56 protein-coding genes and 1 pseudogene (1 of these 57 running past the window's edge) are annotated in these 54,783 nt (G+C 61.6%); 43 read left to right on the forward strand and 14 right to left on the reverse strand.

The features are described 5' to 3' along the window. From CI807_RS17620 to CI807_RS17630, 3 genes are all read left to right on the forward strand, one after another. Window positions 1–108, forward strand: the end of a protein-coding gene (locus CI807_RS17620) for an APH(3') family aminoglycoside O-phosphotransferase (protein ID WP_095015540.1). Its footprint begins 663 nt before the window's first position; the window shows 108 of its 771 coding nt (coding positions 664–771); its start codon lies beyond the left edge, outside the window; its stop codon occupies window positions 106–108. A gap of 62 nt (window positions 109–170) precedes the next feature. After that, window positions 171–1,238, forward strand: coding sequence for a S9 family peptidase (locus CI807_RS17625; protein ID WP_256578523.1), 1,068 nt, complete (start codon window positions 171–173; stop codon window positions 1,236–1,238). Between the two features lie 86 nt (window positions 1,239–1,324). Further along, a complete protein-coding gene (locus CI807_RS17630; RefSeq protein WP_095015541.1) occupies window positions 1,325–1,996 on the forward strand; it encodes a TetR/AcrR family transcriptional regulator in 672 nt (223 codons plus the stop codon). On the opposite strand, the gene CI807_RS17635 is transcribed toward CI807_RS17630, so the two are convergent. After that, window positions 1,993–4,029 (reverse strand): NADH:flavin oxidoreductase, encoded by a 2,037-nt coding sequence (locus tag CI807_RS17635; RefSeq protein ID WP_095015542.1) that lies wholly within the window; start codon window positions 4,027–4,029, stop codon window positions 1,993–1,995. The two genes, CI807_RS17630 and CI807_RS17635, sit on opposite strands and share 4 nt — an antisense overlap. Before the next feature lie 156 nt (window positions 4,030–4,185). Here CI807_RS17635 and CI807_RS17640 point away from each other — a divergent pair, with 156 nt between their 5' ends. Beyond that, window positions 4,186–5,079, forward strand: a complete 894-nt coding sequence (locus tag CI807_RS17640; RefSeq protein ID WP_095015543.1) for a glycine betaine ABC transporter substrate-binding protein — start codon at window positions 4,186–4,188, stop codon at window positions 5,077–5,079. Between the two features lie 67 nt (window positions 5,080–5,146). Here the strand turns inward: CI807_RS17640 and CI807_RS17645 are convergent, their stop codons facing one another. Continuing rightward, complete coding sequence (locus CI807_RS17645; protein ID WP_095017577.1) at window positions 5,147–7,963, reverse strand: winged helix-turn-helix domain-containing protein; 2,817 nt, start codon at window positions 7,961–7,963, stop codon at window positions 5,147–5,149. Between the two features lie 575 nt (window positions 7,964–8,538). Here CI807_RS17645 and CI807_RS17655 point away from each other — a divergent pair. The 10 genes from CI807_RS17655 (at window position 8,539) to CI807_RS17700 (ending at window position 15,477) form a co-directional block, all read left to right on the forward strand. After that, the gene (locus CI807_RS17655; protein WP_010209548.1) at window positions 8,539–8,811 is read left to right on the forward strand and encodes a DUF2282 domain-containing protein; all 273 of its coding nucleotides are present in this window, start codon (window positions 8,539–8,541) and stop codon (window positions 8,809–8,811) included. Continuing rightward, entirely contained in the window at window positions 8,808–9,215 is a 408-nt protein-coding gene (locus tag CI807_RS17660) for a DoxX family protein (RefSeq protein ID WP_016979677.1), read from the forward strand. Before CI807_RS17655 ends, CI807_RS17660 begins: the two co-directional genes overlap by 4 nt. A gap of 18 nt (window positions 9,216–9,233) precedes the next feature. Continuing rightward, window positions 9,234–9,995 (forward strand): alpha/beta fold hydrolase, encoded by a 762-nt coding sequence (locus CI807_RS17665; protein WP_095015545.1) that lies wholly within the window; start codon window positions 9,234–9,236, stop codon window positions 9,993–9,995. A 26-nt stretch (window positions 9,996–10,021) separates the two neighbouring features. Next, window positions 10,022–10,294: a hypothetical protein gene (locus CI807_RS17670; RefSeq protein ID WP_016979675.1), complete on the forward strand. Its 273-nt coding sequence runs from the start codon at window positions 10,022–10,024 to the stop codon at window positions 10,292–10,294. Between the two features lie 54 nt (window positions 10,295–10,348). Further along, window positions 10,349–11,173, forward strand: a complete 825-nt coding sequence (locus tag CI807_RS17675) for a DUF692 domain-containing protein (RefSeq protein WP_095015546.1) — start codon at window positions 10,349–10,351, stop codon at window positions 11,171–11,173. Continuing rightward, on the forward strand, window positions 11,170–11,919 hold the full coding sequence (locus CI807_RS17680; protein ID WP_095015547.1) for a DNA-binding domain-containing protein: 750 nt from the start codon (window positions 11,170–11,172) through the stop codon (window positions 11,917–11,919). Before CI807_RS17675 ends, CI807_RS17680 begins: the two co-directional genes overlap by 4 nt. Further along, window positions 11,912–12,364 carry an alpha/beta fold hydrolase gene (locus tag CI807_RS17685; RefSeq protein WP_095015548.1) on the forward strand — a complete coding sequence of 151 codons (453 nt, stop codon included), beginning with the start codon at window positions 11,912–11,914 and terminating at the stop codon, window positions 12,362–12,364. Before CI807_RS17680 ends, CI807_RS17685 begins: the two co-directional genes overlap by 8 nt. A gap of 86 nt (window positions 12,365–12,450) precedes the next feature. Next, window positions 12,451–13,815, forward strand: coding sequence for an MFS transporter (locus tag CI807_RS17690; RefSeq protein ID WP_095015549.1), 1,365 nt, complete (start codon window positions 12,451–12,453; stop codon window positions 13,813–13,815). Window positions 13,816–13,862: 47 nt separating this feature from the next. After that, the gene (locus CI807_RS17695) at window positions 13,863–14,993 is read left to right on the forward strand and encodes an MFS transporter (RefSeq protein WP_016979669.1); all 1,131 of its coding nucleotides are present in this window, start codon (window positions 13,863–13,865) and stop codon (window positions 14,991–14,993) included. Between the two features lie 16 nt (window positions 14,994–15,009). Next, a complete protein-coding gene (locus tag CI807_RS17700) occupies window positions 15,010–15,477 on the forward strand; it encodes an MEKHLA domain-containing protein (protein ID WP_256578525.1) in 468 nt (155 codons plus the stop codon). On the opposite strand, the gene CI807_RS17705 is transcribed toward CI807_RS17700, so the two are convergent. Then, window positions 15,474–15,995 (reverse strand): DUF3087 family protein, encoded by a 522-nt coding sequence (locus CI807_RS17705; protein ID WP_095015550.1) that lies wholly within the window; start codon window positions 15,993–15,995, stop codon window positions 15,474–15,476. The genes CI807_RS17700 and CI807_RS17705 overlap by 4 nt on opposite strands. A 113-nt stretch (window positions 15,996–16,108) precedes the next feature. Between CI807_RS17705 and CI807_RS31455 the strand changes: the two genes are divergently transcribed. Further along, on the forward strand, window positions 16,109–16,285 hold the full coding sequence (locus tag CI807_RS31455; protein WP_177003216.1) for a hypothetical protein: 177 nt from the start codon (window positions 16,109–16,111) through the stop codon (window positions 16,283–16,285). Window positions 16,286–16,299: 14 nt separating this feature from the next. Continuing rightward, entirely contained in the window at window positions 16,300–16,500 is a 201-nt protein-coding gene (locus CI807_RS17710; protein ID WP_016979665.1) for a DUF6021 family protein, read from the forward strand. A gap of 111 nt (window positions 16,501–16,611) precedes the next feature. On the opposite strand, the gene CI807_RS17715 is transcribed toward CI807_RS17710, so the two are convergent. Further along, window positions 16,612–17,040 carry a hypothetical protein gene (locus CI807_RS17715; protein ID WP_095015551.1) on the reverse strand — a complete coding sequence of 143 codons (429 nt, stop codon included), beginning with the start codon at window positions 17,038–17,040 and terminating at the stop codon, window positions 16,612–16,614. A 138-nt stretch (window positions 17,041–17,178) separates the two neighbouring features. After that, complete coding sequence (locus CI807_RS17720; RefSeq protein ID WP_157742039.1) at window positions 17,179–18,135, reverse strand: hypothetical protein; 957 nt, start codon at window positions 18,133–18,135, stop codon at window positions 17,179–17,181. Window positions 18,136–18,541: 406 nt separating this feature from the next. On the opposite strand from CI807_RS17720, the gene CI807_RS17725 reads away from it, so the two are divergent. Next, the gene (locus CI807_RS17725; protein ID WP_095015553.1) at window positions 18,542–19,105 is read left to right on the forward strand and encodes a hypothetical protein; all 564 of its coding nucleotides are present in this window, start codon (window positions 18,542–18,544) and stop codon (window positions 19,103–19,105) included. A gap of 527 nt (window positions 19,106–19,632) precedes the next feature. Here CI807_RS17725 and CI807_RS17730 read toward each other — a convergent pair. Next, the gene (locus CI807_RS17730; protein ID WP_095015554.1) at window positions 19,633–20,520 is read right to left on the reverse strand and encodes a LysR substrate-binding domain-containing protein; all 888 of its coding nucleotides are present in this window, start codon (window positions 20,518–20,520) and stop codon (window positions 19,633–19,635) included. A 107-nt stretch (window positions 20,521–20,627) separates the two neighbouring features. Here CI807_RS17730 and CI807_RS17735 point away from each other — a divergent pair, with 107 nt between their 5' ends. Together CI807_RS17735 and CI807_RS17740 are read left to right on the forward strand one after the other, a co-directional pair. Then, complete coding sequence (locus CI807_RS17735) at window positions 20,628–20,951, forward strand: carboxymuconolactone decarboxylase family protein (protein WP_095015555.1); 324 nt, start codon at window positions 20,628–20,630, stop codon at window positions 20,949–20,951. Between the two features lie 6 nt (window positions 20,952–20,957). Beyond that, window positions 20,958–21,332, forward strand: coding sequence for a tautomerase family protein (locus tag CI807_RS17740; protein WP_095015556.1), 375 nt, complete (start codon window positions 20,958–20,960; stop codon window positions 21,330–21,332). Window positions 21,333–21,412: 80 nt separating this feature from the next. Here the strand turns inward: CI807_RS17740 and CI807_RS17745 are convergent, their stop codons facing one another. Continuing rightward, a complete protein-coding gene (locus CI807_RS17745) occupies window positions 21,413–21,649 on the reverse strand; it encodes a DUF6555 family protein (RefSeq protein ID WP_016979650.1) in 237 nt (78 codons plus the stop codon). A gap of 120 nt (window positions 21,650–21,769) precedes the next feature. Here CI807_RS17745 and CI807_RS17750 point away from each other — a divergent pair, with 120 nt between their 5' ends. From CI807_RS17750 to CI807_RS17800, 11 genes are all read left to right on the forward strand, one after another. Then, window positions 21,770–22,594, forward strand: coding sequence for an arylamine N-acetyltransferase (locus CI807_RS17750; RefSeq protein WP_095015557.1), 825 nt, complete (start codon window positions 21,770–21,772; stop codon window positions 22,592–22,594). A gap of 136 nt (window positions 22,595–22,730) precedes the next feature. Then, window positions 22,731–23,483 carry an outer membrane beta-barrel protein gene (locus tag CI807_RS17755; protein ID WP_095015558.1) on the forward strand — a complete coding sequence of 251 codons (753 nt, stop codon included), beginning with the start codon at window positions 22,731–22,733 and terminating at the stop codon, window positions 23,481–23,483. 144 nt (window positions 23,484–23,627) lie between these two features. Further along, window positions 23,628–23,984, forward strand: a complete 357-nt coding sequence (locus CI807_RS17760; protein ID WP_095015559.1) for a cytochrome c5 family protein — start codon at window positions 23,628–23,630, stop codon at window positions 23,982–23,984. Between the two features lie 73 nt (window positions 23,985–24,057). Next, entirely contained in the window at window positions 24,058–25,389 is a 1,332-nt protein-coding gene (locus tag CI807_RS17765; RefSeq protein WP_177409636.1) for a D-arabinono-1,4-lactone oxidase, read from the forward strand. 56 nt (window positions 25,390–25,445) lie between these two features. Continuing rightward, window positions 25,446–26,654: a DSD1 family PLP-dependent enzyme gene (locus CI807_RS17770; RefSeq protein WP_177409637.1), complete on the forward strand. Its 1,209-nt coding sequence runs from the start codon at window positions 25,446–25,448 to the stop codon at window positions 26,652–26,654. Window positions 26,655–27,040: 386 nt separating this feature from the next. Then, on the forward strand, window positions 27,041–29,434 hold the full coding sequence (locus tag CI807_RS17775) for a TonB-dependent siderophore receptor (protein ID WP_095015562.1): 2,394 nt from the start codon (window positions 27,041–27,043) through the stop codon (window positions 29,432–29,434). 16 nt (window positions 29,435–29,450) lie between these two features. Further along, the gene (locus tag CI807_RS17780) at window positions 29,451–30,416 is read left to right on the forward strand and encodes an amino acid ABC transporter permease (protein ID WP_028617063.1); all 966 of its coding nucleotides are present in this window, start codon (window positions 29,451–29,453) and stop codon (window positions 30,414–30,416) included. Beyond that, window positions 30,409–31,182, forward strand: a complete 774-nt coding sequence (locus CI807_RS17785) for an amino acid ABC transporter ATP-binding protein (RefSeq protein WP_016978457.1) — start codon at window positions 30,409–30,411, stop codon at window positions 31,180–31,182. The genes CI807_RS17780 and CI807_RS17785 overlap by 8 nt, the downstream gene beginning before the upstream one ends. A gap of 18 nt (window positions 31,183–31,200) precedes the next feature. Then, window positions 31,201–32,124, forward strand: coding sequence for an ABC transporter substrate-binding protein (locus CI807_RS17790; RefSeq protein WP_095015563.1), 924 nt, complete (start codon window positions 31,201–31,203; stop codon window positions 32,122–32,124). Window positions 32,125–32,136: 12 nt separating this feature from the next. Next, the gene (locus tag CI807_RS17795; RefSeq protein WP_095015564.1) at window positions 32,137–33,720 is read left to right on the forward strand and encodes an FAD-dependent oxidoreductase; all 1,584 of its coding nucleotides are present in this window, start codon (window positions 32,137–32,139) and stop codon (window positions 33,718–33,720) included. Window positions 33,721–33,731: 11 nt separating this feature from the next. Further along, window positions 33,732–34,166 (forward strand): RidA family protein, encoded by a 435-nt coding sequence (locus tag CI807_RS17800; RefSeq protein ID WP_095015565.1) that lies wholly within the window; start codon window positions 33,732–33,734, stop codon window positions 34,164–34,166. Between the two features lie 3 nt (window positions 34,167–34,169). On the opposite strand, the gene CI807_RS17805 is transcribed toward CI807_RS17800, so the two are convergent. The 3 genes from CI807_RS17805 to CI807_RS17815 all read right to left on the reverse strand — a co-directional run bounded on the left by CI807_RS17805 (window position 34,170) and on the right by CI807_RS17815 (window position 36,689). Further along, window positions 34,170–34,547 (reverse strand): c-type cytochrome, encoded by a 378-nt coding sequence (locus CI807_RS17805; RefSeq protein WP_218239523.1) that lies wholly within the window; start codon window positions 34,545–34,547, stop codon window positions 34,170–34,172. A gap of 75 nt (window positions 34,548–34,622) precedes the next feature. Next, window positions 34,623–35,447: a 5'-nucleotidase, lipoprotein e(P4) family gene (locus CI807_RS17810; protein ID WP_095015567.1), complete on the reverse strand. Its 825-nt coding sequence runs from the start codon at window positions 35,445–35,447 to the stop codon at window positions 34,623–34,625. A gap of 45 nt (window positions 35,448–35,492) precedes the next feature. Next, window positions 35,493–36,689: a DUF1835 domain-containing protein gene (locus CI807_RS17815; protein ID WP_095015568.1), complete on the reverse strand. Its 1,197-nt coding sequence runs from the start codon at window positions 36,687–36,689 to the stop codon at window positions 35,493–35,495. 173 nt (window positions 36,690–36,862) lie between these two features. On the opposite strand from CI807_RS17815, the gene CI807_RS17820 reads away from it, so the two are divergent. Together CI807_RS17820 and fetB are read left to right on the forward strand one after the other, a co-directional pair. Further along, the gene (locus CI807_RS17820; RefSeq protein ID WP_095015569.1) at window positions 36,863–37,546 is read left to right on the forward strand and encodes an ATP-binding cassette domain-containing protein; all 684 of its coding nucleotides are present in this window, start codon (window positions 36,863–36,865) and stop codon (window positions 37,544–37,546) included. Then, complete coding sequence (gene fetB / locus CI807_RS17825) at window positions 37,543–38,337, forward strand: iron export ABC transporter permease subunit FetB (RefSeq protein ID WP_016978449.1); 795 nt, start codon at window positions 37,543–37,545, stop codon at window positions 38,335–38,337. The genes CI807_RS17820 and fetB overlap by 4 nt, the downstream gene beginning before the upstream one ends. Before the next feature lies 1 nt (window position 38,338). Here fetB and CI807_RS17830 read toward each other — a convergent pair whose 3' ends face one another. Beyond that, window positions 38,339–39,553: a DUF2599 domain-containing protein gene (locus tag CI807_RS17830; RefSeq protein ID WP_095015570.1), complete on the reverse strand. Its 1,215-nt coding sequence runs from the start codon at window positions 39,551–39,553 to the stop codon at window positions 38,339–38,341. Between the two features lie 256 nt (window positions 39,554–39,809). Between CI807_RS17830 and CI807_RS17835 the strand changes: the two genes are divergently transcribed. From CI807_RS17835 to CI807_RS17850, 4 genes are all read left to right on the forward strand, one after another. After that, a complete protein-coding gene (locus CI807_RS17835) occupies window positions 39,810–40,430 on the forward strand; it encodes a glutathione S-transferase family protein (protein WP_095015571.1) in 621 nt (206 codons plus the stop codon). An 18-nt stretch (window positions 40,431–40,448) separates the two neighbouring features. Further along, the gene (locus CI807_RS17840) at window positions 40,449–41,369 is read left to right on the forward strand and encodes a LysR family transcriptional regulator (protein WP_095015572.1); all 921 of its coding nucleotides are present in this window, start codon (window positions 40,449–40,451) and stop codon (window positions 41,367–41,369) included. Beyond that, entirely contained in the window at window positions 41,369–42,253 is an 885-nt protein-coding gene (locus tag CI807_RS17845) for a LysR family transcriptional regulator (protein WP_095015573.1), read from the forward strand. Before CI807_RS17840 ends, CI807_RS17845 begins: the two co-directional genes overlap by 1 nt. A 79-nt stretch (window positions 42,254–42,332) precedes the next feature. After that, window positions 42,333–43,265: a pyridoxamine 5'-phosphate oxidase family protein gene (locus CI807_RS17850; protein WP_095015574.1), complete on the forward strand. Its 933-nt coding sequence runs from the start codon at window positions 42,333–42,335 to the stop codon at window positions 43,263–43,265. Here the strand turns inward: CI807_RS17850 and CI807_RS17855 are convergent. Next, window positions 43,240–43,716 carry an Sbal_3080 family lipoprotein gene (locus CI807_RS17855; protein ID WP_095015575.1) on the reverse strand — a complete coding sequence of 159 codons (477 nt, stop codon included), beginning with the start codon at window positions 43,714–43,716 and terminating at the stop codon, window positions 43,240–43,242. The genes CI807_RS17850 and CI807_RS17855 overlap by 26 nt on opposite strands. A gap of 518 nt (window positions 43,717–44,234) precedes the next feature. Between CI807_RS17855 and CI807_RS17860 the strand changes: the two genes are divergently transcribed. Next, window positions 44,235–45,575, forward strand: coding sequence for a sorbosone dehydrogenase family protein (locus tag CI807_RS17860; protein ID WP_095015576.1), 1,341 nt, complete (start codon window positions 44,235–44,237; stop codon window positions 45,573–45,575). A gap of 87 nt (window positions 45,576–45,662) precedes the next feature. Next, entirely contained in the window at window positions 45,663–46,067 is a 405-nt protein-coding gene (locus CI807_RS17865; protein WP_095015577.1) for a RidA family protein, read from the forward strand. Window positions 46,068–46,169: 102 nt separating this feature from the next. Here CI807_RS17865 and CI807_RS17870 read toward each other — a convergent pair whose 3' ends face one another. Then, a complete protein-coding gene (locus CI807_RS17870) occupies window positions 46,170–47,657 on the reverse strand; it encodes an aldehyde dehydrogenase family protein (protein WP_095015578.1) in 1,488 nt (495 codons plus the stop codon). A gap of 236 nt (window positions 47,658–47,893) precedes the next feature. On the opposite strand from CI807_RS17870, the gene CI807_RS17875 reads away from it, so the two are divergent. Beyond that, window positions 47,894–49,063: a p-hydroxyphenylacetate 3-hydroxylase oxygenase component gene (locus CI807_RS17875; RefSeq protein WP_028617044.1), complete on the forward strand. Its 1,170-nt coding sequence runs from the start codon at window positions 47,894–47,896 to the stop codon at window positions 49,061–49,063. Between the two features lie 58 nt (window positions 49,064–49,121). Further along, window positions 49,122–49,601: pseudogene (locus tag CI807_RS17880) on the forward strand (flavin reductase family protein); the annotation flags it as partial. 32 nt (window positions 49,602–49,633) lie between these two features. Here the strand turns inward: CI807_RS17880 and CI807_RS17885 are convergent. Then, window positions 49,634–50,956: a hypothetical protein gene (locus tag CI807_RS17885; RefSeq protein ID WP_095015579.1), complete on the reverse strand. Its 1,323-nt coding sequence runs from the start codon at window positions 50,954–50,956 to the stop codon at window positions 49,634–49,636. A 217-nt stretch (window positions 50,957–51,173) separates the two neighbouring features. On the opposite strand from CI807_RS17885, the gene CI807_RS17890 reads away from it, so the two are divergent. The 3 genes from CI807_RS17890 to feaR all read left to right on the forward strand — a co-directional run bounded on the left by CI807_RS17890 (window position 51,174) and on the right by feaR (window position 54,652). Then, window positions 51,174–52,673 carry an APC family permease gene (locus CI807_RS17890; RefSeq protein WP_095015580.1) on the forward strand — a complete coding sequence of 500 codons (1,500 nt, stop codon included), beginning with the start codon at window positions 51,174–51,176 and terminating at the stop codon, window positions 52,671–52,673. Next, the gene (locus CI807_RS17895) at window positions 52,636–53,202 is read left to right on the forward strand and encodes a DUF3156 family protein (protein ID WP_095015581.1); all 567 of its coding nucleotides are present in this window, start codon (window positions 52,636–52,638) and stop codon (window positions 53,200–53,202) included. Before CI807_RS17890 ends, CI807_RS17895 begins: the two co-directional genes overlap by 38 nt. A 508-nt stretch (window positions 53,203–53,710) precedes the next feature. Next, window positions 53,711–54,652, forward strand: a complete 942-nt coding sequence (feaR, locus tag CI807_RS17905) for a transcriptional regulator FeaR (RefSeq protein WP_095015582.1) — start codon at window positions 53,711–53,713, stop codon at window positions 54,650–54,652. The last annotated feature ends 131 nt before the right edge of the window (window positions 54,653–54,783 follow it).

Genomic DNA, 54,783 nt, shown 5'->3' on the forward strand with positions numbered 1-54,783 from the left:
GAGCGTAACTGTGGCGCCGCCTGGGTCGCTCCGTTTTTCAGGGCCTATGGCGTGGAGCCGGATCATCGACGCCTAGCGTTCTACTGTTTGCTGGATGAGTTTTATTGACCGCATGCAGAGCAGGGGCGCATGCCCATGAGGCTCGGCCGATAGACAGGGTAGAGATCAGGATGCATAAAAAGTTTGTGATGTTTGGCGTCGCGGGTATCTGCGCGGTGCTGCTGGGCTTGACTGTTTTCGTGCTGCAGAATCTGTCCGATATGGCGTTCAGCAATGCCCGGGTTTCGACGCTGACGTTTCGCTCAGGAGGGGCGCAGTTGGTTGGGACGCTGGCATTGCCTCCGGATGTGCAAGCGGGGCCCATCGTCCTGATCATTCATGGGGATGGGCCCATGGACCGTTTTGCGTCCGACGGCTATTTCCCGCTCATCAACAGCTTGCTCGACGCCGGAATAGGCGTTTTTACGTGGGACAAACAGGGGGTCGGGCAGAGCACAGGGAATTGGCTCAACCAGTCGATGTCGGACCGAGCCACGGAAGCCCTGGCTGCACTTGCCCGGGTGCGCGAGCAAAAGGGCGTTGTAGCCGATAAGGTCGGGTTTCTGGGGTTTTCCCAAGGCGGCTGGGTGATTCCACGCGCCGCCAGTGAAGGAGACCCCGGCTTTTCGGTGATTGTCGGCGCAGCCGTGAACTGGCGCCGACAAGGCATGTACTACACGCGGGTACGCATGGCAGATGAAGGGCGGACCCAGGATGAAATCGACGCAGCCGTGAAGGCCGAATATGCGAAGAACGACCGGGTTTTCGGCGCGTCGGATCAAACCTACAACCCTGACCTTTTTCCCCGCATGAGCGCGGCCCATTTCAACTTCGTCCAGAAAAACTACAACGAAGATGTGACGGCGGCATTGAAGACCATGAAGGGGCCGGTATTGGCGATCTGGGGTGCCCTGGACTTGAACGTCGATACGTCCACGGATTCGATTGTCTATCGGGATCTGTTTGCAGGCGTCAGGCAACGACAAGCGGTTGTGATCCCCGACGCCACTCACAGCTTGTTAAGGGCAGGCCTGTTCAATTATCAATTGGTAGCGCAGTGGCCCGTATGGAAAGAGTATCTGTTCGCAGGGCTGGGACGTCATGCTTACGCGCCGGGCTCCCTGGCATTGATCACCCGCTGGATCAAGTCTCCATCCGCAGCCGAGTTGAGTGGCGTTGAGCGCGGTGGCCAAGGATAAAATGTACGTCGCTGTACACTCTCTGTGCACGGCGCAGGTGAGGCGTGTAGAGTGGCCTGCAATTCCCCGGCAAAGGTGACCCAAGGATGTCGCAACCCGCAAAACCGCGAGGCAAGAACCAGGACACAGGCTGGCGCGGCTCGGTCGATGTGTGGCTGGACGCCGCCTACGCGGCCCTCAAAGAATCCGGTATCGACGCCGTGCGCGTGATGCCCCTGGCCAAGCAGCTTGGCCTGTCACGCACCAGTTTCTATTGGTTTTTCGAGGATCGTGAGCAACTGCTCGCCGCCTTGCTGACCCGTTGGCGCGACAAAAACACCGGCAACTTGGTGTACCAGTGCGAACGCTATGCCGAGAGTATTTCCGAGGCCATTCTCAACGTCTTCGAGTGCTGGTTGAACCCGGAACTGTTCGACTCGCAGTTCGAGTTTGCCGTACGCAGTTGGGCGATGCAGTCGGTGGAAGTCGCGGCAGAAATCGCGCAGGCCGATGACACCCGCATCAACGCCTTGACCGAGATGTTCCGGCGTTTTGGTTACGACGACGAGGCCGCCGATGTGCGTGCCCGGACCATCTACCTGACGCAGATCGGCTATATCTCGATGAACACCACCGAAGAGGTGGTGGTGCGGTTCCGGCGTATTCCCCAGTATGTCAGCGTGTTCACCGGCAAGGCCCTGAAGCGGCGTGAACTGGACCGTTTCTATGGGGCGTTTGGCTATGCCGAAACCACACCGGGGGTGTTTGAGCGTTTTTAAAGGTCCTTGACCAACCGCAACGCATCGTAGATCGCCGCGTGGGTATTACGTGCGGCCACTGCATCACCGATCCGGAACAGTTGGAAGCGACCTTCAGGGTTCGTCACGATGTTCTGCGCGTTCCCGGCAATCAAGTCCTGCTGCTCGACCGCGCCGCCATTGCTGGAGTGCGCGCGCAACTCAAAGTACAGGTCATCCAGGGGAAGCGTGCCATGGTTGACCACCACCTGGTCGACGATCCGTTGCTTGTGCACCGCGCCGTAGTCACTGCCAAAACGGGCGAGCAGCCGACCGTCGCGTTTCTCCACTGTTTCAACCCGATAGGTCACGGTAAAGGTCACGTCCAGGTCCTGCAGGCTGCGCATGTAGGGCACCAGGTTCATGGCCATGACTTCCGGGGCGAACGCGCGGTCCGGGGTGACGATTTCGACGCTGGCGCCACTCTGTGCAATTACCTCGGCGGCTTGCAGCGCGGCATGGTCGCCGGCGTCGTCGAAGATCAACACATGACGCCCCGGTTTGACGTCGCCGGAAATGATGTCCCAGGTCGACACCACCAGCTCATTGCCCTCGGTCAGCACTTCGGTGTGCGGCATGCCGCCGGTGGCGACGATCACTACGTCCGGCTCATGGGCCAGCACCGTCTCGGTTTCGGCCCAGGTGTTGAAGTGGAATTTCACGCCCAGGCGTTCGCACTGGGCCATGCGCCAGTCGATGATGCCGATCATCTCGCGACGCCGCTCACTCAGGGCGGTCAGGCGGATTTGCCCGCCGGGCCGGTCTGCCGCTTCCAGTACTGTCACATCGTGCCCGCGCTCGCCGGCAACCCTGGCCGCTTCCAGCCCGGCCGGGCCGGTACCGATGATCAGTACTTTGCGCTTCACCGCTGCCTTGGGAATCTCATGGGGCATGCTGGTTTCACGCCCAGTCGCCGCGTTGTGGATACAGTAGGCGGCGCCGCCCTGGTAGATGCGGTCCAGGCAGTAGTTAGCGCCAACGCAGGGGCGGATGTCTTCTTCACGCCGCTCGATGATCTTGCGCACGATATGCGGGTCGGTCATATGAGCGCGGGTCATGCCGACCATGTCCACCTTGCCTGATGCGATGGCGTAGCGCGCGGTGGCCACGTCCGGGATTTTCGCCGCGTGGAAGGTGGGGAAGCCGGTGGACGCACGGATCTCGCCGGCAAAATCCAGGTGCGGCGAGTTGCGCATGCCCTGGATCGGAATCACGTCGGTCAGGCCCGCGTCGGTATCGATATGCCCACGCACCACGTTGAGGAAGTCCACCAGCCCGCTGTCCTTGAGCATATGCGAAACCTGCAGGCCTTCGCTGGCGGTGAACCCGCCCGGCAGTGCTTCGTCGCCGGTGTAGCGCACGCCCAGCAGAAAGTCTTCGCCGACGCGCTGGCGAATGCCGCGCAGGACGTCGAAGGTAAAGCGCATGCGGTTCTCCAGCGAACCACCGTAAGGGCCATCCAGCTCGTTGGTCAGCGGTGACCAGAACTGGTCCATCAAATGGCCGTAGGCTTGCAGTTCCAGGCCATCCAAGCCGGCGGCTTTCATGCGTTCGGCGGCGTCGACGTAGTCCTTGATGATCCGCTCGATGTCCCAGTCTTCCATCTTCTTTGGGAACGAGCGATGTGACGCCTCGCGACGGTGCGACGGCGAGACCACCGGCAGCCAGTCGGCCTTGTCCCAGCGTGTACGACGGCCCAGGTGCGTCAGCTGGATCATCACCGCAGCACCGTGTTCGTGGCACTCATCGGTGAGGTCCTTCAACCAGCCGACCACTTCATCTTTGTAGGCCAGCACATTGTTGAACACCGGCGGGCTGTCCCGTGACACGGCAGCGGAGCCCGCGGTCATGGTCAACGCCACACCGGCCTTGGCGCGTTCGACGTGGTAGGCGCGGTACAACGCCTGCGGCATGCCGTCCACCGGGTAGGCCGGTTCGTGGGCCGTGGTCATGATCCGGTTGCGCAGGGTCAGGTGCTTGATTGTGTAGGGCTGCAGCAGGGGATCGCTGGACATTATTCTGTGCTCCGTAGTGGGCATCATCAGGCTCAACGATCTGAAATTAGGATAAATGTACATAGGTGTCAATAATGATCGACATGCGTGTACATTTTTATTGCGGTGCCCTTAAGTCGCCGCTAAGATCGGCCTCACCCCTTAGGAGGACGTCTGATGAATGCTCATGTGCACTATCGGAAAAAAGCCTGTGCCTACCTGCTCGGCCTTGCGCTGGGCGCCACTGCGGCGGTGACCCATGCAGAAGAAAAACCACCGGTACGCATTGGTTGGGTGAACTGGTCCGACACGGAAATCACCGTCAAGCTCGCCAGTACGGCCTTGCAGGAGCATCTCAAGCAACCGGTCAAGTTGGTGATGGCCGACATCGGCATCCAATTCCAGGCGCTGGCCAACGGCAACATCGACCTGATCCCGATGGTCTGGCTGCCCAGCACCCACAAGGCGTTCTACGACAAGTACAAGGACCGCCTCGAAGACCTTGGCGTGCTGTATGAAGGACGAATCGGCATGGCCGTGCCCACCTCGGTGCCGGTCGCAGAAGTCGCCAGCGTGGAAGACCTGAACAAACCCGGCATCCGCGAGAAGTTCGACGGCAAGATCTTTACCTCCGAAGTCGGCAACGGCCAGTACAAACTCACCGTGAAGGCGATCGAGGACTACAAGCTGGTGGGCTACAAACTGGTGGGTTCATCAGAGAGCGGCATGCTCAACGAGCTGGACCGCAACCTCAAGCGTGACAAGTGGTCATTGGTCAACGCCTGGAGCCCGCACTGGATGTTCTCCAAATGGTCGCTGCGCTACCTGGATGATCCCAAGCAGATTTTCGGCGGCGCCGAACAGATCCACGCCATGGCCCGCAAAGGCTTCAGCCAGGAGCATCCTGAAGTGGCGTACTTCTTTGCGCATTTCTCCATCCCCCAGGCTGACTTGGAAGCGTTGATGATGCAGGCACGGGAAAGCACCGCGGACAAGGCTGTGGCGGCGTATTACGCGGCGAACAAGGCGCGCTTTGAGGGGATGTTCAAACCGGGATTGGTTTCCCGATAGGCAGCCCTCGTCAGATTCACCGCAGCGCGCCGGGTTCACAACAGCAGGTCACTCCAGATCGACGTCGCTATCGGTGCTGGAAACGCGGCAGGGAGGCGATGCGCAATTTGGGTTCCTGCAGTCGCGCCAAATCCGTCGCAATCTGCGCCCGCCAAAAATGTGCGCCGGACAATTGCGCATCTACCCATGCCTGGCGCAGCAGCACTTTGGCCTTGTCGACCGAGCCGTAGTGAGCCTGGCGCAGGGTCAGTTGTGCCTTGATGCGCAGCATCTGCGGCGCGAACCAGCGTTCGTGGCGACCGAGGGCCAATTGCAGGGTGTCTTCCAGCACTTCCAGAGCGAGTTTTTCCAGGCCCAGGCGCGCCAGGCCCAAGGCGTATTCACAACGTAGCAGGCTGTAGAGTTGGCTGTCACCCTGGCCTTGCAGGTGGTGCAAGGCTTCGCCCAATTGCGGCACGCCGGCTTCGGGCGAGCCTTCGCGGATCAGCAGGATACTCTCGAAACACAGGCGAAACTGCCGCCAGATGTGCAGGTCCTGGCCGGTGGTGCTGTCTTGCAGCAGGCCCAGGTAGTAGCGCACTTTCGGCAGGTTGGACGCCAGCAGGGCCAGGGGGATCGCACCCAGGCACAGGGTGTACCAAAGGGTCGCGGGGTGGTCGAGGGAAATGGCTTCGTCGACACAATGTCCCACCAAGCGCAGCGCCGGGTCGACATCGCCTTCGAGCAACTGCACCTTGGCCTTGAGGCAGCGCGCGGCGATGCGTTGGTCGAAGTGCACGTCGATGATGTGCGAGCGCGGCGCCGACGGAGAGCCCAGGGCTTCGTCGATATTCTGCCGAGCGCCCAGCAGGTCACCCATGTGGAACAGCGCCACGGCGCGCATGCGCTTGCCGAGCAGTTGATGGCTGCCACTGCTGTTCAGGGCGATGTAGCGCTCGGCCAGCTCCAGTGCTTCGGTGTACTGGTTGCAGCCGCAGCGGTCGGTCCACAAACCCCACAGGGCGCGCAACTTGTGCTCGGCATCACCGAGGTCGCGGGCGTCTTCGCGCACCTGGCGCCAGGCTTCGCGCATTTCGTTGCCGGTGCCGTACGTAAGCATCAGCACACTGGCCAGGGCGGTCTGCAACAGCATGCGCTGGCGCAACGGCAGTGGGACGAGGCCGTCGCTGGCCAGGCCTTTGTCGACCCAGGTGCGGCACTCGCTGACCAGGGACAAACGCAACCACAGCGGTACGCCACCCAGGGTCAGTTCGATGCCCAATGCCAAATCGCCGCTGGGCGAATAGGCCCAGTCGAGCGCCGCGCGGATGGTGTTGATTTCCGGGCCGTAGAGCGCTAGCCAGGTTTCCGGCGACAGGCCGTCCAGGGTCTGCCCGGCTTCCTGCAACATACCGAGGGCATAGCGTGCATGGCGTTGGCAGGTTGAGCTGGTTTCGCCCTGTTCGCTGAGTTTTTCCAGGGCGTAGGCGCGGGTGGTTTCCAGCAGGCGATAGCGTTTGAGCGCCTTGGATTCACCGGCGATCAGCAGTGACTTGTCCATCAGGCTTTCGAGCAGGGGCAGGGCGTTGCGCGGGTCGAGGCTGCTGCTGGCGGTCATCGCCTTGACCGCTTCCAGGGTGAAGGAACCGGTAAACACCGCAAGCTGGCGCAGCATCGCCTGTTCATCGCCACTGAGCATGGCGTAGGTCCAATCCAGGGTGGCGCTCAGGGAACGGTGGCGGGCGAGGGCGGTGCGTCGACCGGTCATCTGCAGGCGGAAACTGCCGTCGAGCAGGCCCACCAGGTCCTGGATGCCAAAGGTGCGCACCCGGGCGGCGGCGATTTCGATGGCCAGGGCGTTGCTGTCGAGCTTGCGGCAGATTGCACAGGCCGCCGCGACATCGACATCACGGAATACAAAGTCGGGATCGAGGGCGCGCACCCGCTCCACAAACAGCCGCACGCCGGACCAGGTCAGGGCTTCGTGGGCGCTGAGGCTGACGTGCGCGTCGGGCACTTGCAACGGCGCCAGGTCGTGCACCCGCTCACCGTCGGCGCGCAGGGGTTCGCGGCTGGTGGTCAGTACATGGCATTGGGGCGCGCTGCGCAGCAGGGTTTCCACGGCGTCGGCGGTGGCCGGCAGCACGTGCTCGCAGTTGTCCAGCACCAGCAGCAAGCGCCGGTGGGCCAGGCTGGCGGCCACGCCCTGCAGCGGGTTTTCGCTGACCGTCTGGATGCCCAGGGCGCTGGCGAGCATGCCGGCCACCCATTGCCCACTGGTGGCGGGTGCCAGGTCGACAAAGCAACTGCCCAGGTTGAGTTCACCGGCCAGGCGCTGCGCCACGGCCATGGCCACGGTGGTCTTGCCAATGCCGCCGGGGCCGGTGAGGGTGACGAAACGCTGGCTCATGACCTGGTCGGCCAGGTTGGCGATCAAGGCGTCGCGGCCGATCACCTCAGCCGTCGACGTCGGCAGATTGGGCTCATCCACTCGCACATAAGGCACCGGCAGGTGGTCTTCACCGGCAGCCTGCACCGTGACCGGCGCGACAAAGCGATAACCTCGGCCCGGCACGGTGACGATGTAGCTGAAGTTGCCATCGTCGCCCAGGGCCCGGCGCAACGCGACGATCTGCGCGCGCAGGTTGCATTCCTCCACCACCACCTTGGGCCAGGCGAAGGAGATCAGTTCGGACTTCTCCAGCAATTCGCCGGCACGGGTCACCAGGGCAATCAACAGGTAGAGCGCACGGCTGCCGAGGGTCACCGGCTCGCCGTTGCGCAGCAATACGTGCTGTCTTGCCAGGAGTAGAAAGGGACCGAAGCCAATGGTGCTGTCCGGGGTGGCCGGCGCGGGGTGGTCTGCGTCCAGGAAGGACACTGCGTGGTTCTTGCTCGAGCTCATCAAATCGTCCTTTTTATAGTCGGGCTTGTTTTCGGCGATCAGGCCGTTCGCCCTTTTTGGGGTGCAGATGTGCAGCAGCAGTCTTGGAAAGTTGATGTCGATCAAAAGGTCGGAAGGCCGCCCTCCTTTGGGGCGTGGTGGTTTTTATAGGTGGATCGCCGGCCATGCTTCAGGGGATGAGACTGTCTCAGAGCTGAAACATTTTATTACCAGAAACATGGATAAAGCAGAATGTATGCCAGTTGGCATGTAACAAACATGACAACAACCATATGAAATTTATGGTGATTTTTGCGGTCATCGGCGACGCGAAATCGCCTTCGTTCGGAAACACGAATATTTCTAATTGTGTCGTTCGGGATGCCGAATAAACCGCCGGGGTTTTGGCATTGTTTTATTGACTGTGTATCGAACTGTATCCCCGCACCATCCTGATACACCCGCATGACGTTCTATCGCGTTCGCGACACAGACCGGATACACGCCTGGCTTTAACTCTGCACACCAGCTGGCGCAGGCGGTCACCGACCCCAAGGCGCCCTGGCCACACTCAGTCAAGCCAGGAGACTCACCCCATGAAGCGTCCTTACGCAGCCCTCGCGGCAACCCTCGCCCTGTCCCTCAGCGCCTTCGCGGCCGTGGCCCATGCCGATGAACCCAAGCCCCAGGAAAAATGCTTCGGCGTGGCCCTGGCCGGTGCCAACGATTGCGCCGCAGGCGCTGGCACTTCGTGCGCCGCCACCTCCACCACCGACTACCAGGGCAACGCCTGGGTGCTGGTGGACAAAGGCACCTGCACCCAGATCAAGACCCCTAAAGGCTTCGGCAGCCTGACGGAGCAGCCGTGATCCAGCGCCTGCTCCCCGAAGCGCTGCTGTTGCTGGTGGCGCGGGTGGCGATTGCGGCGGTGTTCTTCCTGTCGGGGCGCACCAAGGTCACGGGGTTTCTTGAACTCAAGCCGTCGACCTACACGCTGTTCCGTTCGGAATACGCCTTGCCGCTGATCCCGCCGGACTGGGCCGCGCACCTGGCAACGTACGCCGAGCACCTGTTCCCGCTGTTGCTGGTGCTCGGCCTGCTGACCCGTCCGGCCGCCGCCGCGCTGCTGGGCATGACTTTGGTGATCGAGGTGTTTGTGTACCCCGCCGCCTGGCCGGTGCACCTGACCTGGGCGGGCTTGTTGTTGCCACTGCTGGCGTACGGCGGTGGAGCCTGGTCGCTGGACCGCCTGATCTCAGGCAAACGTTCATAACTTTGATGGAGATTTCCAATGCGTATGCTTTCTTCCCTGGCCATTGCTATGGCCCTGACGGTTCCGATGCTGGCCCAGGCGGCCGATGCCCCGCAACCCGGCACCGGTAAAAGCGTGGTGATCGTGCCCGGTTCGTTTGTCGACGGTTCCGGCTGGCGTGTGGTGCACGACATCCTGATTCACAAGGGCTACAAGGTCACCGTGGTGCATCAGGGCCACGAAAGCCTGGCCGCCGATGTGGCCGAGGCCCGCGAAGTACTGGAGCAGCAAGTCGGCCCGGTGGTGCTGGTGGGTCACAGCTCCGGTGGCGGGGTGATCTCGATTGCCGGCGACCGCGACAAGGTCAAGTCGCTGGTCTACGTCTCGGCGCTGCAGCCGGAAGTGGGCGAGAACATGGCCCAGTTGATCGGCTCGATGCCGTCGCCCAGCGATGACATCAAGGCCAGCCGCGACGGTCATCTGTTCTTCGATCGCGCCAAATTCAACGCCGACTTTGCCGCTGACCTGACCACCAACCGCACTGACTTCATGGCCGCCTCCCAAGTGCCGGCGACCACCGCCTTGTTCGGCGGCACTGTGTGGGCCGCGGCCTGGCACAAGAAACCGACCTACGCGGTGGTGTCCACCGAAGACCGTGCCCTGAGCCCGGACCTGCAACGCTGGATGTACAAGCGCGCCGGTTCCAAGGTCACTGAAATCAAGGCCAGCCACTCGGTGTACATCTCCCAGCCTGAGGCTGTGGCGAAGGTCATCGAAGACGCTGCTTCCGTTATCAAGTAATTCACCCCAACCCCGGAGAAATACCCATGAACACTGCACTCAAATCCCGCCTGAGCCTCGCTGCCGCTGCTGCCCTGATCGCCATGGCCTCCGCTTCGTTCGCCACCGCTGCCAGCGCCGCCGACCAGCAGGAAAAACCCGGCCGTTGCTACGGCGTCAACACCTGCAAAGGCACCAGCCTGTGCGCCACCGCCAAGAACGACTGCAAAGGCCTCAACAGCTGCAAGGGCGAAGGCGTGATCGTCAAGACTCCGTCCGAGTGCCTGAAGGCCGGCGGCACCCTGACTGAACCGAAGTAATCCACCCGGCGGGCCCCTCGTGGGCTCGCCACTTATTCTTTGCGGAGATCCGCCATGTCGACATCCAACCCGCACTTTTCAGGCTACGGCCTGGGCCTGCGCAAGGAGCATTACTGCGACTTCCTGGAGACCTCGGTGCCCGTGGATTTCGTCGAAGTGATCTCCGAAAACTTCATGGTCGCGGGCGGCCAGCCCCGGCATATCCTGCGCCAGGTGCGCGAGCGCTACCCGGTGGCGCTGCACGGCGTGTCCATGTCCATCGGCACCGCCGAAGGGCTGGACGGGGATTACTTGAAGCGCCTGAAGTCGCTGGTAGACGAAGTTGAACCGCTGTTTGTGTCCGACCACTTGAGCTGGTCGCGCAGCGGGGGATTCAATTCCCATGACTTGTTGCCAGTGCCCTACACCGACGAAGCCCTGGACCGAGTCTGCGCCAACATCCAGCAAGCCCAGGACGCATTGGGCCGCACGATGTTGTTCGAGAACCCATCGAGCTACCTGGCGTTTGAAGGCGCCTCCATGGCCGAGTGGGAATTTATCGCGGCCATGGCCCAGCGCACCGGCTGCGAATTGCTGCTGGACGTCAACAACGTGTTCGTCAGTGCCAGCAACCACGGTTTCGACGCCCTGGCGTTTCTCAAGGGTATTCCTGCCGAACGTGTGCGCCAGGTGCACCTGGCCGGCCACAGCCAGGGCCGCGACATTTTGATCGACAGCCATGACAGCCCGGTGTGCACCGGCGTCTGGGAGCTGTACGCCCAGGCCATGACCCGGCTGGGGCCGGTGGCGACCATGATCGAGCGCGACGATGAAATCCCGCCGCTTGCCGAGCTGCTCCAGGAATTGGCCATGGCCCGGACGTTGGGAGCGCAGCGATGAACCTGGCACAGCTACAACAGACCTTTCGCAGCTGGTTGGTGAGTGCGTCGGATGAATCCGCGCAGGCGCTGGGCAATCATCACGCCGGCCTGGCGGTGTACCAGAACAACTACCGTGCGCAGTTGGTGGGTTGCCTGGAACAGGCGTTTCCCAACCTGCGCCGGTGGGTCGGGGAGGAAGCCTTCCTGGCCGCAAGCATCACCCATATCGACCGCCATCCGCCTCACGCCTGGACGCTGGACGCGTATCCGGAGGGCTTCTACGCCACCTTGAAGGAGGTGTTCCCGCGCAACCCGGATGTGCATGAACTGGCCTGGATCGAGTCGGCCCTGAATGAAGCCTTTGTCGCCGCCGATGCACAACCGTTGGCCCTGGAGGCCTTGGCCGAGCTGGATTGGGACACGGCCGTGTTGCAGTTGACGCCGTCGTTGCGCTGCCACGCCCTGACCACCAATGCCGAGGCCATCTGGTCGGCGCTGTGGCAGGAAGCGCCCACGCCGGAAGCAGTGATGCTGGAACAGGCGGGCGGCCTGCTGGTATGGCGGCGGCAGTTCACGTCGCGGCTGCGCCAGGTAGATGCGCTGGAATTACTGGCCGTGCAACAGCTACAGGCCGACGGCAGCTTCGCCGGGCTGTGTGAGTTCCTGGTGCAGCGCCTGGGGGAAGAAGCGGGCGTGATGCAGGCAGGGGAATACCTGGCCGGTTGGCTGGGCAGTGAATTAATAGTGGGAGTCCGTCATGTTTGATCGTCGAGGTTTTTTGTTGTTGGCGGCGGTGGTGATGGCCGCACCGGCATTGGCAGTGCAGCAGGTGAGTACTGATGACGGCGAGATCCGTTATGAAGCCTTCGGGCCGGAGGAGGGCCGGGCGATTATCTTGCTGGCGGCGGATGTGAACGCGTTTGCAGCGGTCAGCGGACCGTTGGCGGCCCAAGGTTTCCGGGTGATCGTCCCCTACCTGCGCGGGCAGGACGAGGCGGCGCAGGGCCAGGATGTGCTGGAACTGATGAACGCGCTGCATATCCCCGAGGCGGTTTTGGCGGGTGTGGAGGCGGGCGGGCGAGTGGCCGTGCGTGCCGCGGCATTGAAACCGAGCCGCTGTGTGGGCCTGGTCACCTTGAACAGCACACCCCAGGCCGGGTTTGCCGAGGCGGTGGAGGTGATGGCCAAGACCGGGCACTGGCGAACATGAAAATGCTGACAGCCAGCCAATCCAGCACTGAAAAAATTCGCCGCAGCCCTTAATCTAAACGCCTTTGTCACCTGCGCGGATTGTCCATGTCTTCTGTTGCCGATGGGTTGCCCCTCAATAAACGCCTGCCGGCCGTGATGGCGATCTCTCTGGGGATCGGCATGGCGACCCTGGACACGGCCATCGTCAACACGGCGTTGCCGACCCTGGCCGAGGGGATTGGCACCGATTCCGCCTCGGTGATCTGGGTGGTGAATGCCTACCAGTTGGCGATCATCGCCACGGTGTTGCCGTTTGCGTCCCTCAGTGATGTGTTGGGGCATCGCCGGGTGTACCTCGGCGGATTGCTGCTGTTCATTGTCTCGTCACTGTTTTGCGGGTTGGCCGGCTCGCTGGTGACCCTGACGGCGGCGCGGGTGGTGCAGGGGCTGGGCGCGGCGGCGATCATGAGCGTGAACACGGCGCTGCTGCGGCATATCTACCCGTCAAAAATGCTGGGTCGGGGGCTGGGTTACAACTCGCTGGTGGTGGGGTTGGCGTTTACCCTGGGGCCGACCGCTGCATCGGCGATTCTGTCGGTGGCGACCTGGCACTGGCTGTACCTGATCAACGTGCCCTTGGGTTTGCTGGCGCTGGCGTTGGGCCTGCGCTCATTGCCGACCCTGCCGATGACCGGGCATGCCTTCGATCGTCTTGCCGCGTTGTTGTGCGCGGGACTGTTTGCCTTGTTGGTGCTGGGCCTGGGCACGGCGGTGCACGGCGCCCAGGGCGCGTTGACCTTGGGCCTGATCGTCGTGGCACTGGTGTGCGGCGCATTGCTGCTGCGGCGCCAGGCCGGGCACCCGGCGCCGATGCTGGCGCTGGACCTGTTCAAGCGCCCGGTGTTTGCCTTGTCTTCCCTCACTGCGATTTGCGCGTTCAGCGCCCAGGGCCTGGCCTTTGTGTCGCTGCCGTTCCTGTTGCAGGCGGTGCTGGGGCATAGTCAGGTGGAAACCGGTTTCCTGATGACACCCTGGCCCGCTGTTGTGGCGGTGATGGCGCTGGTGGCGGGGCGCCTGGCCGACCGGGTGAACCTGGGCGTGCTGTGCGGCATCGGCCTGTTGATGCTCAGTGTGGGCATGGCCGCGCTCGCGACCCTGGGCAGTGGCGCGTCGGCGTTTGATATCGGCTGGCGCATGGCGCTGTGTGGCGCGGGCTTCGGCTTCTTCCAGTCGCCCAACCTCAAGGCCTTGATGACCAGTGCGCCGTTGGCCCGCAGCGGCGGGGCCAGTGGCATCGTGGCGATTTCGCGGTTGTTGGGGCAGACGCTGGGCGCATCGTTGGTTGCCTTGTGTTTCCACCTGTCCCTGGGCAGCGGGCCGCAATATGCGCTTTGGCTGGGCTGCGGATTTGCCTTGGTCGGGGCCATGGCCAGTGGTCTGCGGTTGTTTCCCTATGGGAAAAAGGGCTGATTAACGCTACCGTGGCGACCTAAGTATTTCGGGATGTTTCCAGATTTATGTCCAGCCTGGCCCTCCGCACCGCTGATACCCACTCCCGCCGCGCCGCGCTGACCCTGGCGTTATGCCTGCCCAGCGACGTGTTGCTCTACCTGCTGCTGCCGATGGAATCCCAGGCCTTCGGCATCACCCTGGCCCAAGCCGGTGTGCTGCTGGCGGCCAACCGCCTGGTGCGGATCTTCGGCTACCGCCATGTGCTGAATTTCTACGCGCGTAACGGCGACCGCCTGACCTGCATGATCGCCGCCGGCGCCGCTACCCTGTGCGCCGTGGGCAACTCGCTGCTGTCCGGCTTCGCCGCCTTGCTCTGCCTGCGCCTGGTGTGGGGCCTGTGTTTTGCTGCGTTGAACCTCTCGACCCAAGTGCTGGCCACCTCGGAACCTGCCGGCGCCGCACGCCGGGCCGGGCGCTCCCGAGCGCTGATCGCCCTGGGGCCGATGCTGGCGTTGCCCCTGGGCGGCTGGCTGACATTGATGGCCGGGCCGCGTCCGATCTTTCTGATTCTGGCTGGTTGCTGCCTGGTGGGCTTGTGGATGGCGCGCGGCTTGCCTACGGTCGGGCATGATTTGCACAGCACGCCGGGGCGCCGCTTCAAGTGGCCGGACAGCGTGGCAATGTGGTCGTTTATCGAAGGGGTGGCGCTGGACGGCCTGTTTATCTTCGGGCTGTCGATCCAGGCGCAGAAGCTGCTGGGCGGCGATGCGGTGCTGATCGCCGGTGGCCTGATGGCGCTGCGGTACGTCTCGGAAATGCTCCTGAGCCCCCTGGGCGGTCGCGCGGCCCAGCGGTTTGGCGCGACCTCGATGCTGTTGCTGTTTTCGTTCCTAAGTGCCCTGGCCCTGACCGCATTCGGCAGCTACTGGGTGATTGTCGGCGCGGCGGCGGTGCTGGTGTTGCGTGCGCTGCAACTGCCGCTGGTGACGACATTGGTCGCCGAGCGCAACCCCGGTTCCATGCGCGTGTCGGCGCTGGCCTCGAACGCCGTGTGGCGCGATATCGGCGCTGGCCTCGGGCCCTTGCTCGCCGGCTTGCTGCTGCCGATCGCCTCGGCGCCCTGGGTGTTTGGCCTGGCCGGTGCGGCCATTGCCGTCAGCGCGGTGTTCTGCTGGCGGGCAAAGATTTCCAACTGACGATGTGAGGGTGTGCGTGTCCCATCAAGAAGACTTCGTAGGCGTGCTGGACAAGGCGTATCGACACTGGACCGGCCAGGGACTGCCGGCCCCCGACCACCTCGGCCCGCAACAGCGCCTGGCCTGGCTGCACCGCGACGCGCCCTACAGCCTGCTCGCCCATGACGGCGCCGCAGACCCGCGCTTTACCTACGTGAACGACTGCGCGTTGCAGTGCTTCAAATACCCGCGCGAGCGCTTCATCGGCATGCCCTCACGCTTCAGCGCCTCGGAACTCGACCGCGCCGCGCGCCAGGTACTGCTGGAGCAAGTTACCGCCAATGGTATCGCCGACGGTTACAGCGGCTGGCGCGTAGATGCCTTTGATCAGCCCTTCATGATCCACGCCGGGGTGGTGTGGACCCTGCTCGACGACGCCGGCCAGCCTTGCGGCCAGGCCGCACTGTTCTGGCCCGACGCGCAACGCATCGGCGTGCTGGCCTAAGCGCTTTTAAACGCGTCCAGCCAGGCGGGGTCGAACCGGGTCTGCTCGGGATCGATCCCCAGCGCCTGCATCTTGGCCTTATGCGCCTCGACCTCAGCGACCAGTTGCACCTGGGCGCTGGAGTTGGCGTCCAGCTCATGCATCTGCGTCAGGCCCAAATGATAAAAGCGCAGCACCTTGACCGCCGTCGGGTCATTGGCCTGCACCCGCTCGGTGACCTTGTGCATCACATTGGTCACGCTCATCAGGTTGCGCTTGAGCTGCCAGCCATACACCGCCGCCGCCAGCCACGGCTGGCTCCAGAACGGACCGCGCACCAGCGCCACCGTAATCAGCACCCCGGCGAACACCCCGCCGACATTAAAGCGGAAATTATCCCCGCCAGGCTCGCCAAACAGCATCACCGCCAGGCTCGACAGCAACATCGCCAAGGCCAGGAACAGCACCGCCACCATCAAGGTGCTGCGCCGGGTTTGCTGGCGGAAGGTGACAGGGTCGCAGGGTTTGAGCTCGAACATCCGGTTCATATCTCCAGAAGGGGCGCGCATCATCTCACGCCTGGGCAAACAAGTTGAACGATGGCGCACGGCGGTTTCTCTAAACCTGTGTAGACCCCTTGAGGTGAACCATCATGTCCGACTACAACCAGCCGCCCCCCGGCACCCCAAACCCTGACCGCACACCCGGAGAAGAAGAGCGCGACAACGATGCGTTGCGCCCCAACGACCCAGCGGAGCGTCAGGCCGACGACGTGGAACGCGTCGAGGAAGACCTGGAAAACCTGCATGACAAGGCCCGTCCACTCTGAACGAGGAGAACGCCGTGAGTAACACACCCAAAGGCCCGGCTTCGGGCGAGCATTCCAGTGGCAAGGATGAGTTGGGGTTTGACCCGGATTCGCCGGATGTGGCGGATCCGCAGGTGGACCCTATCGGACCGGCGATTGCGCCGTTGGATAAGGAGAAGAAAGACAAGGATGAAAAAAAGCCGCCTTATGACCCGTTGGGCGACTTGAAGCCTTGAGTTGGAAACGTTGTGAAGATACGGGAAGGATTGAGTCGAGGTCTTTGGCATTGAGCAACAGCTGACTTTGGCAACTTCCGGCCAAAGTCGGCAATTCGGGGGCCAGGAGTCTTATGTGACCGTGATAGCCAGAACCGCCAGATTACCCACTATGCCGAGCACCACCCACGCAAACGCTGCCGGCGCCTTGAGCAACTTCCGCGCGGGACTGAAAACAACGCCAAGCAGTGCCCCGATGAGGATGCCGGGAAAGCTGAACAGATAGAAAAGCCAACCCATGGAATCTGTGACCCAGAGATGGAAAAGGAACAAATACAGCCCCATGGCAGTAGCCATTCCCCCCAAAGAATCTCTTGACGCCTTGCACAGCAACGCCATGCAAAGCACCGCCGCTTGCGGTAACCAGGAGAATGCAAAGTTCTCTAGGAAGAAGGGGCCTTTGCCGGTTGTGTAAAGGGCAACGGCAAAGCCTAGCCCGACGCCGATGGCGGTCAGCGGAATATGCGTGAGCAGTGGCGCATTGTTTTCTAGTGATCTCATTCCCTGTGACCTTTTTGACGCGGGTGGTTCGTTGAGCGTCCGCAGCCTATTACCGTTAAGTTCCGAGGAACAATGCGTGGTAATGCCTTGCTGTACAAATCCTTAACTTATTAGGTTTAACTGAGTGCGAGTGATTACCTATTTTTTGATTGTAGTGTAAAGCGTGCGCACGTAATTGGTTATCAAGCCAACGACCTCAACGGCGGTATCTTTACTGACGGGCTTTCCAGTATCGTGGGCAAAGTTGTTTGCTAGCTCTGCTATTCGCCCAAGCTCTACTCGAACCTTATCGTCCTTCCCGCGCTTCACAACAGTCATCAAGTCCCCCAAGAGCATCCCTGAATAACTCTTAGTAACCTCAAGCTCGGCATAGCAGCATTCCACCTTAAGTACGAACTCGAAAACCCGACGCGCCGTGACGACGCTCGCAGATATTTCGTCCCTGTCTCGCAAGCCCAGAGCCTGTAAAGCACTTGAAACTTTCTCCAATCTGGCCAAACTCTGCTCGCAGTTGAACCCGTATAAAATAAGCCTTGAATCATGAGACTTAATTCCTGTTCTTTTAGGGATTAAGGCAAGTGAATAGATCGGCGTACAGTGGAAGTCGATAAATTCCAAGAGCCCCGACGTCCGCCGCAAAACCCTTTTTTCAAAGAAGCTCGCATCTTCATAATGAAAGTTATCAACATTCTTTGAGTACAAAGCTCTGATTTCTTTTTCTGTCTTCGAATAGGAATTTATCAAAAATATAGCACCGTGAGTGCCTGCGATAGGTATTATAGAATCGACATAAAGCGCCAACGCATGTCTGTCTCCAGGAAAGATAAACTCACGGAGTTCCTTCTCTTCGGGCCGTTCTTGTTTCTCGCGATAGTCATGCCAAGTAAGATCCAACAGCCCATCATCCGAAAGCGCGTACTTCTCAATGACATCCCAACTGGCAGTGTCAAGGAAATCAACAATCACCAACCCTTTAGTTAGTTTAAGCAATTCATCGAAAAACGCTCGTATATCTGTCTTGTCACTAATTCCGTCCGGCGGCATTTTATCGGCAATTGACTTAAATATTGCTGCGCTGTCATTGAGGTAGTGCACCGTATCTAATCCCTGAGTGGTACATGAGTAATCGAGTGATAATAGCATAAGGCTATCAGTGCGGGTGGCCTGAGCACCTCACTATTTATCAGTTACGGAGCACCAGAAATGGTACGTGGAGCCTGGATTCTTCGTACACGCGTACCTTCGAGCATCGACAACTGAGCATGACGCAAGCTGAGCGCTCGAATCCTTTACGTCGGAGGGTGGCTATATCGAGGTTGAAGGTTCTCTTGTGGTTGATTGCTGCCCCCGACGAGAGGCAGCTAACGGCTGATTCTCTTGAAAAAGTAGGTCTCCTGTCGGTCTATAGTGCGCGACCAGCTAAAGCAGGTTGGCTAGAAAGCGCCCCCTTGAAAGCCTAAGAAACCAGTATCATCCGATAGGTGATATCGAGAGCAGAACTATGACAGAGAAAGAGGCATGTGCGATTTTGCAAGCACAAGGTTGGGCCTGTGGAAAGGATGAGGTAGGTGACCGCTTTTGCATAAAGTGTTTGGGCGAGATCCAAGTCCAGATCATTCCGACTATAGGGACGCGCTCGGATCATTTTAGAGTTTCGTTCATGCCCTCCATCTCCTCGACAGCGTTTTCGGATGCTGTCGCGTTCATCTTTGGGGAGGGAAAATATTTTTCACCTGTCATCGTAAGCAACGAAACGCCCCAGAAGTTAGAGACCATTGGCGCTGACGATGTAGTCGAGCTATCTGACAGGGCATTATCTTGGGCTCAGAGTCAAGATATAGATGCGGGCCTGGCGCTCTACAGGTCTTTACCTACAGATGCCAAAGGAGCAATGCCACTCAGGCATCTAGCTGCGCTAGCAATTGCGCAAGATGTCGATCAGTTAGAGGATTACAAAAAAAGCTTTAAAAAGGGTGAAAGGCTGGGGTTTGTCCCATACATCACCGTTGAAATGATTGAGCGCTCGCTGCTGATTGGGCGGGGAAACGCTCCCAAGGTTAACTGATTCCCTGAGTAGCGCCATCGACTGATCTTCGACAAAATCACTCCATCGGCCAGCGGGAGAGTACGCAGCATGATGGGACAGTTATCAACGATAAGGGGACAGTTTTATTTACCGCTCCTCAGTCCGCCTCTGGCCGAAAGCGGTCATTTAGAAAGAAAAACTCGTCCCACTAACCCGCTTTTTGACCGACATACGCCAATGCTTCAGACCCTCCTCAGCCTACTTGCTAAGGCCTGGGTTGGACTGCTGTGCCATGAGCTCCAGCGCTACCTTCGAATCGCCAGATCCAATACGCGCTAACGCACAAGCGCACTTGCACTGGAACTCTTCCAGGTTGCCCCATCTGATCAGGTACTCGAAATTTTTCTGTGCGGCTTCCGCAATCGCGCGAACGTCGCGCAGTTTTCCCTGATTACCCCAAACTCAAAAACAATATCTTCATGCTCTTCATGCCAGTCTCCCAGCAGGCGCTGCGCCAAACGTGGCGCGGTAATTTGTGCGTCGACGCCGACGAGTGCAGCCCAGAATTATTTCGTAAGCGTGAATCGAAACGCCTGCTCTTGCAGGCTCGTTTTGATTAATGCGACCAATTGTTGGGTGGCGGGACTCGGGTTGTCGTTATCGCAGTGAAGCACATAGCCAAGGCTCGGCACGGGGGGCAAGCCCGACACAACGGTCAAGTGGCTCGGCAGCCCAATGCGGGTTCGCAGCGTCAGGCCCAGTCCGGCGGTGACGGCTGCCCAGATACCGCCGACGCTGGGGCTGGTCAGGGCAATTCGCCATGGAATGTGCGCGGCATCCAGCGCCTGGGTGGCGGCGCTGCGTAATAGGCAAGGCGCGTCGAACAGGATCAATGGCAACGGTGAGTCGTCAAAGGCCGTCAGCAATGGTGTATCGCGGGCGCCGATCCAGTGCATCTGTGTTTCGCCCAGATGTGTGGCATAGGGCGACGTGTGCCCGGTGTCCCAGGTCAGGGCGAGGTCCAGATTGGAGCGTTCGACCAGCGCCAGTAGTTCGGCGTTGCGGGCGATCCTGACTTCGAGATTGACCCTCGGGTAAGTTTGGACGAAGCGTCGCAGGATATCGCTCAGGAAATGCTCACCAAAGTCTTCTTGAAGCCCAAGGCGTAGGGTCCCGGCGGTTTGGCCTTCGTGTAGGGTCTGAAAAATGCCGTCGTTCAGCTCCAGCAACCGGCGGGCATGACTGAGCAGTGTTTCTCCCATGGGGGTCAAGGCCAGCCCGCGGCCTGACTTGGCCAGGATCGGCGTACCGACCTGCTCTTCGAGTTTCTTCAATTGGGCGCTGACGGCAGACGTCGAACGACCGAGACGATCCGCCGCTCTGGCAAAACTGTTGAACTCCACGCCGGTGACGAAGGTACGCAATACGTCGAGATCGAAGGTTGGGCGGCGCATTCAATGGTCCACTAATTCGGGATGATGGCTGCTATTAAATCTGATATTCGGGACTATCGCGAGTTGATAGTTTTTCCTCGTCAATTGGGACTTCAGGGGGAAAAACGATGATCACGGGGCGAGAACACCAGAGCAGCTACCCGCAAAAATTTGCCGAGCTGACTGACAACGTATTGTTTGGTGACATGTGGACGCGTACGCAATTGAATCCCCGTGAGCGCAGTCTGGCGACCGTGGCCGCGCTGGTGGCGATGTACCGTCTGGAGCAGCTGCCTTTTCATTTAAAACGTGCACTGGATAACGGCTTGAGTGTTGACGAACTGGCCGAGGTCATCACCCATCTGGCGTTTTATTCAGGTTGGCCAACAGCCGCCTCGGCGCTGAATGTGCTCAGTGAACTACAGGCCAGCCTTCCAAAACGTCAGGAGTAACCGTTGATGCCGTTTGCACGAATTTCACTGCACCGTGGGAAGTCGGTCGAGTATTTACACGCGTTGTCCGAAGGATTGCACGACGCCTTGGTCGAGAGCTTCGAAGTGCCGAAGACTGATCGCTTCCAGGCTATTCACCAACATGAGGTTGGCGAGCTGATATTCGATCCCCATTACTTGGGCGGGCCGCGCAGCCATGACTTTGTGCTGATCGCGATCACCGCAGGCCGGCCTCGAAGTGTTGAGACCAAGCAGCGTTTTTACCGTGATCTGGTTGAAAAATTGGGGCGGGCGACGGGACTGAACGCGGAGGATGTCATGGTGGTGATTTCCACTACAGCCGGTGACGAGTGGTCGTTTGGAGGCGGGCGGGGCAATTAGCCTGCGGATTTATGCATCGCCTGTACAGATGGCCGCTACAGCCCAGAAAGCCCCGCCTCACCCAGCGGGGCTTTCCCCCCTCACTTCGGCGCCACCCACGTCACCTCCGTAATCCCAAACTTCTCCGCCCACGGTCGGGTCGTCTTCTTCACTTGCTCGTGCCCAACCCGCCCCACGCGGCTCACATGGGCGATATCGGCATCCACTGCCGCCCAGTGCCAGGCCTCGGCGTTGTTCATCACTTCGGCGCGCACCACAAAGGATTTCGGTTTGCCGTGCAGCTGATAATTGATGGTGTAGATTTTCGCGGTACTCATGTTGCCTCCCTGTGTTGTTATAGATGGATAGGGCAGCGTTCAAAAAGGTTCATTCAAAATGACAATCTGCACATCGGCGCGGCATAGTGTCGCCTCTATCCCGTGCCCAAGGATTGCGCCATGTCACTGTTGACCCATAGCCGCCTCTATCTGCAACGCCTGGGATACGACTCGCCGCCAGCGCCTACCCTGCAAACCCTGCAGGACCTGCAATTGCGCCATGTGTGCACCTTTGCTTTCGAGAGTTTGGCGAGTCTGATGCGCCTGCCAGTGCCCATCGACCTGCCGAGCGTCGAGCAAAAAGTGCTGTTGGAAGGGCGGGGCGGGTATTGCTACGAGTTGAACCAGATGTTCCTGGCGTTATTGCAGGAGCTTGGTTTTGACGCGCGCGGCATCACCGGGCGGGTGGTGATGGGTGGGCCGCCGGATGCGCGTACTGCGCGGACTCATCGTTTGAGCCTGGTGACGTTGGATGGCGTGCGCTATATCACCGATGTCGGCTTTGGCGGCATGGTGCCCAGCAGTCCGTTGTTGTTGGACACCGAGGCGGTGCAGGCCACGGCCCATGAGCCTTATCGACTGAGTTTCGATGGGCAGGGCAGTTACACCCTCTGGGCGCACGTGGCCGAGGAGTGGCGCGGGCTGTATGTGTTCGATCTGCAGGTGCAGGCAGCCATCGATTATGAAATCGGCAACTGGTATGTCTCCACCCATCCGGACTCGGTATTTGTTGGCCAGTTGAAGGTCGCGCGCTTGGCTGCGGGTAAGCGCCATACCCTGAACAACGCCCATTATGCGATTCACTACCTGGACCGGCCGAGTGAAAAGCGCGCCCTCGCCAGTGCCGACGAGGTGTTGCAGGTATTGACTGAAACCTTTGGGCTTCGCGTGCCGGTCACGCCGGCGCTGCGCACTGTCCTTGATGGCTTGGTGATGGCCAATTGATAGAAGTGTTGAGTTAGAGCCTTCGCTGAACCGTTTTACCTCCAAATCAACGCAAATTAATTCGAACCTTTCGCGCAAGCAGGGGTTCGAACCGGTTCCTGAATAATTTGCTCACCAGACAAGGAGATGTAAAACGATGTCCAAGCTATTCGGAAAATTCCTCAAAGGTTCCTCGCTGCTGGCGCTGGTCGCTGCGCCTGCCGCGGTGTTCGCCGCACCGTCCACCGACCCGATTTCCACCTTCGGGATCCTGGGCAGCTACAACGATTTCAAATTCGAAGGCGGCAGCGAGAGCGACAAGAGCCACATGCCCGAAGCGGGCCTGTTCTATAACTTCGGCAACAAGCTCACCGCTGAATCCGGCTTTATCTACCAGGCCGGTATCGAAGCCAAGTACGGCGAAAAGAGCGACAACAAACTCAAGGAAGGCCAGGCTGACCTGGACCTCGGCTGGCGTGCCGCGCTGGATGCGCGCAACTTTGTCGACGTGATCGTTGGCGGTGGCTACAGCTGGACGCGCTACGAGCCCGAGATCAACGACCTCGACGTGAAGCTCACCAACAAGTCGCCGTTCGCCAAGGCAGCCCTGGGCTACAACCACCAGTTCGATGACATGACCCTGCGTGTCGAAGCCGGCGCCCGTCGCACCATCGATGGCCGCACCAAGCTCAAGGTGGATGATTTCGGCAGCGACACCGTGGACCTCAAGGACCGCACCAACCCCTACGCCGAAGTCAGCCTGCTGATGAACCAGAAGGGCGATCTGCCGGTGGTCGCGGGCGTCTACTACACCCGCACCGAGTACAAACTCGACGGCGATTCCGAAGTGGCCGACAACACCAAGCTCAAGCGCAACGAATACGGCTTCAAGGTCGGTATCGCGTTCTAAGCGCATCGCCGGGACGTGGGTGGCCAACGCCCACGTTCAACTGTCCCCATCAGCCCCCTTTGTGTCCGCCAAAACCCTCAACGCCGCCGCGTCGCTGCCTTAGTGTGGAAGCTGCTTTCCATAGCCTGAGAAGAGAGGGTGGCCATGCCCCGCATCGCCTTTTTGTTGCTGCTACTCGGCCTGCTCACGGCCTGTGACGACACTCCCAAACACTCCCCCGAACGCGCCACGGCGGCGACGGCCATGCCCGCTGACCCGGCGCTCGCCCAGGTCTACGACAGCAGTTGCAAGCTGTGCCATGTCAACCCGGCGTCCGGCGCACCGCTGACGGCTGACCGCGCGGCGTGGAGCCCGCGTATCGCCCAGGGTGTCGACACGCTGCTGGACCACAGCATCAACGGCTACAACGGCATGCCGCCGATGGGGATGTGCATGCAGTGTTCCGAGGAACAGTTTGTGGCGCTGATCGGCTTTATGGCCGGCGTGCAAATCCAACAATAAGAAGGGGTGGTGGATGGCGCTTTCACGGCGGCAACTCTTGCAACGTTCAGGCTTGGTTGGGGCTTTCATGGCGTTGAGCAGCAACCCGGTACTGGCCCAGTTGGCGCGCGCGCCGAGGCTGATTCCGTGGCGCAACTGGTCGGGGGCGCAGACCTGTCTGCCGCTGGCCCGCCTGGCGCCGAAAGACCTGGACGAGTTGGTGCAGATAATTCGCCAGACACCGGGGCAGGTGCGGCCGGTGGGTTCGGCCCATTCCTTCAGCGCGTTGGTGCCCACCGACGGCACGCTGCTGTCCCTGAGTTACTTCAACGGCCTGCTCGATCACGATCCCGCGACCTTGCAAGCCACCTTCGCCGCCGGCACGCCGATGTCGCGCATGGGCCCGGCGCTCAAGGCGGTGGGCCAGGCGCTGCCGAACATGGCGGATATCGATTACCAGACCCTGGCCGGGGCGATTGCCACCTCGACCCACGGCACCGGCGTGGGCTTCACCTCCTACTCCGGTTGCGTCACCGGGCTGCAACTGGTGACGGCCCAGGGCGAGGTGCTGGACTGCGATGCCCAGCGCCATCCCGAGGTATTCAACGCCGCGCGGGTGTCCCTCGGTGCGTTGGGCGTGGCCACCCAAATCCGCTCGCAGAACCGCACGCCGTACCGTCTGCGCGAACGCCAGTGGATCGCCAAGACCGAAGAGTTGCTGGAGGACATCGACAAGCACACCCGGGAAAACCAGCACTGGGAAATGCTGGTGGTCACCCATTCCGACTACGCGTTGTCCATTGCCCTCAACGAAACCAGCGACCCGGCAACGCCACCCATCGACCCGGCGGAGGCGGGGGGCAATGAGTTCGTGACCCTCATCGAAAAGCTCGACAAATACGCCAGCGACTTCCCCGACACCCGCCGCACCTTGCTCAACAGCCTGCGGTTTTTCGCCAGCTTCGAGGACCGCGTGGCTGAGTCGTTCGAAGTCTATGCCAACGTGCGCAATGTGCGTTTCAACGAAATGGAATATTCAGTGCCCGCCGAGCATGGGCCGGCCTGCCTGCGCGAGATCCTCAAGCTGATCAATGACAAGGACCTGCGCACCTGGTTTCCCATCGAGTACCGCTACGTCAAGGCCGACGACATTCCTCTGAGCATGTTCGAAGGCCGCGACAGTTGCTCGATCTCCGTGCACCAGCACTACGCCATGGACCATCACAACTTTTTTGCCGCCGTGGAGCCGATCTTCTGGAAGTACGCCGGCCGCCCGCACTGGGGCAAGTTGCACAGCCTCAATGCGCGCACGTTGCAGCCGCTGTACCCGCGTTGGGACGAGTTTACCCGCGTACGTCGCGAGCTGGACCCCAGTGGCAAATTCCTCAATGCACACCTGTCATCCATCCTGGGAGTGGCCCGATGAAGCGTCGACATTTTGTTTTGGGCACTGGCGCCTTGCTGGCCGCTGGAGCCTGGCTGCTGCGGCCGAGTGACCGTGGCAGCCCTTACAACGATTACTTTCGCACCCTTAACGCCGAACTCAAGGCCCATGGGCCGATGCGGCCGGTGATGCTGATCGACCTGGATCGGCTGGATCACAACATTGATGTGGTGATGCAATCGGTCAAGCGCGGCGGCAAATACCTACGGCTGGTGGAGAAATCCCTGCCGTCGCCGGGTCTGCTGGCCTACATCGCCAAACGCGCCGGCACACAACGGTTGATGTCGTTTCACCAGCCATTCCTGAATCATGACGCCCAGGTATTCCCCGAAGCGGACATCCTGTTGGGCAAGCCGTTGCCGGTGCGATCGGCGGAGTTGTTTTATCAGGCGCACAAAGGCGCGTTTGATCCGTCGCGGCAATTGCAGTGGCTGTTGGATACGCCTGAGCGGTTGCAGCAATACCTGAGGTTGGCGCAGGGGTTGAGTGTGCGGTTACGGGTCAATATCGAGTTGGATGTGGGGCTGCATCGGGGTGGCATCAGTGATAACGCGATGCTGGGGCAGATGCTGACGCTGATCAGCGCCCATCCGCAGCATCTGGAATTTGCCGGGTTCATGGGCTATGACCCGTTTGTGGGCATGGGGGTGCCGGGCATTCTTGGATCGCCCCAGGCGTTGTTTGAGCAGGTGATGCAGCGCTATACCGGGTATGTGGATTTTACGCGTCAGTACTTTGCCGGGTTATGGCGCGATGGGCTCACGTTGAATACGGCGGGGAGCCCGAGTTATCGGATTCATGAGCAGGAACAGCTGAGTACGGAAGTGTCGGTGGGCACCGCGTTGCTCAAGCCGACGCATTACGATCTGCCTTCCCTCAGTGAGCATGTGCCGGCGGCGTTTATTGCTACGCCGGTCTTGAAAAGCACAGGGCTGGTGAATATTCCTGCGTTGGATGGGAGGTCGCGGGTGTTTTCGTGGTGGGATCCGAATCAGCGGGGGACTTACTTTATTTATGGGGGCAATTGGATGGCGGAGTTTGAGTCACCGCAGGGGCTCAAGAGTAATGAGTTGTATGGGCGCAGTTCCAACCAGGAGATGGTGAATGGGTCGCCGGCGGTGGGATTGAGGGTGGAGGATCAAGTGTTTTTGCGGCCGACGCAGAGTGAGTTTGTGTTGTTGCAGTTTGGGGATTTGCTTGGGGTCCGGGGAGGCAAAATTGTTGAAGCTTGGCCTGTCTATAGCTGACGATTGGCAGGTATCCATTCCTGCGGTAACGGATATGGGCTCATACCTAGCTGCCTAAAGACATTACCAATACGAATAAAATATTCAAAAAATAATGAAATACAAGAATATTAGCTTATGCCCAAATAGCATTATATTTTTAAAATCCATTCCGTTATGTTTGAACTCAACAGCCTACCCCTGACCTCGGATGGTACCAATCTAGATTCGGATTCTGCGCTGCCACCCCCGCAGCAGAATCGTTGGAAGGGAGTTCAACGCATGTTGCCAATTCAAACCTCGCCCCACACCTAGCCCCAAATCGCCCCAACCCCCCAGAAAAACCTGAGCACCGCGCCCACCCGCGTGACTGCCCGACTTCGCGATTTGGAAACGCAGGAATACCTATGAAGCGAGCCCTACAACCGTCAGCCGCACTGGCCCTGGCTATCCTGGCCAACAGCGTCCAAGCCCAGGACGACAGCACCCTGTCCACCGTGGTGGTCACCGGCAACCGTGGCGCCGAACAGCGCACCGTCACCAGCAGCCCGGTGCCGATCGACGTGGTCAGCGCCAAGCAATTGCAGAACACCGGCAAGCCCGGCCTCATGGAAGCCCTGAGTGCAGTGATCCCGTCGCTGACCCTGCCGGAAAAAACCGGCTGGGACGCCAGCGGTATTGCCCGCGCCCCCAACCTGCGGGGCCTGAGCGCCGCCGAAGTGCTGGTGCTGGTCAACGGCAAGCGCCGTCACACCGCGGCCACCCTGAACATCAACGGCATCAACACCGGCGCAGCCCCGGCTGACCTGGATTTGATCCCCATCAGTGCCATCGACCACGTGGAAGTCCTGCGCGACGGCGCCGCCGCCCAATACGGTTCCGATGCCATCGCCGGGGTGATCAACGTGATCCTCAAGGCCGACACCAGCGGCACTTCGGTGACCAACGTCGGCCAGGGGTATGACGGCAAGAAACAGACCGTGCAGCAAAGCCTCAACAAAGGCTTCGAGATCGGCAACGGCGGCATCGTGCAGCTCGCCCTGGATGCCCGCAGCCAGAACGACGACAACAAGGCCAGCGCCAACGGCTACACCTACGCGCAAGCCTACGAGCAAGCCGGGCGGTCGACTTATGGTGGCTACGGCACACCCAAGACCAACCTGCTGACCCTGGGCTACAACGCCGAGCTGCCGATCGATGACAGCTTCAGCCTGTACTCCTTCACCACCTATTCACGCCGCAAGGCCGAGCAGGGCCAGAACTTCCGTCTGCCGACCATCACCAACACCATCACCACCGGGCCGAACGGTTATCCAGGCGGTTACACCCCGACCTGGTTTATTGATGAGGACGATTTCCAGGCGGCATTCGGCGGTAAAGGTACGGTAGGCGAGTGGGACTGGGACCTGTCCACCACCTACGGGCGCAACGACGCGGAGCAGGGCACCACCCATAACCAGAACCCGTCGCTGGGCGAGGCCACGCCGAATCACTTCACCTCCGGCACCTGGATTTCCACCGAGCTGACCACCAACCTCGACTTCAAGCGTGGCTTTGATATCGGCCTGCAAAAGCCGCTGGATCTGAGCGTCGGTTTCGAACACCGACGTGACACCTATGAGGTGCAGGCCGGTGACTATGAGTCGTATGCCAACGGCGGCTACTGCGTGGCGCCGGGTAATTGCGCGTCGTCGGGGGCGCAAGTCACCAACGGGATTTCGCCGGATGAGGAAAGCAGCGCCTCGCGCAACAGCCTGGCCAGTTATGTCGATGTGGGCTTCAACCCGGTGCCGGACTGGTACGTCGGCACGGCGTTCCGCTACGAGCACTACAACCAGGGCGTCGGCGCCACCCGTAGCGGCAAGCTGACCACCCGCTATGACTTCACCCCGCAATTCGCCGTGCGCGCCACGGTGAGCAACGGCTTCCGCGCGCCGTCTTTGGCCAACAGCCTGTTCAGTGCGCGCTCCACCACCTATGGCGTGGTTGACGGCGTGTATCAGTCGATCAATTACGGCGTGTTGCCTGTGGGCTCAGCTGCCGCCCAGGCCCTCGGCGCCCAGGAGTTGAAGCCGGAGCGCTCGACCAACTTCAGCCTCGGTTTCACCCTCACGCCCACTGATCGCCTGAGCTTCACCGCCGATGCCTACGTGATCAACCTGCGCGATCGCATCACGCTTACCGGCACCTTGCTCGGCCCCGAGATCACCCAGGTGTTGCAGGGCAACGGCATCAACTCCACCTCCGGCGGCCAGTACTTCATCAACGGCGCCGACACCCGCACCAAAGGCCTGGACCTGGTCAGCAACTACAGCCAGGACCTCGGTCAGTACGGCGCGGTGAAGTGGACCGCCGCGTTCAACTGGAACCAGACGCGGATCCTCAACTACAAGGAATCCACCAACATCCTCGGCACCTCCTACGAGTTGATGAACCGTGAGGCGCGCAACCTGATCACCGGCGTGCAGCCCAGCACCAAGCTGATCCTGGGCGGCGACTGGAGCATCGACCGCTTCAATCTCAACCTGGCGCTGACCCGCTACGGCTCCTACAAGGAGGTCAACTCGTCATCCAATCGCGACCTGGACCGCATCTACAGCGCCAAGTGGATCACCGATCTCGACCTTGGCTACAACCTCACCAAAGACCTGAACATCGCTGTCGGCGCCAAGAACCTGTTCGACATCTACCCCAAGAAACAAGGGGTGCCGAGCAGCACCATGGTCAGCAGCTATGGCGTCTATTCGCCCTACGGTTTTACCGGCGGGTACTACTACACCCGCTTGACCTATGCCTTCTGAGGCCGAGGAACACACCATGCCCATCGTCGCCAAATCCTATGACCTGATTGACTCGCCCAGCCCGGTGCGCCAGGCCCGTGTCTCCACGCCGATCAAGGCCCTGCAAGTGGTGCCCGCACGGCATCCCTGGCGCTGGGCCGGGTCGATCTTCGCGGCGCTGGTGCTGCTGGCCATCGTGCATTCCCTGGCCACCAACCCGCGCTGGGAGTGGGGTGTGTTCGGCCAGTGGTTTTTCTCGCCGTCGGTGCTGCGTGGGCTCGGGCAGACGCTGTTGCTGACGCTGCTGAGTACGGTGTTCAGCATCATTCTTGGCACAGCGCTGGCGTTGGCGCGACTGTCAGGCTCGCCGCTGCTGGCGGCATTGGCTTGGGGCTACATCTGGTTCTTCCGCTCGATGCCGGCGTTGCTGGTGCTGATCATCCTTTACAACTTTGCCTACCTGTACGACCACATCGTGCTCGGCGTGCCGTTCACCTCGGTGGTGTTCGCCGAGTGGTCCACCGTGGATGTGCTTAGCCAGTTCACCGTGGCGGTGTTGGGCTTGAGCCTGATGCAGGCGGCGTACGCGGCGGAGATCATTCGCGGCGGGCTGATCGGTGTCGACGCCGGCCAGCATGAAGCCGCTGCGGCCCTGGGTTTACCGGCCTCGCGCCGCATCTTCCGGATCATCCTGCCCCAGGCGCTGCGTTCGATCCTGCCGTCGGGGTTCAATGAAATCATCGGCCTGGTCAAGGGCACCTCGATTGTCTACGTCCTGGCCTTGCCCGAGCTGTTCTACACCGTGCAGGTCATCTACAACCGCACCCAGGCGGTGATCCCGCTGCTGATCGTGGCGACGGTCTGGTACTTGATCATCACCACCGTGCTGACCAGCGCGCAGTACTACGTCGAGCGCCATTTTGCACGCGGCACCGCACGGGTGCTGCCGCCCACGCCGTTGCAACGCCTACGCGGTTGGTTGAAGGAGAAAACCCATGGCTGAAGCACGCGCCGGGCGCATCCAGATCCAGGGCGTGGGCAAGCGCTTTGGCAACCAGCAGGTGTTGCAAGACATCGACCTGACCATCGACCCCGGCAAGGTCACGGTGATCCTCGGGCCATCCGGCTCGGGCAAGTCCACCTTGCTGCGCACCATCAACCACCTGGAAAAGATCGACAGCGGGCATATCACCATCGACGGTGAATACGTCGGCTATCGCCGCAAGGGTGACCTGCTCTACGAGCTCAAAGAGCGCGAGATTCTCAAGCGTCGCATTGACGTGGGCTTCGTGTTCCAGAACTTCAACCTGTTCCCGCACCTGACCGCCTGGGAGAACGTCGCTGAGGCGCCCCTGGCCCACAAGCGCTGGAACAAGGCCGAAGCCCCAACCAAGGCAGCCGAGCTGCTGGCTAAGGTCGGCCTGGCGGACAAGGTCGATGCCTACCCGCGCCAGCTCTCCGGCGGCCAGCAACAGCGCGTGGCCATCGCCCGCGCCTTGGCGCTGGACCCCAAAGTGCTGCTGTTCGATGAACCCACCTCGGCGCTCGATCCGGAGTTGGTGGGCGAAGTGCTCGACGTGATCAAGGGCCTGACCCAACTGGGTGTGACCCTGGTGATCGTCACCCACGAAATCGGCTTTGCCCGTGAAGTGGCCGACCACGTGGTGTTCCTCTGCGACGGCCAGTTGATCGAAGAAGGCCCGCCCGAGCAGATTTTCCGCCAACCCCGACATCCCCGTACCGTGGCCTTTCTCGGCAAGGTGCTTTAGTTCAAGGAGTGACTGCCCATGATTATCTCTACCGCTCGTATCGCCCTGTTGACGCTGGCCGTCAGCACCGCACAAAGCGCATTCGCCGTGCAACAGGTCGACCTCAGCCCCGACCGCCCGCGCATTCATGTACCGCGTAACGAAGCGGCCATCGCGCAGATCCCGCCGGGCTTCAAGTTCGCCCAGCCGGGCAAGTTCACCGTGGCCGTGTCCGGTGTGGCCGGGCCGCCGCTGGCGCTGCTGGCCAATGACGACAAGACCACCATCGGCAGCGAGGCCGATACGGCGCAGTTGGTCGCCGACAGCCTGGGCTTGCAACTCAACGTGGTGCAGACCAGCTGGGAAGATTGGCCCCTGGGCGTCAGCTCGGGCAAGTACGACGCGGTGATCAGCAACGTCACGGTGACCGAGGCGCGCAAGAAGCGCTTCGACTTCGCGACTTACCGCCAGGACGTGCTCGGGTTCTATGTGAAGAGCACCAGCAAGATCAGCGCGATCAAGCAGGCCGAGGATATTTCCGGGCTGAAGATCATCGTTGGCTCCGGCACCAACCAGGAAAAGGTCCTGCTGGCCTGGAATGATGCCAATGAAAAGGCCGGGCTCAAGCCGGCGCTGTTGCAGTACTTCGACGACCAGGCCGCCGCGCAACTGGCGGTGCAATCCGGGCGTAGCGATGCGCTGTTCGGGCCTAACTCGGTGTACGCCTATTCGGCGGCAATCACTGGAGGTATCAAGCTTGTCGGCACGGTGAATGGTGGCTGGCCTTTAAAAGCCGATATCGCGGTGACCACGCGCAAGGACAACGGCCTGGTCCAGCCGATTCACACCGCGCTGGAAGGCGCGATTGCCGGTGGCCAATACGAACAGGTGCTGCAACGCTGGGGCCTGGATATCGAGCGCGTCGACCAGTCGTTGATCAACCCACCGGGCCTGCCGGATTAAGGAGCATCGAACATGGGACTGACACGACGTGAAGCGCTGTCGAGCATTGCTGCGGTAGGCGGCGAAAAGGCCGTCAAGGAGGCACTGGCGGCATTGGGCCTGGGGCCGTCTTCACACCGGCGCCCGCAACCGCTGAAACTCAAGGATGGCCTGGGGCAGGGCACCCGCGTGCTGGTGTTGGGCGCCGGGATCGCGGGGCTGGTGACGGCACTGGAGTTGACCCGCGCCGGGTTCGAGGTGCAAGTGCTGGAGGCGCGTGACCGCGTGGGCGGCCGCACCTGGACGATCCGCAACGGCGATCGCGTGGATTACAAGGACGGCCGCACGCAAACCGCAGCGTTCGAACACGGGCACTACTTCAACGCCGGGCCGGCGCGGATTCCCAGCCAGCATCGCACCATTCTCGACTATTGCAGCGAGTTGGGCGTACCGCTGGAGGTGCTGGTCAACAGCAGCCATGGCGCCCAGGTGCGGCCGGATGTGAGCAAGCCGGCATTCACCGTCGGCCAGGCCATCAACGATGCGCGTGGGCATGTGTCCGGCTTGCTGGCCAAGGCGGTTCAGCGTGATGCCCTCGATGATGTATTGAGCGCTGAGGAACGCAGGCGGTTGCTGGCGTTCCTGCAGGTGTATGGCGACCTGCCACAGGCGCTGGCCTTCGAGGGCACGATCCGTTCGGGGCACCTGGAATCACCTGCGCATCCCGGCGCGTTGCCCGCCAGTCGTCGCCCGTTATCACTCGATCAACTGCTGCACCCGGAACTGTGGGGCGCGTTACTGCACACGGAATTCCCGGAGTTCTCCGCCACCATGTTCCAACCGGTCGGTGGTATGGACCGCATCACGGATGCCTTCTACCAGCGCGTGCGGGGCCAGGTGCAACTGGGCGCCCAGGTGCGGCAGATCCGCCAGTTGGAAAACGGCGTAGCCGTTACTTATCACGACAAGCTCAGCGGTCGCGAACAGGTGGTGCGCGCCGACTACCTGATCTCGACCCTGCCGTTGCCGCTGCTGGCCAAGCTCGACACCGACTTCAGCGACCCGATCAAGGCCGCCTTGCTCAGCACCCGCAGCGACCAGGCAACCAAAGTGGCGTGGCAGTCGCCGCGATTCTGGGAAACCGACTACCGCACCTACGGTGGCCTGTCGTGGATCGAACACCCGACGCGCCTGCTGTGGTACCCGAGCAACGACCTCAATACCCGCGAAGGCTTGCTGGTGGCGGGCTACGTGACCGGCGAGGGCGCCGACGTATTTGGTGCGCAACCGTTCGACCAGCAGTACGCCACCTCGAAAGAAGCCGTGGAACTGCTGCACCCCGGTTATTCCAGACACCTGCGCAATCCGCTGGCGGTGTCCTGGGAACAGATCCCCTACAGCGAAGGCCCGTGGCTGCAACGCGAACACTTCCCGGCCGACGCCAGCGCCTTGCTCGAAGCCGGCCACGGCCGTGTGTACTTCGCCGGTGATGGCCTGGTGCAAAGCGGCGTGGGCATCTGGCAGGAATCGGCGGCCAACTCGGCGCGCCATGTGGTCGGGCAACTGGCTGAACGGGTTACCCAACAACGGCACAGTGCGGCACTTGCCGCTTCATAAGGAGAGTCATCTTGAGCGACAGCATTCAACGCACCAGCGTCGGCGATTTCCCGATCTCGCAGACCGTCACCGTACCGGCTTCCGCCAGCCTGATCTTTGTCAGCGGCACCTTGCCTGATCTGCACGATGCAAACGCCCCGGCGGGCACGCCGGCCGCCTATGGCACGACCGAAGTGCAGACGGTGTCGGTGTTCAACAAACTGCGCAAGATCCTGCGCCAGCAAGACCTGGACCTGGGCGACATCGTGCAGTTGCGGGTGTTTCTGGTGGGGGCCGAAGAGACGGGCGGCAAGCTGGATTTCGCCGGCTTGCAGGCGGGCTATACGCAGTTCTTTGGTACGCCTGAGCAACCGAATAAACCGGCACGCACAGCGTTGCAGGTGGTGGCATTGCCGTTGCCCGGCGCGTTGGTCGAAGTGGAGGCGATCGCGGCAAGAGCGGTGTGAGATTCATCGACTTTTTGCAATCACACCGCTCATGTACTGGTTCAAATCGCGGAAGTCGTCAACCCTCCAAGCGAACGGCGCCAGCTTCACGCCGTTCTCTCGCAAGGTTCTTGGGATCAAGTCGCCATTGGGGCGAAGGATGATCGACGAGACAATAACGCCTGGATAGTCATTCAGGCGCTTTTTGAACGCCGCGGTGGTCAGGTCGGGGGTGGGCGGATTGCTCTTGTTGGCCAAGGGGCCTGTGCCTTTGAGATCGGCGCCGTGGCACATCGCACACCGCTGGGAAAAGAGGGTTTTCCCGTTGAGGTTGTCCGCGAAGGACAGTGAGGGTTGGGTGAGCGATAACAGGCCGAGCCAGGCGATAAGTACCCGTTTCATATCCATATGACCTTGTGGCTTGAATCAGATTGGGATCGTGGGCACAACCTGATGCCCACCGTTCAGTCGCGTGGACTATTCCTGCAACTGCAACGCCTGTTGCTTGAGCTTGCGCTTTTGCTCAAACGGCAACTTCTCATCATCCCCATACGGCGCGCTGTACCAGTTGCCATACGTCGGGTTGGGCAACAGAAACCAGCGCTGCCCCAGCCAGTTCACATAGGGCGCCACGGCCTTGCGTTGATCTGCGACGGTGTTGTGCTCGGCCTGGACGAAATCCCCCAGGGAATCACCGGCCATCAACAACACGCGGGCATGGGCGGCGACCCATTGACGGCGGCAGTTCTTGCCGTAGCCGGCGCTTTCGCAGTGCCCAGTCGGCGTGCTGGCGGCGAGGATGTGTTCGTCGCTTTCCACCGGGAAACCGCGCAGGCGCAGGTTTTTCACGGTGGCGGCGACCTGGCTGTGTTCACGGTTGGTCAGGTAGTAGACCGCAATACCTTTCTGCTGGGCCGCTTGCACGAAGGCGACTGCGCCGGGCAATGCCTGGGCCTTGGCCTGGTCGACCCAGGTGTTCCAGCGGTCGTAGGAATAAACCTGGTTGTTGACCACATCGCGGGCGTTGAGCGGCACGTTGTCCAGCAGGGTTTCGTCGATATCGACCACGACCGCCGGCGGCAACCCTTTGAGGTTACGCGGGGGGAAGGGCAGGGCGTCCCAGGTCGGATCAGCCAGCGCCACGTCGAGTTGGCGGGTGGCATTGGCGAAAAGCTGACGGTAGATCAGCTCATGCTCGATGGAGGTCTGTGTCCAGAGCACGGCATCGAGTTGGTCGTTGGCGGGTGGCGTTTGTTGGCAGCCCGCCAGCAGGCACAGGCTGGCGAAGATCAGGTTACGCATGGACAGTCTCGCAGATGAAAGTTGGATGGGCGCACCTTAGCCTAATCACGGGCGCCATACAGGCAGGATGTTTTCATCCATCGCCCAATGAGGCTGGCCAGGTCGCAGGCAGACACCACCGACCCAGCGCCCATGGCTGGCATGATCCAGCCAGTGGGCGTGGCCGTTCAGCACGGCTTGCCCCAGCGCCGTCAACGCCAGCACCTGGCGTGGCCATTCCAGGTGTGGCTCGGTGGCTGTCAGCAAAGGGTTGTCGCCATCGATCAACGGCCGCAGCAGCGCGTGAAACATCATGTCCCCCAGAAACGGTAGCGGCTCACGCTTGGCCATCAGTTCGGCAAACACCCGACCGAAGGGCGTTGGCCCAGCCTCGGCGAGGTACGTCAGGGCCAGGCGTTCGGTCAGCGACAGCCCATCGCGCAGACCGGGCAACTCTTGCAACTGACGCAACAGCGCCGGGGCCAGAAACGGTAAGGCGGGGTGGCTGCCATGGGCCAATTGCGCCCACTTGACGGGCGAGCTGTCGCAATACGCCGACCAAGCCTCTCTGGCGAGTTGCACGGCGTCATCATCGATCAAGCGCCGTTGCGGCCACAGCCACGCCAACACATCCGGCGCCAGTTGGCCGATGCCGATAAAACGCTGCACGCCGGGAATGCGGTCGACCTCGATCAGTTCCAGCTTGCGCGGTGCTTGCTCAAGACCCGCCAGTGCGCGAATCAGGAACAGTTGGTCATAGGCATCCGCTTCGCACCACAGCACACTGTGATCGGCGCTGGCCAAGGCTTCGAGGTGGTCGTATTCAGTGTCGACACGGCGTGCCGCATCAGCTTCATCGATGGCAAAGGCCTGGCTGATAAAAGCGCTGCGCATCGCACGGAAGGCTTGGCTGGGCAAATCGCGGACCGGGCCCATACACAGCGGGTCGGTGAGCATCCGGAACTGTCCTTTGAACCCCGCCAGTTGGAGGCTGTGGGCAATGTCATTGCCGCAGCGCCAATGGGTGGTGCGGGCTTCGTCACTGGCGGTAAAGTCGGGGTGGCGGGCGGCGAAGTCGATAGCATCGACATGCGCCTTGAGCTTGGGCCAACTGCTGAAACCCAGCTGCTTGGCGATTTCCCATTGGGCCAGGGACAAGGTCGCGTTCGGGTCTTCGGCTTTGAGGCGTGGCAGCAGTTCCTTGGCACGCTTGCGCTGTTGCTCAAGGTTGAGGCGGCCATCGGTATTGAAGTGGCGGGACATACGATCTCCTTGCACAAACCTTTTCCGCTTCAAGGTGGGGAGTCGTAGAAAAAGAGGATGTTGCAGTGTCTTGGGCGCAGCCCTTTCCGCGGAAGGTGGCGTAGAGAGCGCCAGGCAGGGAATATAGGCAGTGAGGTTTTTGATTGCAAGCCGTTCAACCGAGTAAAGAGTTCATGACTGACACCCCGTTAATCGAAACCCGCGCCCTTACGCGCATGGACGAGCGCCGCCACGTGGCGTTGCTCCAGCCCACCGATTTCACCTTGAATGCCGCCGATCGCGTGTCGATCACCGGCTCATCCGGCTCCGGCAAAAGCGTGTTCCTGCGTGCACTGGCGCTGCTGGACGCGCCCAGCTCCGGGCAGATCCTGTGGAACGGCCAGCCGATCGGCAACGCGCAGATTCCCCACTACCGCTGCCACATCAGCTACCTGTCGCAACGCCCGGCGCTGCTCGATGGCACGGTGGAAGACAACCTGCGTTTCCCCTTTAGCCTCAAGACGTCGCGCAAACGCCGCTTTGACCTTGCCACGGTGACCACGCTGCTGGGTCACGCCGGCAAGACTGCGGACTTTCTGGCCAAGCGCGCCGCCGACCTGTCGGGCGGTGAATCCCAGGTGGTCTCGCTGATCCGCACTCTGCAACTCAATCCCGAAGTGCTGCTGCTCGACGAGCCCACCGCCGCCCTCGACCCCACCTCATCCCGCGAAGTGGAAGCGCTGATCGACGCCTGGTTTGCGGCTGATCGCGCCCGTGCCTGTATCTGGGTCTCCCACGACCTGGACCAGGCCCGGCGCATGAGCAACATCCATTTGCAGATGAGTGCCGGTGTATTGAGTGGAGTGGCCCAGCCATGAACTATCAAAACCTCACCGCACTGGACATGGGTATCGCCGCCTCGCTGATCCTGATCAACGGCGCGCTGTCCCTGCTGCTGCGCCTGGGCCTGGAGCGCCAGTTGTTGTGGGCGGCAGTGCGCACCGTGGTGCAGCTGCTGGCCATCGGTTACCTGCTGGGCTGGGTGTTCGAGTTCGCTTACTGGTACGTGGTGCTGCCGTTGATGTGCGCCATGACCTTGATCGCCGGCATCTCGGCGGCGGGGCGCGGGCGGCGTACTTACCGGGGGCAGCGTGTGGACAGCATCCTGTCGGTGTGGGGCAGTTCGTGGCTGGTGACGGCGGTGGGCTTGTTTGCGGTGATTCGCATCCACCCGTGGTACGAGCCGCAATATGCGATCCCGATCCTCGGCATGATCCTGGGCAACACCCTGACCGGCGTGTCGCTGGGGATCGAACGCATGACCCAGGAACTGACCTCGGGCCGCAACACCATCGAAATGATCCTGGCCCTCGGCGGCTCGCGCTGGGAAGCCGCGCAGGAAGCCATCCGCCAGGCCGTGCGCGCCGGGATGATCCCGACGCTTAACCAAATGACCGTAGTGGGCATCGTCAGCCTGCCCGGCATGATGACCGGGCAGGTGCTGGCGGGGGAGAGCCCGGTGGATGCGGTGCGGTATCAGATCGTGATCATGTTTCTGATTGCCGCGGCGTCGGCGCTGGGCACGGTAGGTGCGGTGCTGCTCACCTACCGGCGGTTGTTTTCCGTGAGCCATCGCTTCTTGCGCGATCGGCTGCAGGAGCGTTCCTGACTCAGGTGTTGTTGCAACCCTTGGCAATCGAATCCTCATTGGAGGTATACGGCCGCGACGGCTCCAGGTTCCACTCCGGCTTGCTGCGGGCGATATTGAAGTGGCAGACCAGTTGGCGGCGCATGCTGCCGACGTTGCTGTCGCGGTTGTCCGGGTTGTCCTTCCAGCCGGCATCCAGGTAGTGGTCGCTGGCCAGTTCGTTGAAGAAGTTGTTGGTCTGGCCGTCTTTGACCTGGCGGCCGCAGTCGGTCGGTGTCACTTCCAAGGTCATGATCTTGCGGCCAAAGCCTGGGTCGTCGCGCTCCATCCAGGTTGCGCTTTGCACGTAACGCTCGCAGCTGTTCTTTTCGGTGATGGGCTGGATGACCTGCTTCTTGCTGTCGTAGGCGAACGACGCCTCCTGCTGGCGGGTCTGCGGCAGTTTCATGTTGATCACCGGCAGGTAGTTGCCCACGGCTTTGTACCACTGCAACTGGTTCAAACGTGCACCTTCCAGGCCGGCGTCTTCGGTGTAGAACAGGGCGAGGATCGACGGTGATTTCGGTGGGTTTTCCTCCCACTTGGCCAGGCGCAGTTCGTTCTGGGTGGTGAAGGATTCGTCGGCAATCGTCGCCATTGCCCGAATGCTCTGATAGAACGCCGGGCCTGCGGCGGTGTTGCGTTCGTCACGCACATCAAAGGAGCATTGGCGCGAGTGATCGCCCCGGTTCTGCTTGTAGTTGACGCCCCATTGCTCGGCGGTGGTGATGCCTTGTTCATGGCAGTACTTTTCGACGACGCCTGGCGTTCGACGCGAGTCGGTGCAGCCTTGCTGGTTGCGATCGTCGGTGGCGGCGTCGATGGGGAAGGAACACAGCACGGCGTAGTCCTGATGATCCTTGGGGTTGCCGAAAATGGTGTCGAAGATGAAGCCGCTTTTGAGGCCGTACGCCAACTTGCGGTACTTGGAATCCTTGCGCAGGTAGGAGGCCGATACGCCGCCGCTGGCCTGGCTTTTCGGGCTGACGCTGTAGAACTGATAGTCGGTGGAAGGCCACGTGGCGCGAAACAACACGCCGGAACACAGGAAGGCTGGCTTGGACGGCCCGCCGCAGTCCTGGCGGGTGTCATTGTAGAGTTGGTTGAGCCGGGCGACGGTGTCGGTGCCTTGATCGGCATGGGCGGTGAATGCCAGCGCCGCGAGGGCCAGGGCGATGGGCGTACGTGATCCTTTCATGGGTATTGCTCCTTGAATACGTGGAGCGACTGGAACGATTCCTTGCTCCACTCGGTGCAGAGCGTAGACAGACTCTTGCCTGCGCTCCAGTCGCTCCGGGGTGCTTGATGATCCCGGCGAGAACCTGTCCCCCTTTTGCCTGTCGGGTGATTGTTTCATGGGGTGAAATGCTGGATTGTAAATCCTGGTGATTCCAACGGCTGGGGCAGCGGCGGAACATGCGGGGCGTTGATACCCCACTTTATTGGAGCCCCTCATGATCAAACTCTACGGTTTCCCGTTGTCCGGCCACAGCCACCGCGTTGAGCTGATGCTGTCGCTGCTCGGCTTGCCCACGGACTATGTGTTGGTGGACCTCAAGCAAGCCGCCCACAAGGCGCCCGAGTTCATTGCCGGCATCAACCCGTTCGGCCAGGTGCCGGCCATCGATGACAACGGCGTGGTACTGGCGGACTCGAATGCGATCCTGATCTACCTGGCGAACACCTACGGCAAAGGCCAATGGTTGCCGAGCGACCCGGTGGGGCAGGCCCGCGTGCAACGTTGGCTGTCGACCGCTGCCGGCCAACTGCACGCTGGGCCTGCGGCTGCACGACTGGCCACAGTCTTTGGTGCCGACGTTGACACCGTCGCCGTCATTGCCCGTTCCCACGCCTTGCTGAAGCTGGTTGAAGCACAACTGAGCCAGAGCCGTTTCCTGGTCGGCGAGCAACCCACCATTGCCGATGTGGCTTTCTACACCTACACCGCCCACGCGCCGGAAGGCAATGTGGCGCTGACCGACTACCCTCATGTGCGCGCCTGGCTCGCCAGCATCGAGGCATTGCCGGGGTTCGTGGGCATGCCGCGCACGGCGGTAGGCTTGCAGTCGCAATAACTTTCTAGAGGCGCGCCGATGGACCGATTTCACGAAATGCAGGTATTCCTGGCGGTGGCCGAGGAGGAGGGCTTTGCCGCTGCCGCGCGCCGCCTGAAAACCTCGCCACCCAGCGTGACCCGCGCCGTCGCCGCCATGGAGGAGCGCATCGGCACCCAATTGCTGGCGCGTACCACCCGCAGTTTGCACCTCACCGAAGCCGGCCAGCGTTACCTGGAAGATTGCCGGCGCATCCTGGCGGAGCTCGATGAAGCCGAGGAAGCGGCGGCAGGCAGCTATTCCATCCCTTGCGGTCACCTGACCGTGACTGCGCCGGTTCTGTTTGGCGAGCTGTATGTGGCACCGGTGCTGGGGGAGTACCTGGACCGATTCCCCTTGGTGAACATCAACGCCTTACTGGTCGATCGCGTGGTCAACATGACCGACGAAGGGGTGGACGTGGCGGTGCGTATCGGTCACTTGCATGAGCCGGGGCAGCAGGCGATCAAGGTCGGCGAAGTGCGCCGGGTGGTCTGCGCATCGCCGGCCTACCTCGAACAGTACGGGCGGCCTACGCATCCGTCGCAGTTGCGTGAGGCCAAGATCGCCACGTCGTCGTCCAGTTCATTGGTGAGCGGCTGGGAATTTGTGGACGGCGGCCAACCCTTGACTGTAACCATCGAGCCACGTCTGGTGGTCACGGCGAACAATGCGGCCATCAACCTGGCGCGCCTGGGCTGGGGCATGACGCGGGTGTTGTCCTATCAGGTGGCAGCCGCGGTGGCGGCGGGAGAGTTGGAAATTATCCTCGAAGCCTATGAGTCGGCGCCGCTGCCGATCCAAGTGGTGTTCCATAAGAGCGGCCGGGTGCCGGCCAAGATCAACACCTTTGTCGACTTCCTTACCCATCGCCTGGGCCAGGACGCCGCCCTGAACCCGGCGATGAAACGGCGCAGCTGATGGAGCGTTATCGCGATATGCAGTTGTTCGCCGCGCTGGCCGGGCAGCCGAGCCTGGCGTCGGCGGCGCGTGACGCACAGGTCTCCGGCCCGACCCTGGTACGCGCGATTGCCCGCCTGGAGGCGCGTTTGCGCGTGCCGTTGCTGGCGCGCAGCACGCGTGGCGTAAGCCTTACCGACGCCGGCAGCGCCTACCTGGCGGACTGCGTACGCCTGCTCGCTGCGGTGGACGCCGCCGAAGCCTCGGCCAAGGGGCTGCATGTGCAGGCCCAGGGCAATCTGCGGGTGTTTTTGCCGTTCCTGTTCAGCCGTTATGTGATGGCGCCGGTCCTGGCCGACTACTTGGACCGCTATCCCGAGGTGAACCTGGTCGTCAGCTACCACGACTATTACCCGAACCTGCACGAAGAAGGGCTCGATGTCGCCATCCTCGTCGGTGAACTGCCCGACTCGTCATTGATCGCCCGGTCGCTGGGGCAGGTGCGGCATATCCTCTGTGCCAGTCCCGCCTATCTGGCTGTTCACGGCGAGCCTCAACACCCGGACGATCTCAAGCAGCACCGGCTGATCGCCAGCGCCGATCAGGTGCATTGGGATTTCCAGGGCTATCAACTCAAGGCCCGTGCCCGTCTGGGCTGCGCCACGGTACAGGGTGCGATCAATGCGGCGGTGCAGGGCGCGGGGTTGATTCGTTGCCTGAGTTATCCGGTGCACGAACACCTGCTGAGCGGGCAACTGCGTCGCGTATTACCGGATTTTGAACTGCCGCCACTGCCGGTGCAGGTGGTGTACCGCGAAGGTCGCAACGCACCGATGCGCGTGCGCAGCTTTGTCGACCACAGCGTAATGGCGCTGCGCGAACACCCGGCATTTCATCTGGCGTAATAGTGGATTGCCTGGTGTGGTGATTCTCACACCGGCTGGCAGGGCGCAGCATCGACACATCCAACCTGAGGTGCTCGCCATGAACCTGATCGAACAATCTCCCTGGCATGCCGGCGAACGGCACATACAAGAGGCGGTGGGCGTGGCCGACCGCATGGCCGTGGTCGGCCCGAAGGTGATCCGTGATCACCTGCCGGAACAGCACCGGGATTTCTACCCCTTATTGCCTTACCTGGTGCTGGGCGCGGTGGACGAGCAGGGCATCCCTTGGGCGACGATGATCGAAGGCGCGCCAGGCTTTGCCCACTCGCCGGACCCGCAGACCCTGCAGATCGACAGCCTGCCGTCCGCGACCGACCCGGCCCGCAACGCCCTGCGTGAGGGGGCAGCCGTCGGCCTGCTGGGCATCGACCTCAACACCCGGCGTCGCAATCGCATGAACGGCCGTGTGGGTGCACTCGATCACGATGGCTTTTCGGTCGACGTGGTGCACACCTTCGGCAATTGCCCCAAGTACATCCAACTGCGCCCGGTCGATGGCATTGCCCGTAAACCCGGCACGGCGGTCGAGCGCTTCAACGACCTGGACGCAGCCGCCCAAACCCTGATCCGCAACGTCGACACGCTGTTCGTCGCCAGCTACGTCGAGGTGGACGGCCAGCGCTCGGTGGATGTTTCTCACAGAGGTGGCAACACGGGTTTTGTGCGGGTCGAAGGCAACGTGCTGACCATCCCCGACTTTGCCGGCAACCTGTTTTTCGCCACCCTGGGCAACCTGCAAGCCAACCCGGTGGCCGGGCTGTTGTTCATCGATTTTGAGTCGGGGGATGTACTGCAAGTGGCCGGGCGTAGCACGTTGATCCTCGACGGCCCGGAAGTGGCGCTGTTCGAGGGCGCCCAGCGGTTGTGGACGGTGACGGTGGAACAGGTGGTGCGCCGCCCGGCGGCGTTGGCGTTGCGGTGGCAGTTCGCGGAGTTTTCGCCGTTCAGTCTGGCGATGGGGAGTTGGTAGGCAGTCCCGGACCATAGGAGGCATTCGGGAACAACTGGTTGGTCATCTCGATGATCTTGCTTTGTGCATCGATAAACTTGCCCATTCGAGCGCCACCCGAGGTCGAGTCATACAGCGCCTTGCCCACCTGACGGCCATTTTCAAACACCTGGATATCGGCATAGCTCATGTACAGCGCCAGGTCCCAGCTCCATTGACCAATGTAGGTCGTCGATAGGGCGCAACTGGCCGGTGGGGTGCCGGGCCGCAGCTCACGAGTCTGGAACCCTTTGCTGCGCAACTGCGCGGTGTAGGTGGCATTGAACCCGGCACGCAAGCCTTCGGCGGGGATCATGCAGATCTCAGGCGCCTGGGGGCCGCTGAAGGCAACCGGCGTGACGGTTTGCTTGATGCTGCAGCCAGCCAGGGTTAAGGCTGCCAGCAAACAAGCGGGAGCTGTTATCAGGCGCATAGCGACGTCCATATCTTCAGTAGTGGCTTGATGATAGCAGTGAAGGTCTGATGGCGAGCGCAGCATTTCAGACGCAAGGGATCATGTGTATGGGAGCTGGCTTGTCGGATCGCCGCACTGCTATCGCCGGCAAGCCCTAATCCCAGTCGGTCCAGACAAACACTGTAACTGTGGCGAGGGAGCTTGCTCCCGTTGGGTCGCGAAGCGGCCCCAACTCTATGTTTGAACAGATTGGGACTGCTACGCAGTCCAGCGGGAGCAAGCTCCCTCGCCACAGGGATTGTGTTGTCTGATGGAAGTGCGTGTTTGATCAGGCCACCGGGCATTCCCGGTTTAGCACCTCATCGACTAACAACTGCGCAATCTCGACCCTCTGCACCACCGCCGGCTCAGTCCGATAAAAACGGCCTTCTATGCCATTCGTGCCCCCCGGTTAACATTCAATTGCGCCACGCCCGGTGGTTACCCGCGCGTTATAGGGCAATACTCCCTGAGGTTTCTGCCCCGAGGTTTGCACCATGAATGTACCGAGCCGCCTTGCGCTCCTGATTGCCGCCGCAGCTGTTCTCAGCGCCTGTGGCGAAGCGTCCAAATTACCGTTCCAAGCCGGTGTCGGCCCTTCGCCGCAACTGCCCGAACCCAGTACTTCCTTGATCCCCACGCTCAAGGTCTCCAAGGCCGTGGGCTGGCCCGACGGCGTGCAACCCACTGCGCCGCAGGGTTTCACCGTCACAGCCCTGGCCGACAACCTCGATCACCCGCGCTGGGTCTATACCCTGCCCAACGGTGATGTGCTGGTCGCTGAAAGCAATCACCCGCCCATGCCCGAAGGTGCCACCGACGGCGGCACGGGTGTGATCGCCTGGGCACGGCGCACGGCGATGGGTGTGGTGATGGGGCGTGTCGGCGCGGATACACCGAGCGCCAATCGCATCACCTTGCTGCGCGATGCCGATCACGATGGGCATGCCGAAGTGCGGACCGAGTTCCTGAGCGGCCTGATGTCGCCGTTCGGCATGGCGCTGGTGGGCAACGACTTGTATATCGCCAATGCCGACGCGGTGGTCAAGGTGCCTTACACCCCAGGCCAGACCCATATCGACGCCACTCCGGTCAAGGTCACCGACCTGCCGGCCGGCATCAACCATCACTGGACCAAAAACCTGCTGGCCAACCCCGAAGGCACCCGGCTGTATGTGACGGTGGGGTCCAACAGCAACGTCGGCGAAAACGGCCTCGACGCAGAGGAGGGACGTGCGGCCATCTGGGAGCTGGACGTGGCCAGCGGCGAGAAACGCCTGTTCGCCAGCGGCTTGCGCAACCCCAACGGCCTGGCGTGGAAACCGGGTTCTACCCAACTGTGGACGGTGGTCAACGAACGCGACGAAATCGGCAGCGACCTGGTGCCCGACTACCTCACGTCGGTGCAGGACGGCGCGTTCTACGGCTGGCCGTGGAGCTACTACGGCAGCCACGTCGATGTGCGCGTCCAACCGCCACGCCCGGACAAGGTGGCCCAGGCCATCGCGCCGGACTACGCCCTGGGTACTCACGTCGCACCGCTGGGCCTGACCTTTTCCGATGCGCGCGGCATGCCGGCTGCCTTTGCCGATGGGGTGTTTGTCGGTGAACACGGCTCTTGGAACCGCAACCCGCAAGCGGGCTACAAGGTGGTATTTATCCCGTTCAAGGAGGGCAAGCCGTCGGGTGCACCGGTCGACTTCCTCACCGGTTTTCTCAATGCCGAAGGCGAAGCGCAAGGTCGGCCGGTGGGTGTGACCCTGGACGAGCAGGGTGCATTGCTGGTGGCGGATGATGTGGGGAACAAAGTGTGGCGGGTGACACAGCGCAAGCCCTGACCCCGATATGTTGCGGGATGTTGAACCGTCAGATTGAGCGATGCCTTTGGGTTAGCCTTGTTTTCCTACCGACAACAAGGAAGCGTCATGCAACGAAAGGTCATCAATCCCACGACTGTATTCAACTCCCTGCAATACGGCTTCAGCCAGGCCCTTGAGGTGCCACAGGGTCGGCGCATCATGCTGTCCGGCCAGGTGGGGGTGGATGCGGACGAGCGCACGGTCGGCCCAGGCATTGCCGAGCAGACCGCCGCTGCGCTCGACAATATCGACAAGGTGCTGGCCGAGGTCGGCGGTGATCTGTCCCATGTGATCATGCTGCGGCTGTATATCGCCGAGTCCGCCCGCGACCAGCAGGAACCGATCGCGCAGGCGCTGCGGCAGCGCTTCCCGCACAACCCGCCGCCGTCTTCGTGGATTATCGTCAGCGGGTTGTCATTGCCGGAGTGGTTGATCGAGATCGAGGCGGAGGCGGTGATTGCGCAGGCGTGAGTACAAGTCAGAGGGTGTGGCAGGTGGGTATTCCTTGGCTAGCGAGCTCGTTCACCACAACAAACCCGCTCGCCACAGAAGTCATGGTCGTTATCCGCAACCTCAGTACCGAATCATCACCGACTTCAGCTCGGTGTAATCCTCGATAAACGCACTGCCAAACTCCCGTCCCACCCCCGACGACCTGCTGCCCCCAAAAGGCACCGCCGGATCGAGCAGCGTGTGCATGTTCACCCACACGGTGCCGGCCTGGATCGCCGGCACCATGCGCAGGGCCTTGCCCAGGTCGTTGGTCCACAGGCTGGCGCTGAGGCCGTAGGGGCCGTTATTCATCAGGGCGAGCAGCTCGTCTTCGCTGTCGTAGGGCAGGAAGGTGGCGATGGGGCCGAAGGTTTCTTCGTTGAGCAGGGTGTCGTTGATGCTGTTGGCAAGGATCACCGTGGGTTCGACGTAGCAGCCGGGACGGTCAATCAGGGTGCCACCATGGATGATCGTGTTGTTTTCGGCGCGGGCCTGGCTGAAGTAACCGAGCAGTTTGAGTTGGTGCTGGTGGTGGGTGACCGGGCCGAATTCGGTGCGCTCATCCAGTGGCGAGCCGATGGTGAGGCGACTGAGGCGCTGGCTGAGCCTGTCCAACACAGCGTCCATTTGCGAACGATGCACGAAGAAACGCTCGGCCGCCGCGCAGATTTGTCCGGAGTGCAAAAAGCCCGCTTCGATGATGCCGTCCACCGCCTTCTCCACGTCCACATCGCGCAGGAAACCGGCGGCATTCTTGCCGCCCAGTTCCAGGGTCGCACGGGTGAGGCCGGCGCCCATGGCGCTGCGGCCGACGGCGATGCCCGTCGGCACGGAGCCGGTGAAGGACACTTTGTGGGTGCCAGGATGTTCCACCAGGCCTTTGCCGACATGTCCGCCGCCGGTGAGCACGTTAAGCACACCGGCTGGCAACCCGGCTTCGACAGCCAGTTCGGCGATGCGCAGAAGGGTCAGCGGCGTGAATTCGCTGGGCTTGATGATGATGCTGCAGCCGGTCACCAGCGCCGAGGCGAGTTTCCAGATGGCGATCATGGTGGAGAAATTCCACGGCACGATGCCCACCACCACGCCCACCGGTTCACGCAGGGTGAACGCGGTGTAGCGCTCGCCATTGAACGAGGGCAGCGACGGGGTAAGGGTCTGGCCGCTGAGCTTGGTCGCCCAGCCCGCGTAGTAACGCAGGAAGTGCGCGGCCTGGTCGACTTCGAACGCGCGGGCAATCTGGATGATCTTGCCGGACTGGCAGGTTTCAATCTGCGCCAGCTCTTCGCGGTTGCGTTCCAGCAAGTCCGCGAGCTTGAGCAGTACGTTACCGCGTGTCGCGGGTAACGCCTGGGACCACAACTGGAAGCCACGGTTGGCGGAGTCCACCGCTGCGTCGATATCCGCCAGGTCTGCATCGGCCACCTGGGCAATCACGTCACCGGTGGCCGGGTTGGTCACGGCCAGGGTCTCGCTGGAATGGCTGCGCACGTTCACGCCGTCGATGAATAACCCATGGGGCCGACGCAGAAAGGCTTCGACTTGGGGTAGCAGCGGGATATCACTCATGGCAGGTTCCTGGCAGTTCACAAAGGAAAGCCCGAGGGTAACCAAGGCACCGAGTCATGGCTTGACTCTGCCTGCCGCGCGAGATGTCTGTGGCTGCCACGCCTATGAAAAGTACAACCTTGCCTGTGGAACGTGCATTTTCCAGCGGCGCGACCCATTCGATACTGGCCCTGCATCCCGCGTCGTTCCTCAACCCGGAGCGCCTGCCGGACTTCCAATAATAAGCAGGGCCGTCCATGAAAAAGCCAAACCCGCTCCTTGAAGACCTCAAGCCCCTCCTGCCGCTGATTGCCGCGAATGCCACGCGGGCCGAACAGCAGCGTCAGGTGCCGGATGAAAACATCGCCTTGCTCAAAAGCATCGGCCTGCACCGCGCCTTTCAACCCAAGGCCTTTGGCGGGCTGGAACTGTCGCTGCCCGAGTTTGCCGACTGCATCGCCTTGCTCGCCGGCAGTTGCGCCAGCACCGCCTGGGCCATGAGCTTGTTGTGCACCCACAGCCACCAACTGGCGCTGTTTTCGGCGCAGTTACAGCAGGAGATCTGGGGCGAAAACCCGCACGCCACCGCCAGCAGCAGTATTGCGCCGTTTGGCCGGGTGGTGGAGGGCGAGGGCGGTGTGCACTTCAGTGGTGAAATGGGCTGGAGCAGCGGCTGTGACCATGGCGAGTGGGCGATTGTCGGCTGCCGTCGGCAGAACGCCGAAGGCGGCCAGGATTACTGCTTCGCCGTGCTGCCGCGCAGTGACTACCAGATCCGTGACGATTGGTTCGCCGCCGGCATGAAGGGCAGTGGCACCAAGACCCTCGTCATCGACAACGCCTGGGTGCCCGAGCATCGCATCCAGAAAGCCAAGGACATGATGGAAGGCAAGTCCGCAGGTTTCGGCCTTTATCCCGACAGCCAGATTTTCTACGCGCCGTACCGCCCGTATTTTGCCAGCGGGTTTTCCACCGTCAGCCTTGGCGTGGCCGAGCGCATGTTGGAGGTGTTCCGCGAAAAAACCAAAAACCGCGTGCGTGCCTACACCGGGGCCGCCGTCGGTGCGGCCACGCCCGCCTTGATGCGCCTGGCCGAATCCACCCACCAAGTGGCGGCCGCTCGCGCATTCCTCGAAAAGACCTGGCAGGACCACGCCGAACACAGCGCCGCGCACCGCTACCCGAGCCGCGAAACCCTGGCGTTCTGGCGCACCAACCAGGCCTACGCAACGAAAATGTGCATCGAAGCCGTGGACCGGCTGTTCGCCGCGGCCGGTGGCAATGCCTGGTTCGAACACAACGAAATGCAGCGCCTGTTCCGTGATTCCCACATGACCGGTGCCCATGCCTACACCGACTACGACGTCTGCGCGCAGATCCTTGGCCGCGAGCTGATGGGCCTGGAGCCAGACCCGAGCATGGTGTAGCGCGTTGTTCCCCTCACAACAATCAGGGCGCCCATCCGATGGCGCCCGGGAGTCTTGCATGTCTGACAGCAGCCTTTTCGATCCACGGGCCTTTCGCCGCGCCCTGGGCAACTTTGCCACCGGCGTGACCGTGGTCACCGCCGCCACCGCATCCGGACGCAAGGTGGGCGTGACCGCCAACAGTTTCAACTCGGTATCCCTCGACCCACCGCTGGTGCTGTGGAGCATCGACAAACGTTCCAACAGCCACGAGGTGTTCGAGGAGGCCAGCCATTTTGCGGTGAATGTACTGGCGGCCGATCAGGTGCACCTGTCGAACAACTTTGCGCGCCCCCGCGAAGACCGCTTTGCCCTGATCGAATACGAACCGGGGGAGGGTGGCTCGCCGGTCTTCGCCGATTGCTCGGCGCGGTTTCACTGCGAGAAGTACCAGCAGGTGGATGGCGGCGACCACTGGATCATGATCGGCAAGGTGGTGGCCTTCGATGATTTCGGTCGTGCGCCGCTGTTGTACCACCAGGGCGCTTATGCCGAGGTCCAGGCGCTGCGTCCGTGCGCGCCCGAGACGGTTCAGAACGGCACGGCGACCACCAACTGACTGTAGACGTTGGTGCCGTTGCCACCGACCTGGTTGCCGCCGGTCTCGGCATCTTTGTTGGGCTTGTAGAGGCCCAGCAGCGGCGTGATGATCAGGTGCTCGTTCACCGCCCATTCGGCGTACAGGTCCAGCTCGCGGCCATCCAGATTGAGTTGGCCACGCGTGCTGACAGTGGTGTAGTCGAAGAACAGCGCGCCGAGGGTGACGTTCTCCAGCGGTTTGACCTTGAATGCCACGTGTTGCACCGACGTATTGGTGTTGTACGGGCCGGAGTAATTGCCGGCGACTTCACCCTGCACCCACGTGCCGTAGCCCCGGTTGAAACCTGCGAACATTGCGTCCCAGTTCTTTGAATAGCGCGCGTAGCGATAGGTCAGGTCCGGCGACCAGGGCAGGCCGGCGAAGGTGTAGCCGGCTTCGGCGTAACCGGCATTCTGCTGGCTGTCGCGGCGGTCCTGGCGGGCCAGTTCGAAGGCGAAGTGCGCGTTGTCGATGCCGGCATTGCCCGCGCCGCGCAGGCTATAGAGGTTCATGCCCTTGCGTTGGCGCTGCACCTCGCTGGCGAAGCGTTCATCCACGTCGATCCCATGAATGTAGGTGAGCCCCAGGGTACCCGGTGCGGCGCTGTATTCCAGGGTGCCGGCGGCCATTTCGGTCATGGCCTGGGCGGGGTTGTCGGACTTGATCCACATCAGGCTGCCATGCACGCCATCCTTGCCGCCCAGGCGGATCACGGCGGTCCTGTCGAAGGCATGGCGTGCGGCGATGTAGTAGGCGCCGCCACGGTTGAATTCCCCATCGCCCACGCCCTTGCCGAGGTTGGGGCCGTCATCATTGATCAGGAAACCGTCGCCCAGCATGATAATTTGGCGGCCGAACGACAGGTCCACGCCGTCCTTGCCCAAGGCCGGGAACAGATCGCCGGAGCGCCAGCCGGCGAAGGCTTCGTCAAACTTGGTGGTGCGTTCCTTGCCGGTGGTGACCCCGGACGCATCGCCATCGCCCCAGGTGCCGGAACTCACCAGGTTGGCCGTGCCATACACGCCGCCAAAGGCGCCCAGGCTCTGGTCCACGCTCAGGCCGTACTTGATAAAGGCCTCGCGCCAGGTGGAACCGCCGCTGCGCCCATCGTAGTTCTTCGGGCTGTTGAACATCCCATAGACGGCGAGGAAGTTGCCGGTGACCCTGGTGTCGGCATCGGCATACAACTCGATGGCCTGGGCCTGGCCCATCAGCAGCGCAATGCCCAGGCCGACCGCCTGGCGCAGGCGACGATTTTTCAGTGTGTGCTCCATTGTTATTGTCCCCATCTTGGTTAAGAGTGAGGGCGCATTAGGGCGAGCGCGGAGGGCGAAGTCTTTTCCCTGCGTGCCAGGGAATTGACCCAGGCCGCCACGCCCTACGCTGTGGCAGGGAGCAACAAAACCGGCGGCAGACAGGGGCAAGACGATCAACTCGAGTGGGGCGCAGAGTGCTGACACATTAAAAAAAACCGCTTTCGAGGACCCCATCATGTCGATCAACGACCGACTCACCGCGCACCTCAACCGAGGCACGGTAGGTTTCCCCACCGCCTTGGCCAGCACCATTGGCCTGATCATGGCCAGCCCGGTGATTCTCACCGCCACCATGGGCTTTGGCATCGGCGGCAGTGCGTTTGCCTTGGCGATGCTGATCGCCGTGGTGATGATGCTGGCCCAGGCCACCACCTTCGCCGAGGCCGCCTCGATCCTGCCCACCACCGGTTCGGTGTACGACTACATCAACTGCGGCATGGGGCGGTTTTTCGCGATCACCGGCACCTTGTCGGCCTACCTGATCGTGCATGTGTTCGCCGGCACCGCCGAAACCATCCTGTCCGGGGTCATGGCCCTGGTGAACTTCGAACACCTCAACACCTTGGCCGAGTCGGCCGGCGGTTCGTGGCTGCTGGGCGTCGGCTTCGTGATTGTCTTTGGTGTGCTGAACGCGTTTGGTGTCAGCGCGTTTGGCCGCGCGGAAATCATCCTCACCTTCGGCATGTGGACCACCCTGATGGTGTTCGGCGTGCTGGGCCTGATCGCCGCGCCCGCCGTGCAGTTGGATGGCTGGTTCGGTGAGTCGCTGGTGGGCACCGACCTGATCACCGTGCTGTCGTTGGTGGGCATGGCGATGTTCATGTTTGTCGGCTGCGAATTCGTCACACCGCTGGCGCCAGACCTGCGCCAATCGGCCAAGGTCATGCCGCGCGCGATGATGCTGGGGCTGATGGGCGTGGCCACGTGCATGTTCATCTATGGCGCAGCGATGAAACGCCAGGTCGAAAACGTGGTACTCGATGCCGCCTCCGGCGTGCACCTGCTGGACACACCCATGGCCATCCCCAAATTCGCCGAGCAGGTGATGGGCCAAATCGGCCCACTGTGGCTGGGCATCGGCTTCCTGTTTGCCGGCGCGGCCACCATCAACACCTTGATGGCCGGCGTGCCACGCATTCTCTACGGCATGGCGGTGGATGGGGCGTTGCCCAAAGTCTTCACCTACCTGCACCCACGTTTCAAGACGCCGCTGTTGTGCATCCTGGTGGCGATGCTGATTCCTTGCCTGCACGCGCTGTACCTGGGCGGCAACACCGACAACATCATGCACCTGGTGCTGGCGGCGGTGTGTGCGTGGAGCTTTGCCTACCTGTTGGTGACGATCTCGGTGGTGAGCCTGCGCATCCGCCGGCCGGACCTGCCACGGGCGTATCGCTCGCCGTGGTTCCCACTGCCGCAGATCGTGTCGAGCATCGGCATTCTGCTGGGCATGTGGTTCATCACGCCACCGGGTATGAACCCGGCGGACATCTACGTGCCGTTCGGTGTGATGTTGGGCGGCACAGCCGCGTACGCGCTGTTCTGGACCCTGGTGGTGCAGAAGGTCAACCCCTTCAAGCCGGCCTCCGTGGAGGACGTGTTGGCAAAGGAATTCAGTCATCAACCGGAGCTGGCCGATGAGCGTTATGGCGACTTTGCGGCAAAGACTGTTTGAACTGTTTCGCGCCGAGCGCGCGCCGGCAGGCTACCGACCGGGAGTGACCCTGGCGCACCTGCGGCGCAACCTCGGGTTGGCGACACTTGAAGTGGACGGCGTGGCGTTCGAGATCGTCGAACGCACCGAGTCGCAGTTGTTGATGCACCTGGTGTTGACTGAGTTTGTGCTGCGTGTGCCTGCTGCGACAGGAGGCATGGCGAGCTTCGAAGTGCACCATGGTGGCGCGATTCGACGCACTGGCATTCGTGTACGGCGCCGCTCCGGCAATCAGGCATTGGGGCGTGAGTTGCAGGCGCGCCTGGTCGCGGACGACGGGGTGTTCCAGGCGCTGATGCCGCTGGATTTCAAGCGCCTGCGCATCGAGCTGCAAGGTCAGCAATGGTGTGTGCGCCTGGAGCATATGGGCGGCAGTGAAGTGGTCAATCGGTTACCGGCCTTTCGACGCTACATAGCCCTAAGCCCAGTACAACGCACCCACCTGCTGACAACCCTGAAAGGCCTGCAACAACTGCTATCCAGCCTCTAAAAACCACTCTCGATGCGAAGCGAGCGCCCTTGATCTTGCTGTTGATCCTAGGCGCCCCGTCAAACACGCTGGCCGGAATCTGACATGGATTTGGGGGGTAAACCGGCAGGGATGCCGGTTTAGCCGCCCCGCGCCATGGATGGCGCGTGGCGGCGGCCCACGGATTCAAGCCGGAGTGAGGGCACACCGAGCCTAAGCGAGGTGCCGAGTGTTGGGGCAAGAGCCCTTTTGGTTACTTTGGGGCTTTTCCAAAGTGACCCGCCGTAAGGGCGGAACCAATACCAGCCGTTACCACAGCAACGGATATGTACTCCACCCCAAGCATCCCAGACACCCGTGAAACCGCCATCGCCGGCAAGCCAGCTCCTACAGTAGACACCCCGCAACTCTCCCGATTGGCATCATTAGTGCTTCTGCAAAGGGCAAACAGGTTGTTGTTGCGCGCATATAGATAACATGTTAACTATTGCGCCAGAACAACAAAAAGAATCCTTTGCGGAGACACCCCATGAGCATCCCACAGCATGCACACGACGGGCTGGACACCTGGAACCGCGACCTACGCGCCGCGTGCGGTTACTTCGACACCGAACTGGCATTCAACCGCTCACTGTTCATCGGCGAGATCAAAGACCTACCACGCGGCGTCGCGATCCTGCGCACCAATGCCGGGCTGATCAAACGCCCGGCGCACCATGCCGACCACGACAACGACCAGGATTGCTTCCTCGTCAGCCAGCGCAGCGGTTACTCGCAGATCGTACAGAACGGCCAGACCCTGCAACTGGCCCCCGGCGAGATGCTGCTGATGGACTCGGTAGGCTCCATCGAAATCACCCCCTTCGGCCTCATCGAACACGCGTCCCTGTCCCTGTCGCGCCCGCAGGTGTGCAAGCACCTGGGCGGCGACGCACGCGCCTTTGGCAAGATCTCCTCGACCAAGGCCTGCGGGCGCATGCTGCATGTGCTGATGGATCAACTGTGCAAGGACGACACCGAAGACGGCGCAGGTGAAGTGGAGGCGCTGCAAAGCGCTTTCGTGTCGCTGCTGGGCTCGGCCCTGGAGCAGGGCGACGAGTGTCGCGAGGGTCTGGCGGCGTTGCAGGGCAACAACCTGCGCAGCTACGTGCAGAAGGTCATCGATGAGTCCCTGAGCCAGCCTGGCCTCAGCCCGATCGGCCTGGCCAATCGGCTGAACATCTCGGTACGCCACCTGTACCGTCTGTTCGAAGAGCAGGACGACAGCGTCTGCCGCTATATCCAGCGGGCGCGGCTCAAACGCAGTGCGGATGACTTGACCAACCCGTTCCTGCGCAGCGAGTCGATCACCTCGATTGCCTACAAGTGGGGTTTTACCGACTCTGCGCATTTCAGCCGGTCGTTCAAGAAGCAATTCGAGGTGTCGCCCAAGGATTTCCGTTCGAGCCGGATGCAGGCAGTGGGGGCATAAGCATGGGATCGCGGTCGGCAAAAACGTTGCATAGCCAATGTGGGAGCGGGCTTGCTCGCGAATGCGGTAGACCAGTCAGCACATACTTTGACTGATCCACCGCATTCGCGAGCAAGCCCGCTCCCACATTT

The organism is Pseudomonas sp. NS1(2017), assembly GCF_002269425.1.
Taxonomy (GTDB): domain Bacteria; phylum Pseudomonadota; class Gammaproteobacteria; order Pseudomonadales; family Pseudomonadaceae; genus Aquipseudomonas; species Aquipseudomonas reactans.

Excerpts from the sequence above, each read along its gene's own strand:
- CI807_RS17675 (WP_095015546.1), top strand. The coding sequence starts at position 10,349 with ATGTCGACATCCAACCCGCACTTTTCAGGCTACGGCCTGGGCCTGCGC.
- fetB (WP_016978449.1), top strand. The coding sequence starts at position 37,543 with ATGAACTATCAAAACCTCACCGCACTGGACATGGGTATCGCCGCCTCG.
- CI807_RS17740 (WP_095015556.1), top strand. The coding sequence starts at position 20,958 with ATGCCGTTTGCACGAATTTCACTGCACCGTGGGAAGTCGGTCGAGTAT.
- CI807_RS17875 (WP_028617044.1), top strand. The coding sequence starts at position 47,894 with ATGAAAAAGCCAAACCCGCTCCTTGAAGACCTCAAGCCCCTCCTGCCG.
- CI807_RS17755 (WP_095015558.1), top strand. The coding sequence starts at position 22,731 with ATGTCCAAGCTATTCGGAAAATTCCTCAAAGGTTCCTCGCTGCTGGCG.
- CI807_RS17850 (WP_095015574.1), top strand. The coding sequence starts at position 42,333 with ATGAACCTGATCGAACAATCTCCCTGGCATGCCGGCGAACGGCACATA.
- CI807_RS17630 (WP_095015541.1), top strand. The coding sequence starts at position 1,325 with ATGTCGCAACCCGCAAAACCGCGAGGCAAGAACCAGGACACAGGCTGG.
- CI807_RS17870 (WP_095015578.1), bottom strand. The coding sequence starts at position 47,657 with ATGAGTGATATCCCGCTGCTACCCCAAGTCGAAGCCTTTCTGCGTCGG.
- CI807_RS17750 (WP_095015557.1), top strand. The coding sequence starts at position 21,770 with ATGTCACTGTTGACCCATAGCCGCCTCTATCTGCAACGCCTGGGATAC.
- CI807_RS17725 (WP_095015553.1), top strand. The coding sequence starts at position 18,542 with ATGACAGAGAAAGAGGCATGTGCGATTTTGCAAGCACAAGGTTGGGCC.
- feaR (WP_095015582.1), top strand. The coding sequence starts at position 53,711 with ATGAGCATCCCACAGCATGCACACGACGGGCTGGACACCTGGAACCGC.
- CI807_RS17795 (WP_095015564.1), top strand. The coding sequence starts at position 32,137 with ATGGGACTGACACGACGTGAAGCGCTGTCGAGCATTGCTGCGGTAGGC.
- CI807_RS31455 (WP_177003216.1), top strand. The coding sequence starts at position 16,109 with ATGTCCGACTACAACCAGCCGCCCCCCGGCACCCCAAACCCTGACCGC.
- CI807_RS17815 (WP_095015568.1), bottom strand. The coding sequence starts at position 36,689 with ATGTCCCGCCACTTCAATACCGATGGCCGCCTCAACCTTGAGCAACAG.
- CI807_RS17665 (WP_095015545.1), top strand. The coding sequence starts at position 9,234 with ATGCGTATGCTTTCTTCCCTGGCCATTGCTATGGCCCTGACGGTTCCG.
- CI807_RS17715 (WP_095015551.1), bottom strand. The coding sequence starts at position 17,040 with ATGAGATCACTAGAAAACAATGCGCCACTGCTCACGCATATTCCGCTG.
- CI807_RS17655 (WP_010209548.1), top strand. The coding sequence starts at position 8,539 with ATGAAGCGTCCTTACGCAGCCCTCGCGGCAACCCTCGCCCTGTCCCTC.
- CI807_RS17635 (WP_095015542.1), bottom strand. The coding sequence starts at position 4,029 with ATGTCCAGCGATCCCCTGCTGCAGCCCTACACAATCAAGCACCTGACC.
- CI807_RS17840 (WP_095015572.1), top strand. The coding sequence starts at position 40,449 with ATGGACCGATTTCACGAAATGCAGGTATTCCTGGCGGTGGCCGAGGAG.
- CI807_RS17690 (WP_095015549.1), top strand. The coding sequence starts at position 12,451 with ATGTCTTCTGTTGCCGATGGGTTGCCCCTCAATAAACGCCTGCCGGCC.
- CI807_RS17845 (WP_095015573.1), top strand. The coding sequence starts at position 41,369 with ATGGAGCGTTATCGCGATATGCAGTTGTTCGCCGCGCTGGCCGGGCAG.
- CI807_RS17695 (WP_016979669.1), top strand. The coding sequence starts at position 13,863 with ATGTCCAGCCTGGCCCTCCGCACCGCTGATACCCACTCCCGCCGCGCC.
- CI807_RS17640 (WP_095015543.1), top strand. The coding sequence starts at position 4,186 with ATGAATGCTCATGTGCACTATCGGAAAAAAGCCTGTGCCTACCTGCTC.
- CI807_RS17890 (WP_095015580.1), top strand. The coding sequence starts at position 51,174 with ATGTCGATCAACGACCGACTCACCGCGCACCTCAACCGAGGCACGGTA.
- CI807_RS17790 (WP_095015563.1), top strand. The coding sequence starts at position 31,201 with ATGATTATCTCTACCGCTCGTATCGCCCTGTTGACGCTGGCCGTCAGC.
- CI807_RS17775 (WP_095015562.1), top strand. The coding sequence starts at position 27,041 with ATGAAGCGAGCCCTACAACCGTCAGCCGCACTGGCCCTGGCTATCCTG.
- CI807_RS17835 (WP_095015571.1), top strand. The coding sequence starts at position 39,810 with ATGATCAAACTCTACGGTTTCCCGTTGTCCGGCCACAGCCACCGCGTT.
- CI807_RS17895 (WP_095015581.1), top strand. The coding sequence starts at position 52,636 with ATGAGCGTTATGGCGACTTTGCGGCAAAGACTGTTTGAACTGTTTCGC.
- CI807_RS17820 (WP_095015569.1), top strand. The coding sequence starts at position 36,863 with ATGACTGACACCCCGTTAATCGAAACCCGCGCCCTTACGCGCATGGAC.
- CI807_RS17830 (WP_095015570.1), bottom strand. The coding sequence starts at position 39,553 with ATGAAAGGATCACGTACGCCCATCGCCCTGGCCCTCGCGGCGCTGGCA.
- CI807_RS17780 (WP_028617063.1), top strand. The coding sequence starts at position 29,451 with ATGCCCATCGTCGCCAAATCCTATGACCTGATTGACTCGCCCAGCCCG.
- CI807_RS17735 (WP_095015555.1), top strand. The coding sequence starts at position 20,628 with ATGATCACGGGGCGAGAACACCAGAGCAGCTACCCGCAAAAATTTGCC.
- CI807_RS17670 (WP_016979675.1), top strand. The coding sequence starts at position 10,022 with ATGAACACTGCACTCAAATCCCGCCTGAGCCTCGCTGCCGCTGCTGCC.
- CI807_RS17885 (WP_095015579.1), bottom strand. The coding sequence starts at position 50,956 with ATGGAGCACACACTGAAAAATCGTCGCCTGCGCCAGGCGGTCGGCCTG.
- CI807_RS17730 (WP_095015554.1), bottom strand. The coding sequence starts at position 20,520 with ATGCGCCGCCCAACCTTCGATCTCGACGTATTGCGTACCTTCGTCACC.
- CI807_RS17785 (WP_016978457.1), top strand. The coding sequence starts at position 30,409 with ATGGCTGAAGCACGCGCCGGGCGCATCCAGATCCAGGGCGTGGGCAAG.
- CI807_RS17680 (WP_095015547.1), top strand. The coding sequence starts at position 11,170 with ATGAACCTGGCACAGCTACAACAGACCTTTCGCAGCTGGTTGGTGAGT.
- CI807_RS17860 (WP_095015576.1), top strand. The coding sequence starts at position 44,235 with ATGAATGTACCGAGCCGCCTTGCGCTCCTGATTGCCGCCGCAGCTGTT.
- CI807_RS17625 (WP_256578523.1), top strand. The coding sequence starts at position 171 with ATGCATAAAAAGTTTGTGATGTTTGGCGTCGCGGGTATCTGCGCGGTG.
- CI807_RS17645 (WP_095017577.1), bottom strand. The coding sequence starts at position 7,963 with ATGAGCTCGAGCAAGAACCACGCAGTGTCCTTCCTGGACGCAGACCAC.
- CI807_RS17810 (WP_095015567.1), bottom strand. The coding sequence starts at position 35,447 with ATGCGTAACCTGATCTTCGCCAGCCTGTGCCTGCTGGCGGGCTGCCAA.
- CI807_RS17760 (WP_095015559.1), top strand. The coding sequence starts at position 23,628 with ATGCCCCGCATCGCCTTTTTGTTGCTGCTACTCGGCCTGCTCACGGCC.
- CI807_RS17855 (WP_095015575.1), bottom strand. The coding sequence starts at position 43,716 with ATGCGCCTGATAACAGCTCCCGCTTGTTTGCTGGCAGCCTTAACCCTG.
- CI807_RS17805 (WP_218239523.1), bottom strand. The coding sequence starts at position 34,547 with ATGAAACGGGTACTTATCGCCTGGCTCGGCCTGTTATCGCTCACCCAA.
- CI807_RS17745 (WP_016979650.1), bottom strand. The coding sequence starts at position 21,649 with ATGAGTACCGCGAAAATCTACACCATCAATTATCAGCTGCACGGCAAA.
- CI807_RS17865 (WP_095015577.1), top strand. The coding sequence starts at position 45,663 with ATGCAACGAAAGGTCATCAATCCCACGACTGTATTCAACTCCCTGCAA.
- CI807_RS17685 (WP_095015548.1), top strand. The coding sequence starts at position 11,912 with ATGTTTGATCGTCGAGGTTTTTTGTTGTTGGCGGCGGTGGTGATGGCC.
- CI807_RS17705 (WP_095015550.1), bottom strand. The coding sequence starts at position 15,995 with ATGTTCGAGCTCAAACCCTGCGACCCTGTCACCTTCCGCCAGCAAACC.